The following is a 55,583-nucleotide window of genomic DNA, read 5'->3' on the forward strand; positions in this document are numbered from 1 at the left end:
GCCCCCGACCGACGGACTGCCGGTGGCCGGGGCGCCGCCGGACGGGCGGCCGCGCGCTGCCCGGCGCGCACCGCGCTGCCGCGCTTTTCGCTCTTCCGCTCGGCCCATGACTGTGACTGCTCCGCTTCGTCTCGTCGTCGTACTTCTCGGTACCGGTGGGTCTCCAGACGTCCCAGTACCCGTGGCAACTCAGGTCAGCTCATGAAGCTAACACCGCGCCAGAGGACAAACTCCCCACGATCCGGCCTTTTCCGGACGTGACAATCAGCACCCACCACAGGGGAACCAGTGCTGTCCCACCCAAATCGACTCACCAGGGGCATGGACGGTTGCCCGCGCCCCGAACACAGGTGCCACGAAACGCCTGCGATCGACCTACACACCATGCGTATACACACCACGTATACGTGCTGTGTATAGTGCTCCGCATGTCCATCGGTCACACCCTTCTCGGGCTCCTGGAATCCGGGCCGCGCCACGGCTACGACCTCAAGCGCGCCTTCGACGAGAAGTTCGGGCACGACAAGCCGCTGCACTACGGGCAGGTCTACTCGACCATGTCCCGGCTCCTGAAGAACGGCCTCGTCGAGGTCGACGGGATAGAGGCGGGCGGCGGTCCCGAGCGCAAGCGGTACGCCATCACCGAGGCGGGCATCACCGATGTCCGGCGGTGGCTCGCGACACCGGAGAAACCGGAGCCATATCTCCAGTCGACGCTCTACACCAAGGTCGTCCTCGCGCTGCTCACCCACCGCGACGCCGCCGACATCCTCGACACCCAGCGCGCAGAGCACCTGCGCCTGATGCGGATCCTCACCGACCGCAAGCGGAAGGGCGATCTCGCCGATCAGCTCATCTGCGACCACGCCCTGTTCCATCTCGAAGCAGACCTGCGCTGGCTGGAGCTCACCTCCGCCCGTCTGGGCAAGCTCGCCAAGGAGGTGCTCCCCGGATGACTCCCGCGGGTTCCCTGCTGACCGCCGACGGTCTGCGCAAGACGTACGGCCCGACGACCGCCCTCGACGGCGCCGAGTTCTCCATCCACCCCGGCGAGATCGTCGCCGTGATGGGCCCTTCCGGCTCCGGCAAGTCCACGCTGCTGCACTGCCTCGCCGGCATCGTGCGCCCCGACGCGGGCGAGATCACGTACAACGGACAGCAGCTGACGGGCATGAGCGACACCGCGCTGAGCGCGCTGCGCCGCAGCGAGTTCGGGTTCGTCTTCCAGTTCGGGCAGCTGGTCCCGGAGTTGACGTGCCTGGAGAACGTGGCGCTGCCGCTGCGGCTCAACGGCACCAAGCGCCGGGACGCCGAGCGGACCGCCCTGACCTGGATGGAGCGCCTGGAGGTCGACGACGTACGCGACAAGCGTCCCGGCCAGGCCTCCGGCGGCCAGGGCCAGCGTGTGGCCGTGGCCCGCGCCCTGGTCACCAACCCGCGCGTGCTGTTCGCGGACGAGCCCACCGGCGCCCTCGACTCCCTCAACGGCGAGCGGGTGATGGAGCTGCTGACCGACGCAGCCCGCTCCACCCACGCCGCCGTCGTGCTCGTCACCCACGAGACCCGGGTCGCCGCCTACTCCGACCGCGAGATCGTCGTACGCGACGGCAAGTCACGGGACATGGAGCGCCTGGTATGAGCACGACCCGTACGAAGCCCGCGCCGCCGCCCGTCGGCACGGCGCGAGACTCCGGCCCCACCGGCGCCCGCGCCTGGCTCCGCGACCTCGCCATGGGCATCCGCTTCGCGGTCGGCGGCGGCCGCGAGGGCTGGGTGCGCACCGTGCTCACCGCGGTCGGCGTGGGCCTGGGCGTCGCGCTGCTGCTCGGCGCCGCCTCCGTGCCGGACCTGCTCGCCAACCGGGACGCCCGCGCCACGGCGCGCCAGCCCGCGGACGTCATGGCCGCCAAGAAGATCCCCCGCTCCGACTCGACGATCCTGATCGTCGACGCGGGCACCGACTTCCGTGACTCGGAGATCGGCGGCCGCTCGGTGCGCGCCGACGGCGCCCGCCCGGTACTGCCGCCCGGCGTGAGCGAGCTGCCGAAGGGCGGCGAGATGGTGGTCTCGCCCGCCCTGCGCGACCTGATGAACAGCTCCGAGGGCAAGCTCCTCAAGCAGCGCTTCGAGGGGTACCGCATCACGGGCACCATCGGTGACGCGGGCCTCATGAGCCCCAAGGAGCTTTACTACTACACGGGTTCCGACACCCTCACCAAGGAGCAGGGCGCCCACCGGATCAAGGAGTTCGGCTACAAGAACCCGGCCGAGCCGCTCGACCCCCTCCTGGTCGTGCTCGTCGTCCTGATCTGCGTCGTGCTGCTCACCCCGGTGCTCATCTTCATCGGCACCGCGGTGCGCTTCGGCGGCGAGCGGCGCGACCAGCGGCTCGCGGCGCTGCGCCTGGTCGGCGCGGACCGGCGGGCGGTGCGCCGGATCGCGGCGGGCGAGGCGCTCTTCGGCGCCCTCCTCGGCCTCGCGCTGGGCGCCGTGTTCTTCCTGGGCGTACGCCAGTTGGTCGGCGTCGTCGACATCTGGAAGGTCAGCGCGTTCCCCTCCGACATGGTGCCGCTGCCGGGGCTCACCGCGCTGATCGCGGTGGCCGTGCCGGTCTCGTCCGTGCTCGTCACCCTAGTCTCGCTGCGCGCCGTCGCCATCGAGCCGCTCGGTGTCGTACGCAGCACGACGGCACGCAAGCGCCGCCTGTGGTGGCGGCTGGTGCTGCCCGTCCTCGGCCTGCTGATCCTGCTCAACCAGGACCAGGTGACCCGCACCGGCGGCGAGAACGTGCAGGTGTACACCATCGCGGTGGGCGCGACCCTCACCCTGGTGGGCCTCGCGACCCTGCTGCCCTGGCTGGTCGAGGCGGCCGTGGCCAAGCTGCGCGGCGGTCCTGTGCCCTGGCAACTGGCGACCCGACGGCTGCAGTTGAGCAGCGGCACGGCGGCCCGGGCGGTCAGCGGCATCACGGTCGCGGTGGCGGGCGCGGTCGCCCTGCAGATGCTCTTCGCGTCCATGCACGACGAGTTCAACACCACCACCGACCAGGACCCCCGGCGCGCCCAGCTGAGCGTCACCTCGCCGGAGGCCAGCGGCCCGCTCGCCCAGCGGATGATCGACGACTTCCGTGGCACGAAGGGCGTCAAGGGCGTCATCGGCCGGGTCTCGTCGTACGTGGTCAAGCCGGGCAAGCTGAAGGACAACGCCGACATGCGGCCCACCACGGAGCTCTCCGTCGGCACCTGCGCGACGCTGCGCGAGCTGGCGCGCGTCGACTCCTGCGAGGACGGCGACACCTTCGTCGTGCACGCCGGGGACCGCGATCAGGACGGGTGGGTGGACCAGGCGGCGCGCCCCGGCAAGCCCGTCGACCTCAACAGCGAGAGCTGGGGCGACTACACGGGGAAGCCGCGCGGCGAGCACAAGCTGTGGACGCTGCCGAAGTCGACCCGCACGATCACCTCGCGGCCCGACCCCGTGGGCGACAAGTACACCGGGATCTACGCGACGCCGGGCGCGATCGACGTGGGGAAGCTGTCCGGCGCGAGCACCATGGCCATGGTGCAGATCGACCCCAAACTGCGGGACGCCGAGGAGTACGTACGCAACACGGCGACGCACATCGACCCGCTGATCCGGGTGTACACCATCCGCATGATCGAGCGCGACAAGCAGTACGCCTCCGTCCAGAAGGGACTGCAGGCCGGCGCGATCGCCACCATGATGCTGATCGCCGCGTCCATGCTGGTCTCGACTCTCGAGCAACTGCGGGAGCGCAAGCGGCTCCTGGCCGCCCTGACCGCCTTCGGCACCCGGCGGTCGTCGATGGCCTGGTCGGTGCTGTGGCAGACGGCCATCCCGGTGGTGCTCGGCATGGCCGTCGCCCTCACGGGCGGACTGGCGCTCGGGGTCGTGATGTGCCGTCTGGTGGAGAAGTCGGTCGCCGACTGGCTGGTGTTCCTGCCGCTGTGCGCGGTGGGTGCCGCGCTGGTCGCGGCGGTGACGCTGCTGAGCCTGCCGGCGCTGTGGCGGATGATGCGGCCGGAGGGGCTCCGTACGGAGTGATGTCCGCCGGGGGGGGCGGCCGCCGTTCGCCGCCGCTGCGCGGCGGCTGCTCCCACCCACCCGCCCGTGAACCTTGTCCCCGGGGTACTCCCGGCGACGGGGGCTGCGGGTGGGTGGCGGGGGCCGCGGGTGGGCGGCGGTGGTCGCGGGTGGGCGGCGGCGGTGCGCTCGCCGGGCGACCGGGCGGGGGCAGTCGCCGGGCCGCCGCTCCTCTCACCGCCCCGAGGCGTACCCCTCCAACACCCGCACCGGCAACGGCCGCAAGGCCTCCCGCAGGGCGCCCGCCAGCTCCTCGTACTCCGCCGCCCGCGCGGCACCCGTACGCATCGCAAGCGCCACCCGCCGCGTCGGCGCCGGATCGGCGAAGTACCCCGTCAGCAGCTGGCTGCTGCGGCTCGTCTCGACCCGGACCGCCGTGCGCGGCAGCAGGGTCACGCCGAGCCCGCCCGCGACGAGCTGCACGAGCGTGGAGAGCCCGGCGGCGGTCGTGGTGACGGGAGCGTCACCACGACCCGCCTCCCGGCAGATGTCCAGCGCCTGGTCCCGCAGGCAGTGCCCCTCGTCGAGCAGCAGCAGATTCAGCTCGCGCAGCGCGTCACGCGGGATCCCCTCCCGTCCGCCCAGCCAGTGGTCCAGGGGCGTGACGAGCACGAAGTCCTCGTCGAACAGCGGCAGTTCGGTGACACCGGGCACCCCGAGCGGCACCGCGAGGAGCAGCAGGTCGAGCCGTCCCGCCGCCAGGCCTTCCAGCAGCGAGGACGTCTGCTCCTCGTGCACCTGAAGATCCAGATCCGGATACTTCTCGTGGACGAGGGCGAGCACCGTCGGCAGCAGATACGGCGCCACCGTCGGGATCACACCGAGCCGCAGCGCGCCGGTGAACGGCGCCTTCACCGCGTCCGCCTCCTCGAGCAGCGCCTCGACCTCGTCGAGCACCGCCTTCGCGCGCACCGCGAGCCGCTCCCCGGCCGGCGAGAGCAGCACCTTGCGCGTCGTACGCTCCAGGAGCTGGACACCCAGTGCCTCCTCCAGGGCCGAGACGGCGCCGGACAGCGCGGGCTGACTCATCCCGATTGCTGCCGCCGCGTCCCGGAAGTGCAGATGCTCGGCCACAGCCGCGAAGGCGCGGAGCTGCGCCAGGCTGGGCTGCTTGCCCCTATTTATGGCTCGCACTGATAGCCACCTCCGATCAACACGACCGAGTGTAGCTATTTCCCTAATCAATGCACTCTGTGCCACGATCGACAGCAGTCCAACCCCTTGGAGCCCCTTACCGGGCTTCATCGCTGCAAGGAGTTCGTGTGCTCACTGTCGGTGACAAGTTCCCCGAGTTCGACCTGACTGCCTGTGTCTCGCTGGAGAAGGGCAAGGAGTTCGAGCAGATCAACCACAAGACGTACGAAGGCAAGTGGAAGATCGTCTTCGCGTGGCCCAAGGACTTCACCTTCGTGTGCCCGACCGAGATCGCCGCCTTCGGCAAGCTGAACGACGAGTTCGCCGACCGTGACGCGCAGGTCCTCGGCTTCTCCGGCGACTCCGAGTTCGTGCACCACGCCTGGCGCAAGGACCACCCGGACCTGACCGACCTGCCCTTCCCGATGCTCGCCGACTCCAAGCACGAGCTCATGCGTGACCTCGGCATCGAGGGCGAGGACGGCTTCGCGCAGCGCGCCGTCTTCATCGTGGACCAGAACAACGAGATCCAGTTCACGATGGTGACCGCCGGTTCCGTCGGCCGTAACCCCAAGGAGGTCCTGCGGGTCCTCGACGCCCTCCAGACGGACGAGCTCTGCCCGTGCAACTGGAGCAAGGGCGACGAGACCCTGGACCCGGTCGCGCTGCTCTCCGGCGAGTGAACGGAGCGCTCTGACATGGCTCTCGACGAACTGAAGTCCGCCGTCCCGGACTACGCCAAGGACCTGCGCCTGAACCTCGGCTCGGTCATCGGCAACAGCGACCTGCCGCAGCAGCAGCTGTGGGGCACCGTGCTCGCGTGCGCGATCGCCTCGCGCTCGCCGCGTGTGCTGCGTGAGCTGGAGCCCGAGGCGAAGGCGAACCTCTCCCCGGAGGCGTACACCGCCGCCAAGTCGGCTGCCGCCGTCATGGCGATGAACAACGTCTTCTACCGCACGCGGCATCTGCTCTCCGACCCGGAGTACGGCACGCTGCGGGCCGGTCTGCGGATGAACGTCATCGGCAACCCGGGCGTGGAGAAGGTCGACTTCGAGCTCTGGTCCCTGGCTGTCTCCGCGATCAACGGCTGCGGGCAGTGCCTCGACTCCCACGAGCAGGTGCTGCGCAAGGCGGGCGTCGACCGCGAGACCATCCAGGAGGCGTTCAAGATCGCTGCCGTCATTCAGGCGGTGGGGGTCACTCTGGACTCGGAGGCGCATCTCGCCGGGTAACCGGCGCGCTTCCTCGTACGCAATGTGGGGCCCCGCTCGCGATGCCGAGCGGGGCCCCACTTGCGTGGCCGCAGATCGCCGCTCCGCGGCTCGTCCTCAATCGCCGGACGGGCTATTTCCCACCCACCCACCCCTACTTGCCCTACCGCGACGTAGTCGGCACATCAGCCAATGCGTGCACCCCCCAGCCCGCCCGGCGAAGTCCCAGCCCGTCCGGCTTCCATGGGCGGGTGGGTGGGAAGAAGCCCGTCCGGCGATTGAGGACGAGGCCGAAGGCCGACCGGCGGAGGACCGTCCCACCACCCGCGACACCCACCCACTGCACCCCCTCTCAGCCCGTCCGGCGCTTGAGGACGAGCCGCGAAGCGGCGATCGGCGGAGGACCGTCCCACCCGCGCGGAACACCCACCCCCTCCCAGCCCGTCCGGCGTTTGAGGGCGAGGCCCGGAGGGCCGATAGCGGGGGTCCAGGGGGCGGAGCCCCCTGGTTACGGGAAGGGGTGGGGCTGGGGCGCCACCCGCGAGGGCCCACCCGAAGCTCAGTGCTGCGGGGAGTCCTGAGTCGGCGTGGATGTCGGGACCAGTTCCGAGGCCGTCGCGCCGTGGGGCTGGGGGGCCTGTTTGAGGGCCGCTTCGCGGGAGTACGCGCGGAGGTAGCCGACGACGGTGTTGGTCACGGCGACGAGCGGGACGGCGACGACGGCCCCACCGATCCCGGCAACCATCCCCCCCGCGGCCACGGACAGCACCACGGCCAGCGGATGCACGGCCACCGCCCGCCCGAGGATGAACGGCTGCAGGATGTGCCCCTCGATCTGCTGCACCGCGAGCACCACGATCAGCGCCATCACCGCAGTGAACACGCCCTGCGTGACCAGCGCGACGACCACGGCGAGCGCACCCGACACCACGGCACCCACGAGCGGGATGAACGCGAACAGGAAGATGAACACGGCGAGCGGCACGGCCATGGGCACACCGAGGAAGTAGATGCCGACGCCGATGAAGACGGCGTCGATGAGAGCCACTATCACCGTGCCCCGCACATACGCGGTAAGCGTCCGCCACGCCCGCGGCCCCGCCCCCGCGACCCCCGGCCGCGCCGCGGCGGGCACCAGCTTCAGGAACCACTTCCAGATGCGCGGCCCGTCGTACAGCAGGAAGAGCGTGGAGAACATCGCGAGCAGGATCCCGGTCAGGGCCTCCACGATGACGGTGACGCCTTCGAGCCCGGCGGACGTGATCTCCTCGGAGTTGGCGCCCACCGCCTCGCGCAGCGACTTCGCGATGTCGTTGATCTGGTCCTCGGTGACATGGAAGGGGCTGTTGAGCAGCCACTTGCGCAAGTCCTCGATGCCGTCCTGGACTTGGTTGGAGAGCGTGTCCACGTTCTCCATGACCTGCCAGACCACGAACCAGCCGACAAGCCCCATGATCACGAAGCCGAGCACGGCGGTGGCCACCGTGGCGAGCCCCCGCGGCAGCCCGAGCCGCTTGAGCCGGGCCACGGTCGGCTGCAGCAGCGCGGTGACGAGCAGCGCGGCGACGAACGCGAACACGACGAGCTGCACCGCGCTGATGACCTTCATCAGGACCCAGACGGTGCCGGCCAGGACGAGGAGGCGCCAGCCGGCCTCGGCGGCGACGCGCATGCCCCAGGGCACGGCGGCGACAGGGTCGGGCCTGGCCCCTATGGCGGGCGCGTAGGTGGGCGGGGCGGGAACCTGGTCGGTGGCGTTGGCGGCGGACGCCCCGGTCACGTCCGACAGGTCGTCCTCGGCGGCTGCGGCGTCGGCGACGGCCCGCACCCGGTCCGCGTACCGCTTGCGCAGCGACAGCTTCGGGGGAACCGGTGCCCCGGCGTCGGCATCAGCGCCATGGTCGGCGTCCGCGGGCGTCCCCCCGCCGACGGCCGCCTTGCCGGAAGGCGCCGCCTTGCCGGAGGGCCCCGCCTTGCCGGAGGGCCCGTCGGACGGCGCGGCGTCCGAGGACGTCCCGTCGGGCGGTACGTCCCGTCCGGCACCGGAGTCCCCGGCCGCGCCGGCGCCCGCAGCCGCCCGCTTCTCGGGCCCGTCCGCGCCCAGGCGTTCACCCAACCTGGTCAGCGCGCCGCCCACGCGGCCGCGCCACCCCGGAACTCGCGCCATGATCCGTCCTCTACCCCCGTCTTGCCCCACCGGGTCCCACCAGGTCCCACCGAGTCACCCGGACTCCCGGGAAGCCGTTCGGGTCGACCGTACACGGACGGGACCCCTCACCGAAGGACGGTGAGGGGTCCCTGAAGGTTGAGAGCGGCCGCGGCGCCATTACTGCTGTTCGGCGCCCGCCGCACACCTCAGTACCAGTTGTTCGCCTGCCAGAAGTCCCAGGCACCGCACGGGCTGCCGTAGCGGTCGTTCATGTAGTTCAGGCCCCACTTGATCTGGGTGGCCGGGTTGGTGCGCCAGTCGGCACCGGCGGAGGCCATCTTGGAGCCGGGGAGCGCCTGGACGAGGCCGTAGGCGCCGGAAGAGGCGTTGGTGGCCTTGTAGTTCCAGGTCGACTCGTGGTTCACGATGTTGCTGAAGCACTGGAACTGACCGGCGGGGACCATCTGCCGGGCCATCGCCTGGACCTGCGAGACGGAGTAGGAGCTCTGCGGCGCGAAGCTGGCGGCGTCGCGGCCGGAGGAGCGGCTGGCCTTGTTCTCGGCGGCCTCCTCGCGCTCCTTCTTTTTGTCCGCGGCCTTCTTTGCGGCAGCGGCCTCCTTGGCTTCCTTCTCGGCCTTCTCGGCAGCCTGCTGCTTGGCGACGGCGTCCTTGGCGGCCTGCTTGCGTGCCGCTTCCGCCGCGGACTTCTTCGCGGCCGTGTCGGCGGCCATCGCCTGGGCGTCGGCCTGCTGCGCCACGGACGTGGTCTGCACCTGGGCGTGCTGACCCGCGGGAATGTCTGCGAGGAGATTCGCGTCGCTTGCCGTCGCCTCGAGGTCGTTCGAGTTCGAGGACTCGGTGTTGCCCGAGGCAACGCCCACGACGGCGCCGACGGTGGTGACCGCGGTGGCCGACGCCACTGCGAATCCCCGGACCGAAATCCGGCTCACACGGTTTCCTTCCAGCATCGCCCGCATAGGTGACCTCGCGGACGCAATCGTGCCCCTGACGCTGGCCTCCGCTGGTACTCGGTCACGGGAGGCACGGGCCCGGTGGACAACTCCTGGGACAGGAGCGCCGCTTGGTGCTCGGGCGGCATACGGCGTTCGCTATGAAGTTCTGTTGTTCCGTACCGCTGGGGGTACAGGAGTGCCGTATGCGGGGCCTGACAGGACCCAGACTCTGCCGCAGCGAGACGCCGCGAGGCAATTCTGCGTTGCGTGTGAAAGCTCACACCCCGTTTGCCCCAGGAGTTTTGCGGAAACACCCGCACACCAAGACGCCGCCCGGCTAGGCTCTCCTGCTTCGCCGGGCGGCGCCAACTACGGTGCATCCAGGGCCCTTTGGGTCGACCCCGGGTCAGAGTGCCCACATCGGGCACTCCCCTCAGATCGGATCAGATCTGACCGTCCTCCAGCATTTCGGTCACGAGGGCCGCGATCTGCGACCGCTCGGAGCGGGTGAGGGTGACGTGCGCGAAGAGCGGATGCCCCTTCAGCTTCTCGATGACGGCGACCACTCCGTCGTACCGCCCGACCCGGAGGTTGTCGCGCTGGGCGACGTCATGGGTCAGTACGACACGGGAATTCGCCCCGATCCTGGACAGAACCGTCAACAGAACGTTTCGCTCCAGGGATTGGGCCTCGTCCACGATCACGAACGCGTCGTGCAGCGAGCGGCCCCGGATGTGCGTGAGCGGCAGCACCTCCAGCATGCCGCGGGCCGAGACCTCCTCGATGACCTCCTTGCCCGCCACCGAGCCGAGGGTGTCGAACACGGCCTGCGCCCAGGGCCCCATCTTCTCGGCCTCGGTGCCCGGCAGATAGCCGAGCTCCTGTCCGCCGACCGCGTACAGCGGCCGGAACACCATCACCTTCTGGTGCTGGCGCCGCTCGAGCACCGCCTCCAGGCCCGCGCACAGCGCGAGCGCCGACTTGCCGGTGCCCGCGCGCCCGCCCATCGACATGATGCCGACGTCCGGATCGAGGAGCATGTCGAGCGCGATGCGCTGCTCGGCGCTGCGGCCCTTGATGCCGAACGCCTCGCGATCGCCGCGTACGAGACGGACGTTGCCCTCGGGTGTGATGCGGCCGAGCGCCTTCCCCCGCTCGGACTGAATGGTCAGGCCCGTGTGCACGGGCAGGTCCACCACCTCGGGGACGTACAGCGTCTCCGTCTCGAAGAGCAGGTCGACCTGCTCCCCCGAGAGCGTCAGCTCGGACATCCCGGTCCAGCCGGAGGCCTCCGTGATGGCGAGCTCCGCGCGGTACTCCTCGGCCAGGAGGCCGACGGACGACGCCTTGATTCTGAGCGGCAGGTCCTTGGAGACGACGGTGACGTCATACCCCTCCGCCTGGAGGTTGCGCGCCACCGCGAGGATGCGTGCGTCGTTGTCGCCCAGGCGGTAACCGGCAGGGAGCACGCCGGGGTCGGAGTGGTTGAGCTCGACGCGCAGCGTGCCGCCCAGGCCGCCGATCGGGATCGGCGCGTCCAGGCGCCCGAAGCGGATCCGGCAGTCGTCGAGCAGACGCAGCGCCTGCCGGGCGAAGTAACCGAGCTCGGGGTGGTGCCGCTTGGCCTCGAGCTCCGTCACCACGACGATCGGCAGCACGACTTCGTGCTCGTCGAAGCGGGACAGGGCGTTCGGGTCGGCGAGCAGAACGCTGGTGTCGAGAACATAGGTGCGCCGGCCTTGCTGGCGCTTTGTGCTGGTCACCACGGAAGGACGTACCCCCTCGGATGAGGTCGGGGAGCGACGGAGGGAACTGGGCCGGTGACTGGCCACCCTGCGCGGGCCGAGCACCGGCCCTCCCTGTCGTCCGCGCTCGGCGCGCGGTCGTCCTGGTGCAAAGGGCCTCCCGGGCGGACGGCCCCGTGCCGTCCGCTGAGATCCGGCGACCGTGAATCGGACGCCGGCCTGCAAGGGGTATTCCCTCGAACAAGCGCAGCCATGCCATGGCATATGACGGCGCGTTGGTTAACTCCTGGTTACCGTGACCTCATCGGGGCTGCTGTGGTCATCCGCCGTAACGGCGGTGGCGCGCCGCGTAATCGCGCAGCGCACGCAGGAAGTCCACCTTGCGGAAGGCCGGCCAGAAGACTTCGCAGAAGTAGTACTCGGAGTGAGCGGACTGCCAGAGCATGAAGCCCGAGAGTCGCTGTTCGCCGCTCGTCCGGATCACCAGGTCGGGGTCGGGCTGACCGCTCGTATAGAGGTGCTTGGAGATCTGGTCGATGTCCACGCTCTCGGCGATGTCCTCGATCGGGGTGCCGCGCTCGGCGTGGTCGAGCAGCAGGGAGCGGACGGCGTCGGCGATCTCCTGGCGGCCGCCGTAGCCCACGGCGACGTTGACGAGTATGCCGGTGCGGGTGTGGGTCGCCTGCTCCGCTTCCTTCAGTACGCCCTGGGTGCGCGAGGGCAGCAGGTCGAGCGCGCCGACGTGGTGGACCCGCCAGCGGCCGTCGTCGACGAGGCTGCGGACGGTGTCCTCGATGATGCCGAGGAGCGGGACCAGCTCCTCCTCGGGGCGGTCGAAGTTGTCCGTGGACAGCATCCACAGCGTGACGACCTCGACGTCGGTCTCGGCGCACCAGCCGAGAAACTCCTCGATCTTGTACGCGCCCGCCTGGTGGCCCTCGGCGGTGGTGCCGCCGGAGGCCTTCGCCCAGCGGCGGTTGCCGTCGAGGATGACGCCGATGTGCTTGGGCACCTGGTCGTGGTCGAGGCGGCCTTCCACCCGGCGTGCGTAAAGTCCGTACACCAGGTCGCGCAAGCTCACGGAATTCCACCTCTCACGAATGTTGACCGCTGCCCCGGGGGCCGACCGGCCGGGGTCCGGGGGTCGGCCCCGGGAGACACGGCGCGTGGGCCGGTCCCTGCGTTCGGACGGCGGTCCCCGAAGGCGAAAGCGTACCGCTGCGCGGGTGCCTCCCGATCCCGGGTGCGGGCCGCGTTCCGTTTCCGGCGCGGCCCTTTGTGTACACGCGCGCGGGCCGCGTCGCGGTTCCCTGAAGTAGCTTCGTGCCCATGAACGACATGTCTGAGTACCGAGCCGCAGCGGACCGCTACGACGCGATGGAGTACCGCCGCAGCGGCCGCAGCGGCCTGCGGCTGCCCGCCGTCTCCCTCGGCCTGTGGCACAACTTCGGCGACGACCGCACCCTGGACTCGCAGCGCGCGATCCTGCGCCGCGCCTTCGACCTGGGCGTCACGCACTTCGACCTGGCGAACAACTACGGCCCGCCGCCCGGCAGCGCGGAGCTCAACTTCGGCAAGCTCTTCGCGCAGGACTTCACCCCGTACCGGGACGAGCTGGTCATCTCGACCAAGGCGGGCTACCTCATGCACCCCGGGCCGTACGGCGAGTGGGGTTCCCGCAAGTACCTGCTGTCCTCGCTCGACGCGTCCCTCGCGCGCATGGGCCTGGACCACGTCGACATCTTCTACTCGCACCGCTTCGACCCGGACACCCCGCTGGAGGAGACGATGGGCGCGCTCGCGTCCGCGGTCCAGCAGGGCAAGGCGCTGTACGTGGGTGTCTCCTCGTACACCAGCGAGCAGACCGCGGAGGCGGCCCGGCTCCTGACCGAGATGGGCGTACGTCCCCTCATCCACCAGCCCTCGTACTCGATGATCAACCGCTGGACCGAGGAGGACGAGCTGCTCGACACCCTCGAGGCGGCGGGCATGGGCTGCATCTCCTTCGTCCCGCTCGCCCAGGGTCTGCTGACGAACAAGTACCTGAAGGGCATCCCCGAGGGCTCGCGGGCGACCCAGGGCAAGTCCCTCGACCCGGACCTGCTGAGCGACGAGGTCGTACGCCGTCTCAATGGCCTGAACGACATCGCCGCCCGCCGGGGCCAGTCGCTGGCGCAACTGGCGCTGAACTGGGTTCTTCGGGACGAGCGCATGACGTCCGCGCTCATCGGGGCCTCCAGCGTGAAGCAGCTGGAGGAGAACGTGGCGGCGCTGGCGGGGCCGAAGCTCACGGACGCGGAGCTCGCGGAGATCGACACGTTCGCCGTGTCGACGGCGGGGACGAACATCTGGGCCGGCCGGGCCTGAGAGTCCCCCTCCGGGGCGGACTGATGGGTCGACCTGCGCCCGTCAGGGGCGCGTCACTCGGGGCACAAAAAACGGGCCGGTCCGTGGGGGGGAGACGGACCGGCCCGAGGGGGGGTTTCCACCATAACCCTTCGTAAGTGGTTCGCGGTGCATCGGCGTGCCACAACTACGCTCCGGAATCGCCCGGCGACTGCCTGAGCCTGTTCTCCCGCCGGATTTCGGCCCTCCCGACGGGATCCGGCCGCCGGTGGCGGTACTCCCGAAGGGTGACGCGGGCGAGGGGCGCGGGCTTGACGGCGGCGGGGGCGGTGGTGGGGTGCGGCGGGCCGCCGGCCGGTGCCGGTGGGCCGCCGACCGGTGTCGGTGGCCGCCGGGTGGTGCGCGAGGCCGCGCAGCCCCCTCCACTGCGCGGCACCGTCCGCGCAGCTTTGCTCACGCGAATTAGCGTTGGTCCGAACTTACGGGAGCGGCGGGGCGGAATCGAGCCAGTCTCGATAACGATGCGGAATCAACTGGCGTGCGTGGCGCCGGAATGCCTGAATTGCCGTGTGTCGGGGGGTGGTTCGGGGCTGCGAGAGGTGAGCGGGGCGCGGCTCGACCACGTCGCGTCGGGTGAACGGGGCGCGGCTCGGCCACGTCCGGCGCGTTCCTCAGGCGGTCTTGCCGACAGCCTCGGACGTCTTCCCGGCAGCCTCGGCCTTCTCCGCCTGGCGGGCCACCAGTCGCTCCATATGCCGGTCGCCCCAGAGCCCGAGGGGCTCCAGGGCCTTGTTCAAGCTCTGCCCGAGCTCGGTGAGCGAGTACTCGACCTTGGGCGGCACCTCGCGATAGACCTCGCGGTGCACGATGCCGTCGGCCTCCATCTCGCGGAGCTGCTGGATCAGCATCTTCTCGCTGACGCCGGGCACGTGCCGCCGCAGCTCCCCGAAGCGGAGCGTCCGGCCGGCGTACAGCGCCCACAGGATGAGGGGCTTCCACTTGCCGCCGACGACGTCGACGGCCGCGTCCAGACCGCACATGTACGGTCCCTTGCCCTTGGCCATGCCCAACTCCTCATCCGCGTACGGCCGCACACTTACCGAACCGACAGTACAGCCGACCAACTCGCGACCGCAGCGGGCTACCGCTTCCGGGCGTCGAACAAATGCCGTGTGCTGTGGGCGACGAACGGCCCCTCCTCCTGGATCCGCTCGTGCAGCTCGCGCAGGCGCGGACGGTAGGCGTCGACGGTGAACCCCGGGACCATCCACACCACCTTGCGCAGAAAGTGGACGACGGCGCCGATGTCGTGGAACTCCATCCGCAGCCGCTCGGCGCGCAGCGAGACGACGTCGAGCCCGGCGGCCTCGGCCTCCCGCCGCTCCCCCTCCGGGTCCCGCGCGCCCCGGACGTCCGCCGGCTGCTCCCCCAGGAAGTACTCGACGACTTCGAAGGCGCTGGCGGGCCCCACGTGCTGGGCGAAGTACGTACCGCCGCGGCGCAGCACGCGGGCGATCTCACCGAAGTGCGGTGTCACCGGGTGCCGGCTGGTGACGAGGTCGAACACCCCGTCCGCGAACGGCAGGGGCGCGTCCTCGGGCGAGGCCACGACGACCACACCGCGCGGGTGCAGCAGCGCGGCGGCCTTGGCGACGTTGGGCGGCCACCCCTCGGTGGCGACGGCGAGCCGGGGCAGCACGGGCGCGGAGGCGAGCACTTCACCCCCACCGGTCTGCACGTCGAGCGCCGCCTCGGCCCGCCCGAGCCGCTCCCCCATGGCCCGCGCGTACCCCCACGAGGGCCGCTCCTCCGTGGCCCGCCCCTCGAACCAGGAGAAGTCCCAGCCTTCCACGGGGGCGGCTTCGGCTTCGGCGACGAGATCGTCAAAGGTGCGGGGGCTGGGGCTCGGGCTGTTCCTCATGGGCCGATCATTCCAGGGGCGGCCCGGGGCGTACTACTGGTGTGCCAACGAGAAGGACACGTGCGAGTCGTCCCACTCGCACATTTCCGGCCACGGTGGAATCCGTGGCGGTCAAGGGAGCGCGCGATCGCCATGGGCGTCCGCCGTGCAGGTCTCTCGTGCGGAGGCGGGGCAATGGCTGCTGGAAGCATCGGAAGCCGAAGCGCGAAGTGCTGCCCGACGCCTGGTCGCTCTCCCCCACAGCCCCGCCGTCTGTTGGCAGGATCACGCCGTGTCGTCCCCAAGTGCGTTGCGCCTGCAATGCGCCGTGGGACAGTATGTTCGATGCGCTACGTGGCGTGAGTGCCTTATGCGCATGTAGTGATGTCATTGCGTCGATCAACTACCCGTTGGTCGGCGGGGGTTCGAGTGGGGGGTGGCTTGTGAAGTTCGACATGGGTGAGACGACGCTTGCCGTGTTGGGGAAGAACACGTCGGGGTCCAGTGATGACCTGGGGGCGTTGATCCGGGCGCTGGTGCAGGCGGCGGAGCCGTTGGAGGGGAAGTTCAACGGCGCGGGCAAGGCGACGTTCGACTCGTTCAAGCTGCGGGCGGATGAGATCACGGCGGCGCTGAACGGTTCGCTGCAGTCGATTCTGGGCGGTCAGGCGGGGATGGACGAGGCGTTCGGGACGGGTACGCAGGAGCAGTCCGACAACGCCCACAAGAACATGGGCGCGGCCAACTTCCAGGCGGCACGGTTCTCCGGCTGACCGCCGCTGTGCAACGGGGCCCGGGGGTGGCCCCGTCCATCAACTTCGCTCAACTTCGCTCAACTTCGCTTCGGCTCGACTCGGGGAGTTTTGTCATGGCTGGCAATCAGGACCGGCGCTCGTACGACACCGGCGCCTCCGCCGACGTACAGGGCAGTCTGCACATCATCATCGGGAATCTGGAGCGCGTGCTCGGCGACCGCGACCGCGCGGTGAAGGCCGCGATGGCCGACTACCAGGCCGACGGGGTGTCGGACGAGTACCACGGCAAGGAAGTGCGCTGGAACAAGGCGGCGAACGAGGTCCGGGAGATCATCCGGCTCGTGCGTTCCACGCTGGAGGAGAACGACGGGACGGCACAGACCACGCTCGCCCGCGCGCGGGCCGCGGTCAACAACATCGGCTGAGCACGCGCAGCGCAGGCACGTTGAGGAACCGGATCGCAGGCGGGCGGTCCGGCGCACGGAGATCGAGGGGGCGTGTGATGACGGCGTGGGACATCGAACCCGGTGGCGTCCGGGGGGTACTCCAGCGGGCCGGGACGGCGGCCGAGACCATGGCGACTGCCGGTAAGCAGATGCAGAAGACGCTGCCGCAGGCTGCCAAGCATGCGGGGACCATCACCGAGGGTGGGCATGAGGGGCAGGGCACTCAGGGACCGGTGGGGTCCGCGCTCGGCGTGTTCTTCAACCAGTGGTCGAAGAACCTCACGTACATCGCGAAGCGGACCGGGAGTTCGCTGAATGGCGCCAACCTGGCCACTCAGGAGTACATCAAGGGTGACCTGGACATGGCCGCCACGAAGCAGGGCAAGGCGCTCGCGGAGATGCCGATGCCCGACATGCCCGGTGTCGGTGGTGGCGCGCGGGGCGGTGGCAAGTGAGCGGCAAGCTCATTGACCCCAATGGCATACCGCAGTTCACGGGCAACCTGGAACAGCTGGAGCGGGACGCAACGGACCTCAGCATGGAGGCATCGCTGTTCCGCCTCAGCGGCGGTCAGGTGCACTCCATCTTCCAGGGGCTCTCGGCCTTCTACGAGGCTCCTGAGGCAGAGGAACTGTTCGCGACAACCAAGCCGGTGGCCACGCGGTCGGACGCGTTCGCCGACCAGTTGGAGAAGGTCGCGCAGGCCTTGAGCGACTACGCGACCGAAGTGCGGCCGCTGGCGGAGAAGCTCAAACAACTACAGATCGAGGCCAGTGCCTTCGTCATCGACGACGTTTCGACCGATGACGACTGGCGCAAGGACCAGGACAAGGTCGACCACAACAACCGGCTGGTGGACGACGTCAAGGTCGCCACCCTGGCCTTCCAGGCCGCCGAAATCGACTGCCACAACAAGATCACCGCGTTGGTCGACGGCATCCAGCTGAAGCCGAGCAGCGACGGCCAGACCAGCTGCGGCACGTACGGCTATACCTCCGAAGTCCTCGATCAGGCCGAAGAACTCCCCTGGGGTGCCAAGGCCGAGCGCGACTACGACGGAATCGAATGGCTTGCCCACAAGGCCGTGGACTTCGGCAAGGGGTTCATCGTCGACGGCATCGTCGGTACGACCAAGGCGCTCGGCACGCTGGCCGGCAAGGACGGCTGGGGCGCGGCTGGGGAAGCCTGGACCAATCTGGCCAAGCTGAGCACCGGCCTGACGCTCACCATGACCCCGCTTGGCGGGGCCTTCTGGATGGCCAAAGACGATCAACTCCCGGGTTGGCTGAGGGACTCCCGCAAGTCGGTGGTCGACACCGGCAAGGGGCTGATCGCCTACGACCAGTGGGGCAAGAACCCGGCGCGTGCCGCCGGCCTGGTCGGATTCAACGCCGTGACCATCGTGGCGACGCGCGGCGCGGGAGCCGCGGTCAAGGGCGGGGCCATGGCGAAGGTGGTCTCGGTGACCGGCAAGGTGGGCCGTGCGGTCGATCCGTTCACGTATGCGGCGAAGGGCGTCAAGTTCGCGGCGGTCAAGGTCGGGGATCTCTTGGGGCCTCTGAGGAACCACCCCGCGGGCGCATATGTCGATCTGCCGGACGGTCGCTATAGCCTGCCCGCCCGGAACACGGATGTGCCTACGGGTTCCTCTGCTGTGCCGAAGGACGCCATCCCATACGTCAGTGACAAGGGTGCGACGATCTATGTGACGCGCGAGGGCGCGGTCATCGACGAGCACGGCAAAGTCCTCCAGAAGGCCGAGGAAGCCCCGAGAGAACTCACGGCCGCCGAACGCGCTGACGCCACACAAGGGGAGACACCTACCCCTCGGGGTCCAGACCGTCAGCCTGTCGCCGTTGGTGCACAAGCGGGTGACAGAGCGGCTGAAGCCGCCGGCCGCAACGGAGATCATCTGCCTCACGGCAGAGTCGACGACCCGGGACGTAGCGCCGCTGCGAGCCATGAACCGCCCTCGGGGGCACCGCCCAGTGCATCGGCGCACCACGGTGGCGGTTCGCCTGAGGGGCACCATGGAAGTCCCCCAAGTGGGCACGGAGCAGACGTTTCAGGTGCCCACGAGGCACCGTCACGTGGCGGTGACTCTTCGGCGGGGAGCAGCGGTGGCGACGAAGGTGTCAGGGAACCTGTGCACCCAGGGGCTGCAGGCGTCGGCGGAGGGGATGGCTATTCAAACCGCGTGCGCCCACCCCGCGAGGGCGACACGAACTATGTGGTGGATAATCCGCAGAACTGGGCTGACACGATTACTGACATCGACAGGATCGAGGATGGCGTCCTGTGGGAAGAGAAGACTGCCACTGGGCGTGATCCCCGAGTGAATGTCGAGAAATGGATCAGTAAGCACGTCTTCAAGAAGCTGGATTCGTACGTCAGAGCGCGTGCGCACATGTCGGGATTCGAAGAGGCCCCCATTGGCTTGAGCTTCACGGAGGCGGGTGCCACGGCAGAGTTCCGAGCTGCCGTGGAATCCGGTGTAGAAAAATGGCTGGTTAAGAATCCGGACGTCGATGTAAGGGTGAGGTGGGCGGAGTGAGTTGCTACTTCCAGGTTGGTGACGAGGAAATCTGGAACCCATCCAACTCGGTGGCTAGGCTCTTTCTCGAGCAAGCCGACGCGTTGTCCAGGTTCGTCAATCGGCAATCAGGGCTGAGCGAGATCATCGAAGACGAATGCGAAATCGATGAGCAACTCTTCATGGAGTTCGTGGACGCAATCGTGAACGCATACCAGGACTCCAACAACGAGGCACTCCGCTCTCTGGTGAGGGGGTTCGCTGGGGTCGCGTCCGTTCTGGTGGACCGCATGGGTGGCGTGATTCCTTCGTTGAAGCCTGAGTATTCGGAGATGTGGGCAGCCGAACGTGCCGCGCCGGAACGATCGATGCCGCGAGGGTGAGCCTGCGATGTGACACGGGCCGGGTTGTCAAAGTGATGCCGCAGGACGTGCAGGCCGCTGAGGCTTTGCGCGAGTGGGCGGAGCAATCGGACTCCATTCTGGATGCCTCAGGGCTTGACCTGTCAGCGGTTGATCTGTCAGGTGCGGATCTCGCGATGAGCTTGCTGACGCAGACGGTTCTCCGTCGGGCCCGGCTTGTGGGTGCGGATCTCTACCGGGCGCACCTGGAAGGCGCGGTTCTTGACGAGGCCGACCTGTCCTCCGCGTCACTGGTGAAGGCGGAGCTGGATGATGCCTCCATGCAGGGCGCGACGCTCAACGAGGCGAACCTCGGCAGTTGTGAACTGTGGTCGGTGGATGCCCGGGGGGCGCGGTTCCGGGGGGCCAACCTCGAGGGTGCGTCATTCCTCGGCGTCAAGCTTCAGGGGCGGATCTCACGGATGCGTCGCTGTGGGAGACGTCCCTAAAGGCCGTACTTGACGAGCGTACGGTGGTTCAGGGGCTTTCGGGGACGCTGTACGGCCCCGCCACCATCGACGAGGGAGGCGTCCAGCGCGAAGTTCTCGGACAAGAACTCGAGCAGTGGCTGAACAGCCGTGGCGCGCGGGTACGTGTGCTCTCGCCGGGAGATAACGTCACGTATTACGCCAAGCTCGGTGAAGGGAACACGCGCAGCAACCCTCTTGGCATTGTGCGGCGGCGGATGGTGGACGGTGTGTCGCACGACGAGGCATTCACGAGAAACCTTCGTTGGGAACCGACTGAATACCTACGGCTCTATGAGCTGGGCCACAACGAAGTCGATCACGTGGAGATCACTGAAGCGGAGGCCTCCGCGTTCATTGAAGAGGTTGTCAGAAGGCTCTCGTAGCCTGGTGCCGGGCGGGCGACGCCGCGGTTGGGTCGGATGAGGGCGAGAGGAGGAAGGTGGCTGTGGCAGCCCAGGACTACGACAGTCAGCTCCTGGAGTCCGTCTCCGTTCGGCGGCGGCGGCTTCGGGACGCGGTGGTGTTCGGTGGGCAGCGGCAGCGGCGTGGGTGGGACGAGCGGTTGGGGAAGTTGGTCGGCGGGATTGTGATCGCCGCTGTGTTGTGTGCCGGGTGCGTGGGGTGGTCGTTCATTTCGCATCGGGTGATGAAGGAGAAGCCGGGAGAGTCGTCTTCCGTGCCTCGGTCCTCGTCGTCCGGTGCGCGCACTTCTTTGCCGTCTGACGTGCCTGAATCACCCTCCGTGTCCGCTTCTTCTCGGTGATAGGTTCGAACTTGTGATATCTGCGGGGGCAATGAGCCGTAGCCAGGGACGAGTGGCGTTGAGCCGGGTGACCTTGGTGGGGGAGCGGCGGCGGGTGGATCTCGTACTGCCTTCCCAGGAGCCGGTCGGGCTGTTGCTGCCCGAGGTGATGCGGCTGCTCGACGACCGGGTGGGCGCGCGGCCCGAGTTGCGGTATCTCGTGGCGGCCGACGGGTCCGCGCTCGCGCAGGACAGCACTCTGGAGTCGGCCGGCGTTGCCGACGGGGCTGTACTGCGGCTTGTGCGCGCCGAGGACGCGCCCTCCGCGCCCGTCGTGCACGACGTCACCGACGAGGCCGCCGAGGATGTGGATGTGCGGGCCTGGCGGTGGGGTGCGGGGGCCCGGCGTGTGGTGTGTGGGGTGGCCGTCGGGGCTTGGGCTCTTGCCGCCGGGGTGCTGGCCCGGGGGGAGTTCGACGACTCCCGGGTGGGGACCGGGTTGCTGGGCGTGAGTGCCGTCGCCGCGCTCTGCGGTGCGCTGCTCGGGCGGGCTCGGCGGCGCAGCCTCGCTGCCACGCTCATTGGGGTCGCGGGTGCGCTCGGGGTCTTCGGCGCCTGGACGCTCGGGGGTGCGAACGGCTGGTCCGGCGCCGCGCAGTTGGCGGGGAGTGCCGGGGTTCTTGTCGTTGTTCTGTTGCTGCTCGGGTGGTTCACGCCCTTGGGGCGGGGTGGAGTTGTCGGGGGTGGCGCCCTCGCCGGGTGCGCCGTCGTGTGGGAAGTCGTCCTTGGGTTTCAGGGCGGTGGGCACGTCGATCGTGTCGGTGCCGTGCTTGTTGTCGTGTCCGTCGTCGGGCTCGGCGTGCTGCCGCGGGTTGCCTTGATGGCCTCGGGGCTCTCCGGGCTCGACGACCGGCGGTCGGGTGGGGCCTCCGTCAGTCGGTACGACGTGGGGAGCGCCCTCGCGGCCACCCACCGCGGGCTCGCGCTCGCCACCGTCGCGCTCGCCGTCTCCGCGGGGGCCGCCGGCGTGCTCGTCCTGCGTGAGGTGACCGTGTGGGCGGTGCTGCTCGCCGGAGCCGCCGCCCTGGTGCTCGCCCTGCGCGCGCGGGCGTTTCCCCTCATCGTCGAGGTGGTCGCGCTGCTCGCGGCCGCGGCGGCCGTTGTCGGGCGGCTCGTGTGGGTGTGGCTCGGCGAGTCCGGGGCGGCGGGCGGGCCCTTGGCGCTGCTCGTCGTGCTCGCGCTCGCCCCGCTCCTCGTCCTGGCCGTGCGGCCCGCCGAGCACGTGCGGGTACGGCTGCGCAGGGCCGGGGACGCGGTGGAGTCGCTGGGCGTCATCGCCCTGATTCCGCTGGTCCTCGGGGTGTTCGGTGTGTACGGGCGACTGCTCGACACCTTCGCGTGAGGGCGCGCGACATGACTGAGGCGAGGGACTGGCAGCGGGACTTGCTGCGGGAGTTGGGTGCGGGAGCAGGCCGGGGTTCGGCCCCGCCGTCGGCGCCCACCCCTGCCACTGCGCCCACCCCCGCCGCCGCGCCGACGCAACCGGCCGCGCCCAAGAGCGCCCCACCCACCCCCCTGCGCGGAGCGCCCCCCACCCCCGAATCCACCCCCACAGTCGACCCCCGCCTCGCCCTCGCCCTCGGCCGCCCCCAGCACGGGGATTCCCTCCCCCGCCGCACCGGCCGCTCCCTGCGCAAGCTCGTCACCTCAGCCTCGCAGGACGTGACGGAGGAGAGCCGGATCGCGAGGGAGGTGCAGCAGCCGGTCACCACCGGCCGCGTCGTCGCGGTGACGTCGATCCGGGGCGGGGTCGGCAAGACCACCGTCTCCGCGCTGCTGAGCCGCACGTTCCACCACTACCGGCACGACCCGGTCCTCGCCCTGGAGGCCGACGCCGCGCTGGGCACGCTGCCGGTGCGGCTCGGCGCGGAGTCGGTGCGCTGGTCCTGCGCGGACCTCGCGCGGATCCTGACGCCGACCATGCAACTGACCGACATCACCGGCTACCTGGTGCCCGTGCCGGACGGAGGCTGGCTCCTGCCCGCCAGCCAGGGCCGCGTCGGCGCCCCCCTCGACGTACCCACGTACCGCACCGTGACCCTCGCCCTGCGCCGCTACTTCGCGGTGACCGTCGTCGACTGCGAGACCCTGCCCGGCGAGGTGGCGCGTACGGCGATGGACACCGCCCACGCCCGCGTCGTCGTCGCCCCCATGACCGTCGAGGGCGTGAACGGCACCCGCCTGGTCCTGGACTGGCTGGCCCAGTTGCCGCACTCCGCGCTGGCCACCACCGTCGTCGCCCTCACCGCCAACTCCCCGGACATGACACTCGACTTGAAGACCGCCGCCGCACACCTGCGGGAGACCGGAGTGGCCGTCGTGCCCGTCGCGTACGACCGCCATCTCGCCCAGGGAGGCCCCATCCGCGGCCCCCAGCTCGGCAAGGCCGCCCGTGACGCCGCCGTCCACCTCGCCGCCGAGGCGATGCGGCGCGCGGTGCGCGTGCGATGAGCCCCGCAGTGAGGACGCGATGACCCACCGCCTCGTACACCGCCCGGCCCGCTCCACCCGCCCCCCGGCCGCCGCCGCCCGGCACACCATCGAACCGCCCCCGAACCTGCCCGAGGGCAAGATGGGCAACGCCGCCACCGCGCTGCTCCCGATGGCCGGCGTCATGGGCTCGGTCGTGATGATGACCGTCATCCGCAACAGCCAGTTCGCCGCGCTCGGCGCCATCGTGCTGGTCTTCGCCCTGCTCGGCGGCGTCGCCCTGTTCTGGTCGCAGCGCGGCAAGGCGCAGCGCACCCGGCGTACGCAGCGCGAGCGGTATCTGGAGTACGTGGAGGAGCAGCGCGACGAACTCGGCGCCGCGGAGCGGGAGTTGAGGCAGCGGGCGCGGCTCCTCAATCCGCCGCCGCAGGCGCTCTACGACCTCGTACGGGACCCGGCCCGGCTCTGGGAGCGGCGCCGCGGCGACGCGGACTTCCTAGCGGTGCGGGTGGGCTGTGGCGACGTACCCGTACAGGAAGTGGTGATCGGGCAGCACACCGGGAGCGGGGTGCTCACGCCGCCCGACCCGTTCATGCTCAACGAGGCGCGTGCCCTGCAGGCGCGGTTCGCCGTCGCGCCCGACTTCCCGCTGGCCGTGCCGCTCGACCGGGCGGGAAATGTGAGCGTCGTCGGCGACCGTGAGGGTGTGCTGCGCGTCGCCCGCGCGTTGCTGATCCAGAGCGCCGTGACGCACGCCCCGGACGACCTGGCCGTCGCGCTCGGCGTGCCGGGGCAGCGGCTCGCCGAGTGGGAGTGGGCGAAGTGGCTGCCGCACGTGCAGGATCCGACGGCCGACCCGGAGGCGTACGACGGGCCGGTCGCCGCCCGGCGTATCGCACCCGACGTGGCGCGGCTCGCCCGGCTGTGCGGCGCCGACCTGCGCCGTCGCTCCTCGTACGCGGCCGAGGTGCGCCGCGGCCTGTCCGGCAAGGACGCGTTGCGACTCACCGACCGTCTCTTTGTGGTGAGCGACACCCATGGCGAGACGGCCGAGGAACTGCCGCGCCCGGACACCGCGGTGGGGCTCGGCGACATGGGCGTGACGGTGCTGCATCTGCTGGAGCGGCAGATCCACGAGCCGGACGAGGTGAGCGTGCGGATCACCGTCGACGGCGATCATGTCGCCGTCGAGGATCTGCGTGCGCCGAGGGCCGAGGGCACGTCGGCGGCTGGCGGCGCTGCCGCTGCCGCTGCCGCAGTCGCGCATGGCCTCGCGGACGAGGTGAGCGTCGCGGGCGCCGAGGGGCTCGCCCGGATGCTGGCGTCGCTGCGTCTCTCGGCGGAGTCCGCCGCCGAGGGCACCCCGGTGTCGGGGCCGGTCGACTTCCCGGCGCTGCTCGGCATCGACGACCCGGCCGCACTGGACCTGGACCGGCTGTGGGCGCCGCGCACCGAACGGGACTTCCTGCGCGTGCCGATCGGGCTCGACGACCGGCACGAGCCGGTGCTGCTCGACCTGAAGGAGTCGGCCGAGCTGGGCATGGGCCCGCACGGGCTGTGCGTGGGCGCGACCGGCTCCGGCAAGAGCGAGCTCCTGCGGACCCTCGTCCTGGCGCTCACCGCCACGCACGCGCCCGAGGACCTGGCGATGGTCCTCGTCGACTACAAGGGCGGCGCCACCTTCGCGCCCTTCACGGGTCTGCCGCACGTGGCCGGTGTCATCACCAACCTGGAGAACCAGGCCGACCTCGTCGAGCGCGTCCACACCAGCCTCGCGGGCGAGATCAAGCGCCGCCAGCAGGTCCTGAAGGACGCCGGGAACATCGCCGACATCGGGCACTACGGCGCCCTGCGCGCCCGGGAGCCCGGCCGGGGCCTGGAGCCGCTGCCGCACCTGTTCGTCGTCATCGACGAGTTCGGCGAACTCATCACCGCCAAGCCGGACTTCATCGACCTGTTCCTGTCGATCGGCCGGATCGGCCGCTCGATCGGCGTGCATCTGCTGCTCTCCAGCCAGCGCATCGAGTCCGGCAAGCTGAAGGGCCTGGAGACGTATCTGTCCTACCGGCTCGGCCTGCGGACGTTCTCCGCCGACGAGTCACGGACCGTCCTCGACACGGCCGACGCCTTCCAGCTACCGCCGCTGCCCGGCTTCGGCTATCTGAAGGTGGACACGTCCACGTACACACGCTTCAAAGCGGGGTACGTCTCCGGGGCCCATCGAGGACCGGCGGCCGACCCGGCCGCCGACACCGGGCCGCTCGCCTGGACGTACCCGGCGTACAACCCGGGGCCGGACCCCACCGGCGACAGCCGCCCCCAGGAACCGACGCCGTCGCGCGAGCGCGAGACCGGGCCGACCGTGATGTCCACGGTGGTCGACCGACTCGCCACCGCCGCACCACCGGTGCGCCGCATCTGGCTGCCGCCGCTGCCGGACGCGGTCGCCCTGGACACCGCGGCGGGCCCCCTGCGGGTCTCCGAACGCGGCCTGCACCTCACCCGCGCCTCCGGCCGCCTGTGCGTGCCCCTCGGCGTCCTGGACGACCCGGGCCGGCAGTGGCAGGGGCTGTGGACGCTCGACCTGAACGTGGCCGGCGGGCACGTGGCCGTCATCGGCGGCCCCCAGTCCGGCAAGACGACGCTGCTGCGCACGCTCACGCTGTCCCTGGCGCTCACCCACACCCCCGACGAGGTCGCCGTGTACGGCCTCGACCTCGTCGGCGGCGGCCTGTCGGCCCTTGCCGGGCTGCCGCACGTGGGCGGGGTCGCCTCCCGGGCCGACCACGAGCGGCTCGCCCGGACGGTCGCCGAGGTGAGTGCCCAACTCGCCCTGCGCGAAGAGCTGTTCCGCGAGCACGGCATCGACTCCCTCGACCAGCTGCGGCAGCTGCGGGCCGAGGGCGGTCTGCCCGAGCTCGGCTCCACCGACATCGTGCTGCTCGTCGACGGCTTCGGCGCGCTGCGCGAGGAGTTCGACGAGCTGGACGAGCGGATCGCCGAACTCCTCAAGCGCGGCGGCGGCTACGGCATCCACGTCGTCGCCGGAATGCTGCGCTGGAACGACGTGCGCATCGCCACCCAGTCGATGTTCGGCACGCGGGTCGAGCTGCGCCTGAACGACCCGTCCGACTCCACGGTCGACCGCAAGCTCGCCGAGACGTTCACCGCCGACACCCCGGGACGCGTGCTCACCGACGGCAAGCTGTTCGCGCAGACCGCCCTGCCGCGCACCGACGGCCTGCCGCGCACCGACGACCTGGGCGCCGCCCTCGACGAGGCGGCGCGCACCGTCGCCGCCACCTGGCACGGCGAACTCGCCGCGCCCGTACGCGTCCTGCCCACCCGGCTCCCCGCCACCGGCCTGCCCACCGCCCACGCCGAACCGCACCGATTGCCGATCGGCGTCGACCAGGACAGCATCTGTCCGCAATTCCTTGATCTGTTCGGCCAGGACCAGCACCTGCTGATCCTCGGCGACAACGAGTGCGGCAAGACCAATCTGCTGACCCTGATCGTCGAGCAGCTCACCGCCCGCCACGGCGACGACGCACTCGTCTTCGGCGTCTTCGACCCGCGCCGCGGCCTGCGCGGCGTCGTCCCCGAGCCGTACCGCGGCGGCTACGCCCACAACGCCAAGCTCGCCGCGGCGCTCGCCACCGGCATCGCGGGCGAGCTCGACAAGCGCCTCCCGGAGACCGCCGACCCCGACGCGACCAGCCTCGAACCCGCCTTCACCGGCCCACACATCGTCATCCTCATCGACGACTACGACATCCTCACCACCGCCGGCCAGCAGCCCCTGGCCGCCTTCCTGCCCTACATCTCCTCCGCCCAGGACATCGGCCTGCACTTCGTCGTCGCCCGCCGCACCGCCGGCTCCGCACGCGCCCTGTACGAGCCGTTCCTCACGACCCTGCGCGAGACCGGCACCACCACCCTCCTCATGAGCGGCGACCGCACCGAAGGCCAGCTCTTCCCCGGCCTCTACGCCTCCCCACAACCCCCCGGCCGAGGCACCCTCGTCCGCCGCGGCCACCCCAACCGGCTCATCCAGACGGCCCTCGCCCACGCCCCCGAAACCCCCGACGAACCGAAAGCGACGAAGCACCTGTGACCAAGGACGTCATCGCCCTCACCCTCGCGATGCCCGACGCCATGGCACTGCTGGCCGGGCTGCACGCGGGCGGGCCCGACCTGAGCGTCCACTCCCTCGCCGACGGCGCGGTCGTCCAGCTGCGCACCCCGGACGGCCGTCCCCTGGTCTCCGTCGAGGCGCCCGTCCTCGTCCACACGCCGGGCGAGGCGCAGCGCCTGCTCGGTCCCCAAGTCGCGGTGCCCGACGTGCCGTTCTGGTGGACGGAGACCCGTGCCGTCACCACCGTCCCCGAGGCCACGGACCTCGCCGGATCGTTCTGTGGCCGTCTCACGCTGCTGCTCGGCGGCACCACGTGGCCGCCGGACGCCTCGACACTTCGCGTCGTCGAGACCGCCGATGTCCCGGGCCTGCACGGCCACGACGCCGCGGGGCAGTCCGGGACCGACAATGTCACAGACGATCCCCCGAGCGACGGCACCACGGGCACCCCCGCGACGGACAGCACTACGGACGCCCCCGGGCCCGACGGCACCGCGGTCGCCCCTGGGCCCAACGGCACCTTCCCCGCCGTCGACATCCTCACCGACTCCACCGCCGTCGTCCTCGCCGACCGGCCGGTCATCGCCCTGACCGCCTGGCTCTCCGCGGTCCTGCGCGCGGCCGCCGACTCGGGCAGGGCACTGCACCTCGTCACGCCACCCCACGCCCGCCTGAGCCTGCCGCTGCGGACCGCCCTGACCGGACCGCCGAACCGCTGGGTGGTGCAGACCCCCGGAGGCGGCTGCTACGACGGGCTGTCCGGCGCCGTGCTGCACTGGCGGGAGGGCACTTTCACGCCCACCCTCGACGACGGCGGCGAGACCGTGCCGACCGAGGCCTTCACCCCGCCCGAACCGCCCGTCGAGCAGCAGCTCACCCTCTCCCTGCGCACCCTCCACGCCCCCGACGCCGACCTCGTCCTGGGCCGCTCCCTGGAAACCGCCTGGCACCACCTCACCGGCGCCGCGCCCGCCGGCTGGGGCACCGCTGAGCCCGTCAACCTCCCCTGGTCGCCCCGGCAGTTGACCGCACTGGCCCGTGACCGCGCCCCGGCCCCGAGCCATCTCCTCGCTGTCGGCGCCCCCGACCGGCCCGCGATCGCCGACCTGCGGGTGACCCGCACCAGGACCGGTGTCGCCGAGGAGGCCTCCCTCACGCTCGGGTACGCGGCCGACGAGCCCCCGCCCCTGGACGCCCTGGAGGCGCTGGCCGAAGAACTCGTGGCCGGGCGGGGCCTGAGCGCCATGCTCGTCACCCTGCGCAGGGCCCGCCGAGACCTCACCGCTCCCGCCCACCTCGAAGGTGCGCCCATCCCCGTCTCGTTCACGCTGGGCCCCACGGACGTACGAGCCATAGGCCTCCACCACGCCCGCCGCCCACCCCTGCCCCTGAGCCCCACCGCTCTCGGCCCCACCTCTGCTCCGGCTCTGCACTACGGCCTGAGCGACGGCACAAGTCCAGACGCCTGGACCGACCTCGAGACCCTGACCCGACACCTTCGTTCCCGCCGGTCCGGCCAGGGGGATTCGTAAGCCCTTGCTGACTCACGCGGCCTTGAGATGGCCCATGAGTACGGACAGACGCTCCCACCCAACGGCGTCACCGCCGTCGCTCAACGGATAGTGAAGGGCCGGGTCGGCGCCGGACCCGAGGCGCAGAGGGGCGGTGTCGATCGGCGTCAGCCCGTGCTCGGCGGCCAGGGCCTCGGCGAGGGGCTGGATGTCGCCCATGGGTGCGGCTTCGTCGGGGCCGTAGCCGAGGGTGAGGGTGATGTCTTCCTCGACACCGGCGGTGGTGCGAGTGACGCTCACGGTCGCCATGGCGGGTCGGCCGGGGCCGCCAACGGCGACGAGCCAGGTCGGCACTACAAGCGCATGAGCCACTCACGTCACGTAGTGCCTCGAACATACTTTCCCACACGGCGTTGCAGGCGCAACGCAGTTGGAGGCAAGGGGCTTGATTCCGCCGACGCAGGCCGCAGCTGCAGCCGAAACTGCCCGAGAGGCACGCCAGCAGGCTCTACGGCCCTGTGGACTCGGCATCACGGCACACAGGACTTCAAAGGAAGTACCGTTCACGCCGACCACGGCATCTCGACTGCGACCGAAACTGTGCGATCAAGACGACCAGGCCCACAGCCGACAGCCGGCCCCGACTGACTTCATGGCTTGGGGCAGCTACTTCAGCTTGCACGAGCTACGCAAGAGGGCTCACTCTCCGCCCTAGTCACCAACGCGCATCTACGTAGTCCGAGATCTCAAGAAGCCTCGAGCGCTCCACCTGCGGCATGCAGCATTCGAAGTTCCGAGCATGGGCGAGGAAGGCGTTGGGGAGCTGCACACGGTAGGTCCGCACGTAGAACCACAGATCACCGCGCCACAGCCAGTCGCCGTCCGTGTAAATATCCTCCCCGCCCGCAATGTCTCCACCCGGGGTGAGGACGTCGTCGGCACTCCCCATCACGGCCAAGAGCTTGCACCCCGCCCGCAGATAGGCCTTGATCTCTTCTTCGTCCGCATACGCGTCGGACCCCAGAAAGCTCCGTATGCTCCCACGAGGAGTCCCGAACTTCGGCGACCAGAGTTCCCTGAAATGATCTACGATGCGCATCGCGTTACCTATTCCGCTTCACTTCCGGATGCTTTCCCTGCATAACCCAACCTGGCTATGCAACTTGGAGCTTCACCGGATGACGGCCGTCGCTCCCCCTTCCAGGCTAAGCAGCAACGATCACGTGGAGGCTCCGGGCAGCCGAGCCGCTGTAGAAGCCACGCCGTACGCCCGCGCCCCCTCCCTCGGCAGCACAGCCCACATCCTCGTCCCTCCGCCCGGCTGCCGCGCCTCGTCGAACCCCCAGTCCCCCACGCATGCGCGCACCACGCACGCCATCAGGTTCAGGGACGCGCGGCGCCGCTCGTCGCAGATCGCGGCCAGCCGGGGGTTCGTGTGGCGCGGGTGGCCGTCGTGGAGGATTACGCGAAGGGCTCCGGCCCGGTAGCGAAGGCACACGTACACCTCGTCCTCGGGCGTGAACCTGCATGCGCAGGCGGCCAGTTCGGCCACGACTTGTACCGCGGCATCCGTCACGTCCTGCAGGCCGTGGGCCCTCAGGACGAGCCCCGTCATGCGGCGGGCGACCGCGGGGCTCGTGGGGGACGCGGGGAGTGTGAGGCTGTACGCGAGGTCGTCGGGGGTCGGGGCGAGGCCCACCCCCGGGACAGATAGGTCGTCGTCGACCATGCGGTCGGGGCAGGCGGTCGCTACGGCCAAGGGCATGGCCAACCTCCGGTGGGGTGCGGATGCGGGGCGGCGCCGTCGGTGGCCTGTCTCCCTGGCGCGGGCCCGCCCACCTCCCAGGGCAGGAGGGGTCGTCTTGCTCTCGGGCAGGCTCGCGCGATGCGCTTCCGACTGCGTCGTGCAGTAAGCGTTGCGTTACTCACTGTAGAGCATACGGAGTACGTGTACTACCTTCTCTCGGAGTCCGAGTGACACGGGCAAACTGATCTCGTTGCAGGCCGGGTAGGAGGGGCGTATGCCGCCGAGGAGTTCACCAACTGAGCGTCAGCGGCGTCTCGGTGCGGAGTTGCGCAAGATGCGGACTGCCGCCGGGATGACGACCGAGCACGCCGCGGGGCTGCTCGGTGTACCGAGGACGAACCTGCCCAACATGGAGTCCGGCCGCTCCGGCATCAGCCCGGACCGCGTGCGGACGCTCGCGTGCAACTACGGCTGTGTCGACGAGGCGCTCGTCGACGCGCTGGCCGCGATGGCCGCCGAGCGCGGCAAGGGCTGGTGGGAGGCGTACCGCGACGCGGGGCAACTGCCCCCGAGCTTCCTGGACATCGCCGAGATGGAGTGGCACGCGCGGCGGCTGCGCATCGCGGTGACCGTGCACCTGCCGGGTCTGCTCCAGACCGAGGAGCGGGCACGAGCCGTGTTCGAGGCGGTTATCCCCCGGCTGCCCGCCGCCGACGTGGACGTACGCGTCGCTCATCGCATGGACCGGCAGCAGGTGCTGACCAGGCCCGAGCCTCCGGCCCTCGACGTGATCGTGCACGAGGCCGCGCTGCGCATGGAGTTCGGCGGACCGGCCGTCGCGCGGCGGCAGTTGGAGCACATCCTGCATGTGTCCGAGTGGCCGGACACGGAGGTGCGGGTCATCCCCTTCAAAGCGGGCGGATTTCCGGGTGCCGGACAATCCGTCGTGTACGTGGAGTCGGCCGTCACTCAGCTCGACACCGTGGAGCTGGACAGCACGCACGGGCCTGAGTTCATCGACTCCGAGTTGCAGCTCCGCAAGTACCGGGCCCAGCTCGACGCGGCGGCGGCCGTGGCGCTCACCCCGGGCGCGTCCCGCGAGTTCATCCGCAGCCTCGCCCACGACCTCTAGGAGAAGCCTCGATGCCCACCATCAACTGGGAAGACCCCTTCTGCGGTGAGGGGGCCAACTGCTTCCGCATAGGCACCGACCCCGAAGGCAACGCTTACATAACCGTCGCCGGCGCAGAGCACACGTACCTCACCGACAGCCGTGACGCGCTCCGCGCCCTCATCCAGGACATCAAGGCCGGCAAGGCCGACCACCTGCTCTGAGGCGTCCGCGTCCCAAGTGGCCTCACCAGCCCCAGCAATCACTGGGATCCGGCCCGTCTGGAACCGTAGTCTCGCGACTACGCATCTGTGCGTGCGCAGGAACATCTGTGCCTGCGCAGGAAGCAGATGCTTCTGCCGGTGACCGCCAACAGCCTCTGAGGAGTCCATCCATGGGTGAGCCCATAGCCGACCACGCCACGCAGCCGCAGCCGCCGACCGCTGACGGAGACGTGAGCAGCGCCCGGTTCTGGAACGCGGCCCAGGGTGGCAAGGACAACTACGAGCGGGACCGCCAGGCCGTGGAGGCGGTCGAGAAGATCGCGCCCGGCATCACCGCGGACGCTCGCTCGGCCCGCCAGTTCCTGCGCCGGACCGTCCGCTGGGCGGCAGCCGAAGCCGGAGTCACCCAGTACCTGGACCTCGGCGCCGGCCTCCCGCTGGAGCCCGACATCCACCACATCGTCGGTCGGCACCAGCCTGACGCCCGCGTGCTGTACGTCGACAACGACCCCGTCGTCCTGGCCCACCAGGGCGCCTACCAGGACCCGCCCCTGAGCACCTACATCGACGCCGACATGCGCGACACCGACGTCATCCTGAACCACGTCGTCGACCACTTCGACCTCGCCAAGCCCGTGATGCTGACCTTCAGCAGCGTCCTGGGCCACTTCTCGGACACAGAGGCCCACGAGACCATCGGACGCCTCCTCGCCCCCCTCGCCCCCGGCAGCTGCCTCATGCTCAGCCACGACATCCCCACGCCCACCATCATCGCCGCGTGCGAGGTCTACTCCGCCGCGCCAGGAGCCCTGCCCTACCAGCCCCGCACCATCGAGCAGTTGCTGCGGTTCTTCGACGGCATGGACCTCGTCGCCCCCGGCCTCGTCCCGCTCTTCGAGTGGCATCCGGACGACGCGACGGAGATCACCGAGGTGATGGGCTACGGCGGTGTCGGACGCATCCCAGCCTGAGTTGCGCCGACCACCTTCTCCAGTACCGCTACCGCATCCGCTTGAGGTAGAGCCGCTGGCCGTACTTCCTGCCCAGCCAGATCGCCCTGCCGGGGTCCGTGCTCTCCATGACCGGGTTGTCGAAGCGGATAGCGCCCTCCGACGGATGGGGGTTCACCCAGACCTGGGCGCGCTCAAGCATCCAGTTGTCCTTGTCGTCCACGCCCTCGAACCGGATGTAGACCGGGAAGTCGTCCAGGTCCTCCGTACGCAGCGGCGGGTCCTTGCGGGGGTCGTTCCGGCCCGGGTCGGCCACGTTCGGCGTATCGCCGCCGAGCTCGAACTTGTCCGACTTGTTGCGCTCGAAGTCGTCCCTGCCGGTGGCGTCGAGCAGGAATTCACGGCCGGCGATTCCCAGATACACCCAGCCGTGTGTGCTTGCCTCGGCGTGATCCCCCGTCTGCACACTGACGTCGATCCTTTTGATTTCCGGCATGACTTCCCCTCCTGAGATCGAACGGCGGCACTGAGCACCACGTGCCCCGCCGATACTGGGGGCGAGCCGGGACGCGTACAAGCAAGCGTTCAGGCCAGGTCAGGGGCGGGCGCGGCCAGCCGTCTCATCCGGCCACCCCGGCAGGTGGATTCCTTGCCACCTTTTCCGGTCGCCGAGGCAATCCGCCGGTTTGCCGTGTTGCCGTGCACCGCATTCGCGCGGGCTTTGGACTGCTTCACGCCATGCGCGTACATACGAAGACTGTCCGTAAAGCCGAGCACCCAGGAGGGAGTTACGTCGAAGCCGTCGCGGGCGGCAGCGGCCTCAGCGGCCGCCTTCCGCCGAGGGGGCGCCGGCGGCGCCACGCGGGAACGACACCTCAACCCGGCGGTTCTTCTTGCGGCCCTCCTCCGAGCCGTTGTCGGCGATCGGATAGTCCTCGCTGTAACCACGCACGGCGTACGTAACCTGCGGGCCCAGGTGGTTCGCCAGTTCGTCGTGGACGGCCTCGGCGCGGTCCTTCGACAGCTTCTTGCCGTGGGCGTACGTACCCAGGTTGTCCGTGAAGCCGAAGACGCGTACGTCCGTCGCCTTCTGGGTCTTCGCCTCGTCGGCGATCGCCCTGATGCGGGCGCTGGCTTCCGGGTTCAGCTTGGCGCTGTCCTTCGGGAAGAGGACCTCCGCCTGGAGCGCGAACTTCACGTCCGTGTTGGTGTCCTCGCGGCGCTCCTCGCCGCCCATGTCCTCGACGACGGATTTGATGTCGAGGACCTTGGCGGGCGCGAGCGTGGCCCCGTCGGCCAGCTTCAGGCCGGGGCTGTTGGAGTCGACCTCGGGGGGTGGGGAGGTGGTCGACGTGCTGCCTGGGGGTGCGCTGGGGTCTTCGTCGTCTGCCCAGGCCGTGGAGGTGGGAGCCAGGAGGAGGAGCGCGGTAAGGGTGGTGGCTGTGGCGGTGGCGAGGGATCGGGAGCGGGTCATGGTTACTCGCCCTCGGAGATTTCGATCGTGGCCGGCGGCATCGGCCCTACTTGGAACGTGACCTCGTTGGTGTCTTCTGGCGGTGCGGGGAATTGCGCAAACCAACTCGCGCTCTCCCCCGACCTGAGACGGCTGAATTTGGTGCACAGGCACCGACCGGCAGTGTCACGCAGAACCAGATACCGCTTCTTGCCCTTACCGTCCACCAGACTCGCGCCCGACAACGAGCCGCCGTTCGGGGCCAGTTCGCGCTCGTCGCTCTGCCAGTCCGCGCCCAGCCAGGAACGGCTTCCATCGTTTCGTACAGTGCCGGAAACCGTGACGAATCCACCCTGATCGCGAGCCGCTGACGTTATGGCCACCGAAATGTCTCCGGCCTTCGACTCGGCCAGCACCTCGTCTGCGGGTTCTTTGGATTCGTTCTGCTTCCCGCTGCCGCTGTCACCTGCGTCGGACGCGGACGAAGACGAGTCCCCCTTGGGCTTGTCGTCACTGCCGTCATCGCCGCCACCGCAGCCGACCACCGTGAGGACCAGCCCAGTCGTGATCGCCACCGCGGTCATTGCCCTGCGGGTCTTCATAGTGCGCCGAAGCTTCATCTCAACGGCTTCCTTTTCTGTGTGGTCGCTTGTCAGTCGGCCAGGTGTACGGAGAACAGATCGGCCGCGTCGGGGAGGTCGCCCAGTTCGAAGTCGTCCGGGTCTATCTCGATGGCTTCGTCATTACCGTCGCACGTGAACTCCACGGCTTTCTCCGGATCGGCAGACTCGGCCAGCTCGCAACGGGGCTTGATGACAGCGGTCGCCTCGGCCTTGGCGTGCTTCGTCTCCGTACCCGGGATGATCGAGTCACCCACGGTGTAATTGGTGGTGACCTCCGCCCAGTAGCCCGGATAGCCGCTCACCTCGGCAGGCTCGAAGCCGGTGACCCCGGAGTCGTTCTCGGCGGCCAACGCTTCGGCCGCCGCCTCTGCCCCACTGTTCGGCGTCACTGCGTCACCAACGAGCCAGTCGAGCCACTCATCGCCTTCTCCGGCGGCGATCGCCTCACCCAGACCCTCGATCAAGTCGTCACGGGACTCCTGTGCAGCGGCCAACGCGGCAGCGTCTGCCGCCGTTTGCGCACCATTCCGCGCGGAAGCCGCCTGGGCGAAGGCGAAGAACGCGAGGGCAGCGAAGAGCAGGATGCCCGTCACCCAGATGTAGATGGGGAGCGTCGACCCCCGGTCCCTGTGCGGGCCGCCGGGCGTCAGCCGCCGATGACCCGGTCGACGGCGTCCCCGATTGCACCGGAGATCAGACCGTCGAGGCCGAGCTGGTCGATCAGGGTGAAGATCCCCGCAATCAGAATCATCAACCCCGCATACTCCACGAACCCCGCCCCCCGATCCCGCTCGCTCCCCCGCATCCCCCGAACCCGGGAAGCCACCGTCAGCGTCCACGTCACCCACGCTCCCAGCACGCGATCCTTCAGCATGACGGACGACCTTTCTCTCCCACCCGAAACCGACTACTTGACCCATCTGAACCAACTGCCTGCACTGGCCGATCTGGTCGATCCGGCCGGTCCAGCCGGTTCGGCCGACCACGCGCACGCGCGCACCGTACGACACAACAACTGCCCCAACAGGGCCTTCGCGCAACCGGCTTGCGTCCGTGCACGCAGGTTGGCCTATTCGCCGCGGTGCGGTGCGCCGCCGCACGAACCCCTTCGTCGCGCTCCTCGTAAGTTGCTTCAGCGAAGACATTGACGACCGTCACCGCCCCAGAATCGAACCGAAGTCGGACCCCGACCCGAGGAACATCCCCGAAGCGATCAGGATCATCGTGGCCGGAAGCATGAAGACAAGCGTCACCATCGTCGCCTTGGGGATGGTCTTCGCGGCGCGGCGGCGGGAATTCTGGGCGTCCGTACGGCGCATGTCGGTCGCGAGTTGGATCAGAGTGTCCGCGATCGGGGAGCCGAGTTCCTCGCCCTGTTGGAGGGCGGAGACGAACTGGGCCACCTGCTCCGAAGAGTTGCGTTTGCGCAGTTCGTCGAAGGCCTGGCGGCGGCTCACGCCCATGTCCATCTGGCGGAGGGTGATGCGGAGTTCATCGGCCCAGGGACCCTCGTACTTCTCCGCGACGCGGTCGAGGGCTTGCCGGAAGCCGAGGCCCGCCGAGACCACGACGGCGAGGACGTCGAGGAAGTCGGGCAGGGTGCGGTCGATGACCTCGCGGCGTTCGCGGATGGCCTGCCAGATCAGGGCGTCCGCCGCCACCGCGCCGAAGACGAAGGTCATGGCCGCGAAGAGGGGTTGGTTGTTGGTGAGGAAGATCAGGCCCAGGACCACGCCGAAGATTCCGTACACCGCGCGGCGAGCGGCATAGCGGTCGATCGTGAGGCCTCCGGGGTTGCCCGCCATGTCGATGCGGCGGCGTTTGGCGGCCACGCGCTTCGGGCCCATGAGCCGCAGCACGAGTGGCGCGAAACGCATGCCCAGGCGGTCCACCGCCCCGCCCGCCGCGGAGACGCGTGACGCGCCGACCTCCAGGGCGACGGCCAGGTCGGCCGGGAGTTTCGCCTCCGCGCGGTACATGCGGATGCCCTGGGCGGCGCCGGCCACGGCCAGGCCCATCAGTGCGGCAAGCAGGAGAGCGATCACGTCGTCACACCTCGATCTTCCCGAGGCGCCTGATGACGAAGAAGCCCACCGCGTACAGGCCCAGCGAGATCAGGATCAGGGTCTGGCCGAGGGGGGAGCCCGTCACGCGCTCCAGGGCGCCCTCGTTCGAGGAGTTGATCAGCAGCAGAGAACCGAGCCCCAGGAGCGGGACCGTGAACGCCGTCGCGTGGACCTCCGACAGCATCGTGCGGACCTCGCGCCGCGTCTCCTTGCGGTCCTCCAGGGTCTGCGTGAGGTTCCTCAGCGAATTCACCACCGAGCCGCCCGCCTTGTTGGACAGGACCAACGTCGTTACGAGGACTATCAGTTCGCGGGAGGGGAGGCGTTGCGCCAGCTCCTCCAGGGTGTCGTCGATGGAGCGGCCCAGCGTCAATTGGTGGGCCACGTGGGAGAGTTCCTCGCCCGCGGGGGCCTCCAGTTCCTCGGCCGCCATGGCCAGGGAGGTGCGCAGAGCCAGGCCCGCCGCCGTCGCGTTGGCCAGGATGCGGGCCACGTCCGGAAGCTGGTTGATGAACGCCTCGATGCGCTTCTGGCGCTGCCAGTTGAGGAAGATGACGGCGCTCCACGCCGCCACGACTCCCGCGATGGGGCCGAAGAACGGGGCCAGGGATGCCGCCGCTATCAGCCAGAGGGCCGCGACCACCGCCATGACGTACGTGAAGAACTCACCGGGGGTCAGGTCCAGGCCCGTTGCCGAGAGGCGGAGCTGGAGTTCGCGGCCCAGGCGCGTGCGGCGCAGGCGGCGGTCGACGGCCGTGAAGCGGCGGGTCCGGCCGCCGCCCTCCAAAGCCGGCCGGGAGCCCTCGCCCGCCAGGCGGTCCTCGAGCGCCTGGCGCTGGGCGCGCCCGGACGCGTACGTCTGGAGCCCGGCGACGGCCAGCGTGCCGGTGAGGAGCGTGGCGCCGAGGGCCAGCAGCGTGGGGTTGTTCATCAGCCGATCGCTTCCCTGGTGTTCAGTACGTCGATGGCCTCGGCCACGCCGTACGCGGGCGGCACCGGCTCCCCCGCGACGTACAGCTTCTCCGCGACGGGGCGTGGCAGCGGCAGGTGCTCGAAGTAGCCGTGGACGATGCGGTCGGGGCCGACCGGGCGCGGTACGAAGCGGGTCACGGGCGCAATGCGGAACTGCTGGCGGCCGTGGCTGACCAGGAGCACGATCTCGGCGACCTTGCGGGAGCCGTCGGCGTGCCGGGCGAGCTGGACGACCACGTCCACGGCCGAGTTGATCTGGTCGCGCAGGGCCTCGAAGGGAACCTGGACCTCCGACATGGAGCCGAGGGTCTGGAGCCGGGTCAGGGCGTCCTCGGCCGTGTTCGCGTGGACGGTGGCGAGGGAGCCGTCGTGGCCCGTCGACATGGCCTGCAGCATGTCGAGGGTCTCGCCGCCGCGGACCTCGCCGACGATGATGCGGTCGGGGCGCATGCGCAGGGAGTTCCGTACGAGGTCGCGGATCGTTATCTGGCCCTTGCCCTCGACGTTGGGGGGCCGGGACTCGAGCCGGATCACGTGGTCCTGCTGGAGCTGGAGCTCCGCCGAGTCCTCGATGGTGATGATGCGTTCGTGGGCGGGGAGCAGGCCGGAGAGGGCGTTGAGGAGGGTCGTCTTTCCGGAGCCCGTGCCGCCGCTCACGATGATGTTGAAGCGGGCCCTGACGAACGCGGCGAGCAGCATCAGCATGTGCTCGTCGAGCGAGCCCAGGCCGATGAGCTCGGGCAGCGTGTACGCGCGCGGGAAGCGGCGGATGGTGAGGGTCGCGCCGGTGAGGGCCAGCGGCGGAATGATGACGTTGACGCGTTCGCCGGTGGGCAGGCGGGCGTCGACCATGGGGTTCGACTCGTCGACGCGGCGGTTCACGGTGGAGACGATGCGTTCGATCGTCTGCATGAGCTGGTCGTTCGACGCGAAGCGGAGGGGGAGCTGCTCCACCCGGCCCGCGCGCTCCACGAAGATCGAGTCGGGACCGTTGACCATGATCTCCGTGATGGAGGCGTCCGCGAGCAGCGGTTCGAGCACGCCGAGGCCGAGCGCCTCGTCGACGACGCGGCGGACCAGGTGGGCGCGCTCGGAGGAGGAGAGGACCGGGCCCTCACGGCTGATGATGTGGTTGAGGACGCGCTCCAGGCGGACGCGGCGGTCGGACGCCGTCAGGGACGACATCTCGGCCAGGTCGATCTCTTCGAGCAGCTTCACGCGGTACGTCGCCACGAGGCTGTCGTCGCGGTTGGGGGCGGCGGCGTCGGCGGGCGACGCGATGCGGGCTCGCAGGCTCATGCGGTCAGCCTCCTGCGTCGGGGTCGTCATTGGGCATCGTCGCGGACTTGGTGACGGTCCAGTCGGTGTCGACGAACGGGAGGAGGGTGGGGACCTGGACGGTGACGGTGGCGGTGGTCGTCTCGCCGCTTCCGTCGCCGACGCTTACGTCGGCGTCGAGACCGCTGTCCATCGCCGCGTGCCCCGCCGCCTCGCCGCCGCCCTCTCCCTGCGAGGCCACCCGGGCCGCCGCCCGTGCGCCGGAACCGGCCTGGTTCGCGGCGTAGCCGACCAGGCCTAGCTGGATCGCGGCGAGGCCGATGAGGAGGAGGATGGGGAGGAAACCGGCGAACTCCAGCATGGAGACGCCAGCGTCGTCGCAGCGGCGGCACCTTGCCTTACGGAGCCTCGCGGCTCGCCGCAACACACCCCTCACGGCGAGTCCTCCCCCTCACTCGCCGCCCCCGCCTTCGCGTCGACGGACCACCCCGTCTCCACTCCGGGGAAGAACAGCGGCACGTCCACCTTGACGGTGGCCTCCACCACGTCGCCCGCGGGCACGCAGGAGATCGTGGCGTCCTGCCAGGCCCCGGGAAGATGTTCCTTTCCGGCGGCCTCGCAGGCACCCTGCCCGTCGCCGTCCAAGGCGTACGCGGCCGTAGCCGCCCGAGCCGCCTCGTCCGCCGCGTTCCCGGCCAACGAATACGTGTATCCGTACAGCGCGCACTGCCACAGAATCCCGATGACGGTGAGCACCAGCGGGAACATCCCGGCGAATTCGAGGGTGACCGCGCCGCGGTCGCCCCGCTCGGACTTGCCGAGGCGCCGCGTCCCGCGGCCACCCTTGCGTCCGTGCCCCGCGGACTCCGTCTCCACCAGGCCCAGTTCACCCGCGAGCCCCCACAGCGCCTGCTTGACCGTCGACTTGCTGTCGAGGTCCTGGAGGCGGCCCGCGTCGACGGGGGCCTGGAGTTCCTTGGGGGCGTCCGGGACCGTGGCGCGGGCCGCCCGGGTGCCGGTGACGCGGGCGACGAGCGACGGCTGGATCTCCGTGCCCCGCGCGGCCCGGTTGACGACCGTCACCGTCTCCTCCGCCTTGCGGATCTGGAGCCGGTCCCACAGCCGCACCATGCGTTTGGCGGCGCGCACGGCCACCACGTCCGGGGTCACCAGGAGGACGGCCTGGTCGGCCATCTCTATGGCGGTGGCGGTGGCCGTCGTGACGTACGTACCGCAGTCGACGACCACGACGTCGTACCGCCCGCGCAGCGCGTTGACCGTCTGCCGGGCGACGCGGTCGGTGATCTCCTCGCCGCGCTCCCCGTCGGCGGGCGCGAGAAGCAGGCCGACGCCGGACTCGTGGGCGTACACGGCGTCCTGGACGACGCGCGGCGAGATGTCGCTGATCGAGGCGAGGTCGGCGACGGAGCGGCGGAACTGCACGTCCAGGTAGGAGGCGATGTCGCCGGACTGGAGGTCCAGGTCGAGCAGGGCGGCGCTGCGGCCGGACGCCTGCGCGGCGAGGGCGAGCTGGACGGCGGTGAGGGTGGTACCGACGCCGCCCTTGGCGCCGGTGACGGCCACGACCTGCCCGCCGCCGGGCACCGCGGCGCCCGGCCCGCCGCCGTACAGCTCCACCGCCGTGCTGCCCAGGTGCCGCCGCATCCCCGCCGACCAGGCCGAGGCCGCCTGCACCCGCTCGGCGAGGGCGTCGTAGGCGAGCGGGAAGGTGACGATGCCGCGGGCGCCGCTGTCCATCGCGGCGGTCAGCAGCGCGGGGCTGGTGTCGGCGGTGACGAGCACGACGCCCACCGCGGGGAACCGCAGCACCAGGTCGCGGATCAGGTCCAGGGCCGGCACGGGCGCGATGCGTTCGTGTACGAGGACGACCTCGGGCAGTTCGTCGAGGGACTCGGCGGCGAGGCGGGCCAGGGTGTCCAGGAGCGCGGTCGAGTCCCGGACGGGCGCCGCGGGTTCGGCGTCCGGGAGCTGGGCGGCGAGGGCGGTGAGGGCGCGCGCCGCGTCCATGTCGCCGACGGCGGGCAGGATTCGGGTGGTCACGCGCGGCCTCCCTCGGCCCGGGGAACGTACATGACTGGCCCCCTCGTCCTCACTTGTCTTCGTCCAAGGTGTACGTGCGGTCGCCGCGCGGCACCTCCGCCTCGCCCCCCTGCCCGACGAGGGCGAGCCGCACGTGCGAGGCGAACGACTCGGCGTACGCGACGCGTTGGGCGTCCTTGGTGTCAAGGGCGAACGTGATCGGCACCGCGTCGGCGGCGCGGCGCCGGGAACGGTCGTCGGGGTCGGCGTCGATCGACGTCAGCTTGCCGACGTCGATGACCTTCGCACCCTCCACGATGACCTTCGACTGGTCCGCGCCCTTTTCGTCCTCGGCCTTGAAGGTGGCGTAGATGTTGACGGTCGAGCCGGGCGTGATCTTTCCGGCGACACCCGTCGCCGCGTCGATCATGATCGCGATCTCCTGCTGCCCCGGCGCCAGTTGGGGCCGCTTCACGATCATGTCGGTCTGCAGCAGCGAGCCCTTGCGCAACTGCGTGACGGCGATCTTGCCGCGAATCTCCCGCAGATTGGTCACGGCGTTGTCCGACAGCCACCGCTCGGGCATCTCGACCTTCTTGAACTGGCCGGGTTCCAGTTCCTTGTAGGGCGCGACGTCCGTCTTGAGTTCGTACGCCTCGACCTCGGGCCCGACCTTGGAGTTCACGTCGCGGATCACCGAGAGCACGCCGGCGAACGCGCCGAGCGCGCACAGGACCGACAGGACCAGCAGGATGACACCGCGGCGCTGGCGTGAATTCATGGGCCGGACTACCTACCTCGTTCGATCGTGCAGCGAGTGCGTGTGGCTACGGACAGTGAGCGGGGTGGTGCGTGGGACATCGGATGCGCGGTACGTACGCAAGGAGGACGGTGGGCTATGTCGCGCCACGGGGCAAGGCGCGTACTGCTGGTTCGGCCGCCGTGCTCATCGGCTTCATCGGCGCGGCGCAGAAGGCGCAGCGGTCACCGATGAGTTCGAGACCGCACCAGTGGCAGTCCTCCCTCCGCACGGACGACACCAGTTGGTAGAGCACGGAGATGTCGGGGATGGCCGCGGCGAACTCGACGAGCTTGCCGGTGGCCCACCAGCGGGCCGACTCGGCCGGCAGCGGTACGTCCGCGGCGCCCTGCACGTTCCACGCGGGCGACAGCTCGCCGACCACCCAGTCGGCCGCCAGCTGCCCGCTCGCGTACAGCAGTTTCGTACTGAAACCCGGCCCTTGCGGAAGCGTCGCGTCGCCGCCGCCCACCTTGACCAGCTCGGGCCGCGGCGTCGCGAGCACCGCGAACTGGGCGCCCGGGACCCAGGACTTGGCGTGCGACCGGAGCGTGACGGGCACGCGGTCGAGCTTGGCGACGGAGCCGAGGAGCGCGCCCGCGTAGATGTAGTGGCTCAGCAGCCGGGCGGCGCAGGCGAGCACGCCCGGGCTGAAGTCGCAGATCGACAACTGCCGTAACTGGAGGGCGAGGACGGAGAGCCCGAGCGGCGGCAGGTCGCTGCGCACCAGCGCGATGCGATCGCTCTCGAGCACGGACCGGATGGCGTGCAGCCGGTGCCGTACGGAGTCCGGGGCGGAGGCCGGGCACAGCACGATCACGTACCCGTGGTACTCGATGAGCGTGTGCATCTCGGTGAGCGCGTCGTCCAGCGAGTGCGTCTTCGGGGACTGGACCGCGCTCTGCAGGACTGCGGCGGTCGGGGTGTGGCGGTCGGGCGAGGGCAGCACCAGCTCGGGGCTGGTGACGGCTATCGCGGTCGGCATCCGCACACCCCCGGTCCCGGTCCTCACGCCCACCTCGTCGCCCCGCTTGTCGTACTGGGCTTCCTGCCTGAGCACCATATCCAGGCAGGGGCCACCTCAACACCCAACTTCCCACTGTTCACCTATGGGTTGTCGGGATGCGTCCGCCCTCTCCAGGCGTGAGAGCTGTTGCCCCCTCCGTGACCCACGGCTGCGCCCCCTCCTCGCGAGTACGCCTCACGCTTGCCCGGCTCCGGCCCTGCCTGCCTGCCTGCCGCGAGCACCGACGGCTGCCATGGCCTGATCGCAATCCGGCCGCAGCTCAAGGCATGCACCACTCAGTCCGCAGGGCGATTCAGCAGGACGCGCATTTCCCGATGAATGAACACACGCCCCGAAGTCTGAGATTCGAGGGTTTCGCCAAGCGAATTCAGATCGGCAGCGCCCTCCAAGGTTCGCACCAGCGGGGCCACGATCTCCTCACCCAGAGCGGCAAGCAATTCCGCTTCCTCCATTCCCTCCGGGAGGTCCTCCTGCAAGAGGCGAAGGCCTTCGGAGGAGATCGCGTTCAACGCATCCACTCGGAATCGGACCATGCACTTCGATTCGGGCACCCAAGCAGCCTCGACCCGCTCCGCGGGCGTGAAGGCTACGTTCACGTACCACGACTCGTCCCACCTGGACCGTTGAACATTCACGACCGAGTAAAGGTCCGAAGCGATTCGATACCAATTGTCGCCTCGCCGCCTGAATCCGAGAGGCTCGACGGCCTCACCGATCGCCCTCACCAACACGGACTTATTCGTCACTCGAACCTCTGATAGATATCCAATGAAGGAGCCGAGCACCGGGTCGTACTCCCGTGCGCCGACGTGCGTCAGCCCAGTCCCCTTGTCGACGAGCTTCCCCAGAAACCCCTTGTCGTCAGGCCAGTTGGGACTCTTCTCCCCACGCGGCGCCCCAAAGGGCGACGTGTACCGCTTGGTCACCGCATACTTCGTCGCGTCCAGAGCCACGCTCGACGTGCCGTGGGTGGTCGGCGGCCAGGAAGCTGAGCTTCGAGTCCGTCGTGCCGCCAGCAGCCGTGCGGACCGCGATCGTCTGGTCGTTGGTGGTGTAGTAACGCGTACCGGAGAGCTTCTTGGTTGTGCCCTTCGTCGTCAGGCGGACTTCCGTGGCGCCGAGGTAGAGGACCGTGTCCCCGTCCCCCTTGGCGCGGCGGACGGGGAGTTCCCCGTCGCGTCGTACAAGTAGCCCGTCTCCGACGTGCCTTCGAGGGTCTTCGCCAGCTTGCCCTCGGGGCTCCAGGTCAGGGTCTGCTGGGACTTCGGGCCGGGGCGCTTCGTCGTGTTGCCGGCCTTGTCGTATTCGTAGGTGGCCGCCCGCGCGCCCGTGGTGGCCCGCCTCGTTGTACGTGTACGACGTCCAGGACGGGGCCGCCCCGTCGATGCCGCGCATGTAGACGTTGACCGTTCTCAGCCGGTCGGCGCCCTTGTCACCGGTGTAATGCGTGACCTTCTCGTAGCCGCGCCAGACCGACCAGGTGCGCTCCTTGGCGGGCGTCATCGGGTCGTCGTTGTCGGGTCCAGTTCCCGAAGTCAATGTGAAGGGCAGTGCAATTTCTGGCGTGTCCCTGGAGCCCCAAGTGCCGTAGATCGGGCGGAACTTGAGGGTCCACTTCCCGGCAGCCTGGGAGGCGTCTGTAATGCGCCGTAAGCGTGAGAGGTGACCTTGAGCGCCAACACGCCATTCCCCCACGGGAGCCACATCCAGGTTTGAGGCCACGACACTTTGCCTGCGCGACGACTGCGGGGCCGCGCGTCCCCACGCGACCGCACAGAAATAGCCACCTCGGGAGCGCGGACGGTCACTCTTCGCGGTCGGATCACCACCCCGCCCCGCTCTGTTCAAACTCTTGACAACCTTATTGGTCTGGACCAGCTTGTACGACCAAGCAAGCAGCGGTGGCCACCGTTTCCTCCCGGCCCTCAGTGGGCCGCTCCCCCACACTCCCCCCACGGAGGCAGAAGTGGACCGCGCACACATACGTCCGCGCCGCAGGGTCGGTGTCCTCGCCGGGGCACTGGCCGCTCTCGGGCTCGCGCTGACCGGGCTGTTCACCGCCGGTGCGCCGACGGCGGGCGCCGACGCGCAGGGGCCCGCGCAGAGCCGGGCCGTGCCCAAGCACGCCCTCACCGGCTACTGGCAGAACTTCAACAACGGCGCGACCGTGCAGAAGTTGAGCCAGGTCCAGGACCAGTACGACATCATCGCCGTGGCCTTCGCGGACGCCACCGGCACGCCGGGACAGGTGACCTTCAACCTCGACTCGGCCGGGCTCGGCGGCTACACCGTCGACCAGTTCAAGGCCGACATCAAGGCGAAGAAGGCGGCGGGCAAGTCCGTCGTCATCTCGGTCGGCGGCGAGCGCGGCGCGGTGGCGGTCAACAGCTCGGCGGCCGCGAACAACTTCGCGAACTCCGTCTACTCCCTCATGCAGGAGTACGGCTTCGACGGCGTCGACATCGACCTGGAGAACGGCCTCAACTCCACCTATATGACGCAGGCCCTGAAGTCCCTGGGGCAGAAGGCCGGCCCCGGCTTCGTTCTGACGATGGCGCCGCAGACCATCGACATGCAGTCCACGAACAACGAGTACTTCAAGACCGCGCTGAACGTGAAGGACATCCTCACCGTCGTCAACATGCAGTACTACAACAGCGGTTCGATGCTCGGGTGCGACGGCAAGGTCTACAGCCAGGGGTCCGTGGACTTCCTGACCGCCCTCGCCTGCATCCAGCTGGAGGGCGGGCTCGCGCCGTCGCAGGTCGGCATCGGTACGCCGGCGTCGACGCGGGGCGCCGGGTCCGGGTACGTCGCGCCCTCCGTGGTGAACAACGCCCTCGACTGCCTGGCCAAGGGCACCAACTGCGGTTCGTTCAAGCCGTCGAAGACCTACCCGGGCATTCGCGGCGCCATGACCTGGTCCACCAACTGGGATGCTGCGAACGGCAACGCGTGGTCCAACGCCGTCGGGCCGCACGTCCACGGGCTTCCGTAAGCCCCCTTGTCCGGAAGCGCCGCCGCTCCCCCGGCGGCGCTTCCGTACGCCCCGCGCGTCAGAAGAAGCTCCCCCAGTCCTGGTCCGTGATCTGCTTGACGCACAGGATCAGGAACAGAAGCCCCGCGACCGCCAGCATGCCGTTGCTCAGCCAGCCGTTCCGCCACTCCGCCGGTGTGCGCGAGGAGTTGAGCAGCCAGATCAGTGTCAGGGCGAGGAAGGGCATGAAGGCCGCGCCGAGCACTCCGTAGATGATGATCAGGCGGAACGGCTGGCCCTCGAAGAGCAGGATCATGGGCGGGAACGTGAGCCACAGCAGGTACGCGCGGAACGGCACGGACTTCTCGCGGGCGCCGGAGGCCACCTCCTCGCCGGTGAGGGCCGTGCTGTCGGCGCCCGCCTTCGACTTCCGGTAGCGCTCCACGAAGTCCGCGAACATCAGGCTCACGCCGTGCCAGACGCCGATCAGAGACGTGAAGGACGTGGCCAGGAAGCCGATCAGGAACAGCTTGGAGGTGGCCGTTCCGTACTCCTTCTCCAGGATGTCGCCGAGCTGCACCAGGCCCTTGTCGCCGCCGGCGATCGCGATGTTCGCGGAGTGCAGCATCTCGGCGCCGACGAAGAGCATCGCCACGACGAACACGCCGGTCGTGATGTACGCGACGCGGTTGTCGAGGCGCATCACCTTCATCCAGCCCGTGTGCGTCCAGCCCTTGGCGTTGACCCAGTAGCCGTACGCGGCGAGCGTGATGGTGCCGCCGACGCCGCCGATCAGGCCGAGGGTGTTGAGGATCGAGTCCTTCTCGTCCGGTACGACGGGCAGCAGGCCCGCGAAGGCGTCACCGAGGTTCGGGGTGACGCGGATCGCCAGATAGACGGTGACCACGAACATGACGCCGACAAGCACCGTCATGACCTTCTCGAAGACGCTGTACTTGTTGAACCAGACGAAGGCCAGGCCGACGACGCCGGTGAGGATCGACCACCACTTGAGCTCCATGACGTCCGGGAACAGCGCCTGCAACGGCAGCCCCGACGACGACATCGCCGCGGCGCCGTACACGAAGCCCCAGATCACGACGTAGACCACGAAGAACCACGTCGTCCAGCGGCCGAGGCTCGACCAGCCGTCGAAGAGAGTGCGGCCCGTGGAGAGGTGCCAGCGCCCCGCCGCCTCCGCGAGGGAGATCTTCACGACGCAGCCGATGACGGCGGCCCACAGCAGCGTGTAGCCGAAGTTGCTGCCCGCGATGAGCGTGGCGACGAGGTCCCCCGCGCCGACGCCGGTCGCGGCGACGACGATGCCGGGACCGATGTACTTCCAACTGGACTTGCGGGGCGCGGACGCGACGTCCCCGGCTGCGGTGGGTCCACCCGTGGTTTCGGCCATGCGATCAAGAAAGCGCAAAGGCTGCTGGTGCACAAGGGGTACGCGAGGACGGCTCAGGTACACGGGGACGGCTCAAAGGGACCATTGACCCGAACATGCCACGCCGCGACCATGGGCCCGCACGGCCATGCCCACCCGGCACCCGTGCGCACGCGCCACCCGCACCTCATATGCGTCGCAATGCACCACCCCCCACCCCCACAGGAGCATTCATGCGACTTCGCATCCGCGGAAAGAGATCAGCGGCCCTCGCGGCCGTGCTCGCCCTCGCGGTCGCGGCGCCCATCAGCGCCACCGCGTCCGACACCTCGTCGCCCTCGGCCAAGAAGGCCGCGGACCGGGCAGCGGCCGCCACCGCGGCCGACGAGGACGTCCGCCAGTACTCCATACCGGGTCCCTCGACCCCCGCCGCGCGCACGGCGGTCGCCGCCACCGGCGTGTCCATCGACGAGGCCGGCGACCACGCGGTCGTCGTCACCGCGGACGCCGCCCAGGCCAAGAAGCTGCGCGCGCTCGGCTACACACTGAAGGCACTGCCCGCGCCGCCCGCCCGTACCGACGGCAAGCGCGCCGAGGTGCGGGACTTCCCGCCCGCCGACTCCCGCTACCACAACTACGCGGAGATGACCGCGGAGATCGACCAGCGGCTCCAGCAGTACCCGAGCCTCATGTCCAAGCGCGTGATCGGCAAGTCGTACCAGGGCCGCGACATCGTCGCCATCAAGATCAGCGACAACGTCGGCACGGACGAGAACGAGCCCGAGGTCCTCTTCACCCACCACCAGCACGCGCGCGAGCACCTGACGGTGGAGATGGCCCTGTACCTGCTGCGCGAACTCGGCGCGGGCTATTCCTCCGACGCCCGCATCAAGAAGATGCTCGACTCGCGCGAGATCTGGATCGTGCCCGACATGAACCCCGACGGCGGCGAGTACGACATCGCCACCGGCGCCTACCGGAGCTGGCGCAAGAACCGCCAGCCCAACTCCGGATCGGCCAACGTCGGCACCGACATGAACCGCAACTGGGCCTACAAGTGGGGCTGCTGCGGCGGCTCGTCCGGCTCCACGGGCTCCGAGACCTACCGCGGCCCGCGCGCCGAGTCGGCCCCCGAGGTCAAGGTCGTCGCGGACTTCGTACGCAGCCGGGTCGTCGGCGGCAAGCAGCAGATCAAGACCGCGATCGACTTCCACACGTACAGCGAACTGATCCTGTGGCCGTACGGCTACACCTACGCCGACACCGCCCCCGGCCTCACCCAGGACGACCGCGACGCCCACGCCGCCGTCGGCCAGAAGATGGCCGCGAGCAACGGCTACACCCCCGAGCAGGCCAGCGACCTCTACATCACCGACGGCTCCATCGACGACTGGCTCTGGGGCGACCAGAAGATCTTCAGCTACACCTTCGAGATGTACCCGCGCTCGGGTGGCGGCGGGTTCTACCCGCCCGACGAGGTCATCGAGCGTGAGACGTCCCGGAACCGGGACGCGGTGCTGCAGCTTCTGGAGAACTCGGACTGCATGTATCGGTCTATTGGGAAGGAGCAGCAGTACTGCTCGGGTAGTTGACGGCAATCGGTTTGGGGCACGGCGAGGGGCGTCCCGTTCGTACGGCAACTCTCGCCGTGTCAGTCCGTGGCGGGCGCCCTGTCACGCTGACACCGCGACGATGGTCCCCGGACAATGATCCGATGAGGCTCTTCGACAAACTGACCGGCACGAAACGCCCCAGCGGCAACATCAGGCCGCGTCCTGCCGAGGACGTCCGAGCCGCGCTGCTCGGCCTGAACAGGCCGGATATCCCGTGGGTCGTACGCGAGGGCGAACCCGATCGAACAGTCCTGGTCGCGGAGTGGCGGCTGATGGAGCCCGCATGGCGGGACTTCTTCGTCAGGCGCCAACTGAGCCTCAAGCTGCGGGTCACGATGCGCCTGGCAGCGGACAGCCACGAGGTCCGTGCCCTGGAGGAGCAGTGGAAGATCACCTGGGTCGGTAACCCGCCTATGCCCTCGGCGAGTGAGTACGGCCGAGGACCGTCACGGACGGTGTACCGGCAAGGGTCCATCGGCCGGGGAGGCGGCGGCCGCGTTCGATCCACGGGGACGACCCTGTACGACACTGCGGACTTCTCCCCCTGCCGCCGCCGGAGGGATCGCCCCGCCGATCAGTCCGGCGGCGCCAACGCCCCTACCGATCTGGGCTGTTGCGCGGCGCCCCCATTCCGCCGCCGTTGCCGTCGGCAGCGGTTCCTGGGGCTGAGGGCTGTTCCTCGTCCGGCGCTGCCGAGCCGGGTGCGGGCGATCCAGCGGGCGACGTGGGCGCGGACTGTTTGAGGTCCGGCAGGGGGTATTCGTCTGCCGGGCCCGGATCGCCGGGCTTCTGCAGGGCGACCCGGGGGCGCACGATGCCGTAGCCAATGGAGTCGTCCCCATGGGTCCATGCGAAGCTCTGTGTACGGCCGCCCGCACACCCACGACCGGCCCCTTTGAGACAAAGCCCGGCCCTTTCGCCGGTCGGTGTGGCTTGGGCTCAACGTGGCTGACCAGTTCCCCTACTTGAGAGAGCGCAGCAGCGCTGCGAAGGCAGCGTGCCGCGCGGTGAGTATCGCCCCGGTGGGGTCGGCGCTTTCGGTCAGATGGACCTCGTGGGGGGTCGTTCCGGTGCGGGTTTCGGCGACGTGTACGCAGGCGTCGCCCGACTGGCAATAGGACGACTTCTGCCATTCGTACGTGGGCATGATTGTTCCCTTCACAGTTCTTGGGCGATGGAGCGGATCAAGTCCCGTGACGCCTCTGGACTGAGAGCGGTGGCTTCCACGACGTCAAGGAGTCGGCGGTAGCTCTCCAAGTGGGCCTCGGAGTCGAGCAGTACAGGTCCGTGGAACTGGTCGAGCTGCACTGTGTCCAACTGCGGCACGGCACCCGTCAGGTAGTTGATGTTCTGGCCCGATCCGGGGAAGGCGCCGACGTCGAACGTCAGGACGCGGACGGAGATGTGCTCGCGTTCGCCCATCTCGATCAAGTGCTGCAACTGGGCGCGTGCCACCTTCCGGCCGCCGACCGTCATGCGCAGGGCCGCTTCGTGCATGACCGTCCGGTACGGGACCGGATCGTCCCGGTAGATGACGCCCTGCCGCTTGATGCGATGCGACACCCAGTGCTCGACCTCTGGTGGCGTCGGTTCCGGGATCGCATGACGGAAGATCTCTCGGGCATGGTCCGGTGTCTGCAACAGCCCTGCGATGTGGGAGGTGTAGGCGGTACGCACCGCCGCGGCGTGGTGCTCCAGTTCTGCCAAATACCGCAACCCGCACGGAAGCACCTCGCGATACGTCTCCCACCACCCGTGCGCCTTTTCCGTGGCCATGCCCACGAGGGCGTCGACGTACGGCTGATCCAGACACGAGTAGATGCGAGCCATGGCTCGGACGCGGTCCGCGCTCACGCCGAACCGGCCCGACTCGACGTTGCTGAGCTGGCCGGAGCTCGTACCCAGTTGCTGCGCCGCCTCCGATGCCGTTATCCCCGAGCGCTCGCGAAGCTTGCGCAGCTCAGTGGCGACGCGGATGCGTCGGGCTGTCGGCGATGGCCTCGCTGCCATTCAACTTCTCCTTGTACGGGGCCAGTTGGAGCCCTCACCCACACGAGGGAATTGACACCGATTTTCTCAGGATTCCGCAAAGCTTCTTTGCGTTGACCCTGGTGTGTCCCTAGGCCACCCGCCCGGAAGTACCCCCCACGACCCCCGCGCCCCCGGCATCGCCCGCGCCACCCTCCGCACCGTCCTCGCGACGTACGGCCTCGCCGAACTCTCCCCGACCATCGAGCTGGTGGCCGCCGAGATGCTGAACAACGCCCACCTCCACACGGAGGGCCCCTACGCCCTTCGCCTCCGCTCGGCCGAGCCGTCACGTGTACGTGTGTCCGTCTGGGACTCCAGCCCTCAGCTCCCGCCCGGTTTCAGCGGCCCCCTCGGCCACGTGTCACCGACTCCGCGTGGGAAGCACGCGGGCGTGATCTACCGACTGGAGGAGTCGGTCCGGCCGCAGCTGCCGCCCGAGTTGGTGGCGGTGGAGATGGCGTCCATCCCGCTGCCGACGACCCCGACGACTACGTGACGCCGGACCTCCTCGTGTGCCCCGAGGCCTTCCTCGCCTCGGAAGACTGGCTGCTCGATCCGCAGGACGTGGAACTCGCCGTCGAGGTCATCTCCCAGTCGGAGAAGTCCAGGGAGATCGCCGACAGGAATGACTGGTACGCCGTCTCCGGAGTGAGGGCCCTTCTGGTCATCGACCCCCGGCACGGCACTTGGGCACTGCACACACGTCCCGGGAACGGCGCATACCAGGACGCGGTACGCGGCAAGTACGGCGAGACCGTGCCCCTCCCCCAGCCCCTCGGCTTCCACGTCGCGACGGACCGCTTCCCGTTGTACGGGGACCAGCCGCGCGGCTGACACCGTCGCGTACGTGGACAGATCGCCCCGCAGCGACGGCAACGGGGCGCCCCCCTCTACGACGTCGCCGGGGACTTGCGAGCCGAGGTCACCTGGCAGGAGTAGACGAGCCGGTCGTTGGTGCGGTACGAGGCGTGCATCTTGACGGTCCGGTCGCCGCCCGAGGAGACGGTCACCGTGTTGGGCTGGTAGGCGATGGTCCTGCTCGCGACCGCGGAGGTGGGGGACTGGCCGACCTTGAACGCCACCGAGAAGGAGTACCGGAAGGCCTGGTCGGTGGAGGAGTTCTGGATGTCGACGTCATAGGTGATCCGCCCGGTGCTGCGCTCGTAGCGGCAGTTCTGGCCGATCACCTCGCCGATGGCGCTCGGGTTGTACGTCGGACGGCCGCCGCTGCCGCCACCGGAGGTGAGCCCGCCCGAGCCACTGGAACCACCGGAGCTCAGCCCGCCGGAGCCACTGGAGCCACCGGAGCCGCCCGACGAGGTGCCCGGGGCGTCGGGCAGTCCGCTGGGCCTCGGCGAGAGCGAAGGATTCGGCAGGGTCGGCATGGTCGGCGGCGCGGGTGCGTCACCGCCTCCGAAGGCCTTGTCCTCCGGGTCGTCGGTGCAGCCGGCGAGCACGGCGACGGCGGTGAGAGCGAGAGTGGCAGCGCCGACGGCGCGACGAACACGCATGTACTGATCCCCCGAGTACTGAATTTTTCCGACAGTTCACACAGAGCCCACAGTTCACGCGGAGTGGACGGTGCGAACGAATGCTTGAAAGGCGGAGAGCCCCGGGCAGGCTATCCGATCGCTCCCGGAAATCCGTCGGCGTTCGCACCTGAAGCACGCCCGAAGCACGCCCGTAGCAGGCCCGTTGTGCTCCCGTGTCCGTCCTGTAGCTCGCCCCGACGGAACAAGGCCGCTCTCCGTCTCGGGCCCCATAACAGCCCGGACCCCTTGGTACCTTGACCGCTCACGCACTCATGTGCCGGGAACACATCCACCATCGGGGGACTCATGAGCCAGCCCTGGCAGCCACAGCCACCGCAGTACAACCAGTACGGCCAGCCCGTCCAGCCGCCCGCACCACCGCATCAGCAGCAGCCGGGATACGGCTATCCGGGCCCGGGTCAGCCGATGGCCCCAGGTCAGCCCATGGGCCCCTACCCTCCCCAGCAGCCGATGCAGCCCGGCGGCTACCCCTACGCACCCGGCTTCCCGCCCCCCGGCGGCGGCGCGCGGCCGGGCAAGGCCTTCTTCCTGTCCCTGCTCGTCTCGGCAGGCCTCGGACTGGCCTACGCGGGCCTGCTGCTCGCCAGCCACGAGGACCTCTCACGGGTGGGGCTCCAGGCCGGCTATCTGGTCTGTGCCGGGGCGCTCGCGGTGGGCGTGGGCATGGTGACCGGCCGCACGGGCGGCCGCGGCGCCGGACCGCACGTCTGGGCCGCCGTCCTCGCCGGGCTCGGCGCGTACCTCGGCGTCGCCAACGGCTACGTGTTCACCCTGCTCGACGTCGGCGGCACCGACCTGCTGGAAGCGATGCTGGACAACGAGCCCATGGCTCCGCACAAGTTCTGGTGGAAGCGCCTCAACGGCGGCATCGCCCTCGCAGGCCTGGCCGTGGCCATGGGCGGCGCCTACGGCGTGGCCCGCGCGATCAGCAAGAAGCAGCCGTACTAGAGGGAGTTGGGGCACCTTCCAGTAGGCGGTACGTGAAGGGGGCGCGCGGCCGGATCGCCGGGCGCCCCCTTCGCGTACCGCCAGATACTGGAGGTACGGCACCGGATGGACGGCTAGACGAACAGACTCACCACCGCCGCCACCGCGAACCCCGCCACCGAGAGGACCGACTCCAGGACCGTCCAGGTCTTGAGGGTGTCGCGTTCCGAGATGCCGAAGTACTTGGCGACCATCCAGAAGCCGCCGTCGTTGACGTGGGAGGCGAAGATGGAGCCCGCGGAGATGGCCATGATGACCAGGGCCGTGAAGGCGTTGGAGTAGTCGCCCTCGGCGAGGAGGGGGGCGACGATGCCCGCGGTCGTGACGATCGCGACCGTCGCCGAGCCCTGGGCCACGCGCAGGACCAGGGAGATCAGGTACGCCAGGACGATGATGGGCAGGCCCACGTCGTGGAAGGTGTCGGAGAGGGCCTGGGCGACGCCGCTGCCCTTGAGGACCGCGCCGAAGATGCCGCCCGCGCCGACCACCAGGAGGATGTTGCCGACGGGCTTCAGGGACGAAGTCGACACCGTTTCCAGGGACTTGCGGGACCAGCCGCGGCGGATGCCGAGCAGGTAGTACGCCATCATCAGGGCGATCGTGAGCGCCACGAAGGGGTTGCCGAAGAATTCGATCACGCTGCGCGCGGTCGACGGGTCGAAGGCGATCGAGGAGAACGTTGCCAGGAGGATCAGGACCAGGGGCGTGCCGATGATCAGGAACACCGTGGCGAGCGGGACCGGCTTCTCCTGGGGCTCACGGCCCGCCGCCCGCTGCTCGGCGGCCACCGCCGCCTTCGCCTCCGCCGCCGCCTCGACCATGTCCTGCGGCACGGCGACGAAGATGCGCTTGCCGATCCAGGCCGAGAAGACCCACGCGGCGAGGACGGCCGGGATGCCGCAGACGATGCCCATGAGGATGACCCAGCCGAGGTCGACCTTCAGCAGACCCGCCGCGGCCACCGGGCCGGGGTGCGGCGGCAGGAACGCGTGGGTCATCGACAGGCCGGCCAGGAGCGGCAGGCAGTAGAGCAGGATCGACTTGCCGCTGCGCTTGGCCGCCGCGTACACGATCGGCGCGAGGACGAAGATGCCCACGTCGAAGAAGACGGGGACGCCGAAGATCAGGCCCGTCAGGCCCATGGCCAGTGGCGCGCGCTTCTCGCCGAACAGGCCCAGGAGGCGGGAGGCCAGGACTTCCGCGCCGCCCGAGACCTCGAGGATCGCGCCGAGCATCGTGCCGAGGCCGATGATGATCGCCACATGGCCGAGGATGCCGCCCATGCCCGACTCGATGAGCGAGACCGCGTCCGACTTCTGGACGGTGCCGAAGAGTTCGGTGACGGAGAGGCCCGCCGCCAGGCCGACGGCTATGGAGACCGCGAGCAGCGCGACGAACGGCTGCAGCCTGACTTTGATGATCAGGAAGAGGAGCAGGAGGATGCCGAGGGCCGCGACGGTCAGCAGGCCCGCCGTGCCGTCGATCAGGGCCATCAGGCCGCCGGTGTGGGGCGGGACCTCTGGTGGTGGGGCGGTGGCCGCGAGGGTCGCGGAGGGGGACGGGGACATCGTTGACCTCGTACTCGTAAGTGCAGTAAGTGCATGGGGCTTTCTGGGCAGGTCTGCCTGGGCAGGGGGGATCGCGGCGCGGCGCCCCGGGGGTGTGGGCGCCGCGCCGTGACGACGTGCGGCTTGCGCGTGGAGGGGGAGGTAGC

56 protein-coding genes (1 of these 56 running past the window's edge) are annotated in these 55,583 nt (G+C 69.7%); 26 read left to right on the forward strand and 30 right to left on the reverse strand.

Going from position 1 to position 55,583, the window contains the following annotated elements:
- Positions 1-108: the 5' end (the start) of a transglycosylase domain-containing protein gene (locus tag AC0KTA_RS13220; RefSeq protein WP_481055316.1), read on the reverse strand. Its footprint begins 2,370 nt before the window's first position; the window shows 108 of its 2,478 coding nt (coding positions 1-108); it begins with the start codon at positions 106-108; the stop codon falls past the left edge of the window.
- Between the two features lie 320 nt (positions 109-428).
- Here AC0KTA_RS13220 and AC0KTA_RS13225 point away from each other — a divergent pair, with 320 nt between their 5' ends.
- Genes AC0KTA_RS13225 through AC0KTA_RS13235 form a run of 3 tightly spaced genes read left to right on the forward strand, consistent with a single transcriptional unit; the run spans position 429 to position 4,065 of the window.
- Entirely contained in the window at positions 429-956 is a 528-nt protein-coding gene (locus AC0KTA_RS13225; protein ID WP_481055317.1) for a PadR family transcriptional regulator, read from the forward strand.
- Positions 953-1,639 (forward strand): ABC transporter ATP-binding protein, encoded by a 687-nt coding sequence (locus AC0KTA_RS13230; RefSeq protein ID WP_481055318.1) that lies wholly within the window; start codon positions 953-955, stop codon positions 1,637-1,639. Before AC0KTA_RS13225 ends, AC0KTA_RS13230 begins: the two co-directional genes overlap by 4 nt.
- Positions 1,636-4,065: an ABC transporter permease gene (locus AC0KTA_RS13235; RefSeq protein ID WP_481055319.1), complete on the forward strand. Its 2,430-nt coding sequence runs from the start codon at positions 1,636-1,638 to the stop codon at positions 4,063-4,065. The genes AC0KTA_RS13230 and AC0KTA_RS13235 overlap by 4 nt, the downstream gene beginning before the upstream one ends.
- Positions 4,066-4,278: 213 nt before the next feature.
- On the opposite strand, the gene AC0KTA_RS13240 is transcribed toward AC0KTA_RS13235, so the two are convergent.
- Positions 4,279-5,238 (reverse strand): LysR substrate-binding domain-containing protein, encoded by a 960-nt coding sequence (locus AC0KTA_RS13240; RefSeq protein WP_481055320.1) that lies wholly within the window; start codon positions 5,236-5,238, stop codon positions 4,279-4,281.
- Positions 5,239-5,366: 128 nt separating this feature from the next.
- On the opposite strand from AC0KTA_RS13240, the gene AC0KTA_RS13245 reads away from it, so the two are divergent.
- Together AC0KTA_RS13245 and AC0KTA_RS13250 are read left to right on the forward strand one after the other, a co-directional pair.
- Positions 5,367-5,921, forward strand: a complete 555-nt coding sequence (locus AC0KTA_RS13245) for a peroxiredoxin (protein ID WP_016641682.1) — start codon at positions 5,367-5,369, stop codon at positions 5,919-5,921.
- Positions 5,922-5,936: 15 nt separating this feature from the next.
- Positions 5,937-6,470 (forward strand): alkyl hydroperoxide reductase, encoded by a 534-nt coding sequence (locus tag AC0KTA_RS13250; protein WP_481055321.1) that lies wholly within the window; start codon positions 5,937-5,939, stop codon positions 6,468-6,470.
- A gap of 538 nt (positions 6,471-7,008) precedes the next feature.
- On the opposite strand, the gene AC0KTA_RS13255 is transcribed toward AC0KTA_RS13250, so the two are convergent.
- From AC0KTA_RS13255 to AC0KTA_RS13270, 4 genes are all read right to left on the reverse strand, one after another.
- On the reverse strand, positions 7,009-8,616 hold the full coding sequence (locus tag AC0KTA_RS13255) for an AI-2E family transporter (RefSeq protein ID WP_481055322.1): 1,608 nt from the start codon (positions 8,614-8,616) through the stop codon (positions 7,009-7,011).
- 188 nt (positions 8,617-8,804) lie between these two features.
- Positions 8,805-9,548, reverse strand: a complete 744-nt coding sequence (locus tag AC0KTA_RS13260) for an aggregation-promoting factor C-terminal-like domain-containing protein (protein WP_481055323.1) — start codon at positions 9,546-9,548, stop codon at positions 8,805-8,807.
- 446 nt (positions 9,549-9,994) lie between these two features.
- Positions 9,995-11,317 (reverse strand): PhoH family protein, encoded by a 1,323-nt coding sequence (locus tag AC0KTA_RS13265; protein WP_481055324.1) that lies wholly within the window; start codon positions 11,315-11,317, stop codon positions 9,995-9,997.
- Between the two features lie 298 nt (positions 11,318-11,615).
- Positions 11,616-12,377, reverse strand: a complete 762-nt coding sequence (locus AC0KTA_RS13270; protein ID WP_481055325.1) for an isoprenyl transferase — start codon at positions 12,375-12,377, stop codon at positions 11,616-11,618.
- Between the two features lie 248 nt (positions 12,378-12,625).
- On the opposite strand from AC0KTA_RS13270, the gene mgrA reads away from it, so the two are divergent.
- Positions 12,626-13,663, forward strand: a complete 1,038-nt coding sequence (gene mgrA, locus AC0KTA_RS13275; protein WP_481055326.1) for an L-glyceraldehyde 3-phosphate reductase — start codon at positions 12,626-12,628, stop codon at positions 13,661-13,663.
- Between the two features lie 650 nt (positions 13,664-14,313).
- Here mgrA and AC0KTA_RS13280 read toward each other — a convergent pair.
- Both AC0KTA_RS13280 and AC0KTA_RS13285 read right to left on the reverse strand, forming a co-directional pair.
- Positions 14,314-14,706: a winged helix-turn-helix transcriptional regulator gene (locus tag AC0KTA_RS13280; protein ID WP_481055327.1), complete on the reverse strand. Its 393-nt coding sequence runs from the start codon at positions 14,704-14,706 to the stop codon at positions 14,314-14,316.
- Positions 14,707-14,783: 77 nt separating this feature from the next.
- On the reverse strand, positions 14,784-15,563 hold the full coding sequence (locus tag AC0KTA_RS13285; RefSeq protein WP_481055328.1) for a class I SAM-dependent methyltransferase: 780 nt from the start codon (positions 15,561-15,563) through the stop codon (positions 14,784-14,786).
- A 422-nt stretch (positions 15,564-15,985) separates the two neighbouring features.
- On the opposite strand from AC0KTA_RS13285, the gene AC0KTA_RS13290 reads away from it, so the two are divergent.
- The 12 genes from AC0KTA_RS13290 (at position 15,986) to AC0KTA_RS13345 (ending at position 29,049) form a co-directional block, all read left to right on the forward strand.
- Positions 15,986-16,315: a hypothetical protein gene (locus AC0KTA_RS13290; protein WP_481055329.1), complete on the forward strand. Its 330-nt coding sequence runs from the start codon at positions 15,986-15,988 to the stop codon at positions 16,313-16,315.
- A 95-nt stretch (positions 16,316-16,410) separates the two neighbouring features.
- Positions 16,411-16,722 carry a pore-forming ESAT-6 family protein gene (locus tag AC0KTA_RS13295; protein WP_481055330.1) on the forward strand — a complete coding sequence of 104 codons (312 nt, stop codon included), beginning with the start codon at positions 16,411-16,413 and terminating at the stop codon, positions 16,720-16,722.
- A gap of 77 nt (positions 16,723-16,799) precedes the next feature.
- On the forward strand, positions 16,800-17,198 hold the full coding sequence (locus tag AC0KTA_RS13300; RefSeq protein WP_481055331.1) for a DUF6507 family protein: 399 nt from the start codon (positions 16,800-16,802) through the stop codon (positions 17,196-17,198).
- Positions 17,195-19,297 (forward strand): hypothetical protein, encoded by a 2,103-nt coding sequence (locus tag AC0KTA_RS13305; protein ID WP_481055332.1) that lies wholly within the window; start codon positions 17,195-17,197, stop codon positions 19,295-19,297. The genes AC0KTA_RS13300 and AC0KTA_RS13305 overlap by 4 nt, the downstream gene beginning before the upstream one ends.
- Positions 19,294-19,659 (forward strand): DUF6086 family protein, encoded by a 366-nt coding sequence (locus AC0KTA_RS13310; RefSeq protein ID WP_481055333.1) that lies wholly within the window; start codon positions 19,294-19,296, stop codon positions 19,657-19,659. Before AC0KTA_RS13305 ends, AC0KTA_RS13310 begins: the two co-directional genes overlap by 4 nt.
- A gap of 35 nt (positions 19,660-19,694) precedes the next feature.
- Positions 19,695-20,126: a pentapeptide repeat-containing protein gene (locus AC0KTA_RS13315; protein WP_481055334.1), complete on the forward strand. Its 432-nt coding sequence runs from the start codon at positions 19,695-19,697 to the stop codon at positions 20,124-20,126.
- 23 nt (positions 20,127-20,149) lie between these two features.
- Positions 20,150-20,530, forward strand: coding sequence for a hypothetical protein (locus AC0KTA_RS13320; protein WP_481055335.1), 381 nt, complete (start codon positions 20,150-20,152; stop codon positions 20,528-20,530).
- A 62-nt stretch (positions 20,531-20,592) separates the two neighbouring features.
- Entirely contained in the window at positions 20,593-20,910 is a 318-nt protein-coding gene (locus AC0KTA_RS13325; RefSeq protein WP_481055336.1) for a hypothetical protein, read from the forward strand.
- Between the two features lie 31 nt (positions 20,911-20,941).
- Positions 20,942-22,291: a type VII secretion integral membrane protein EccD gene (eccD, locus tag AC0KTA_RS13330; protein WP_481055337.1), complete on the forward strand. Its 1,350-nt coding sequence runs from the start codon at positions 20,942-20,944 to the stop codon at positions 22,289-22,291.
- Between the two features lie 11 nt (positions 22,292-22,302).
- A complete protein-coding gene (locus tag AC0KTA_RS13335; RefSeq protein WP_481055338.1) occupies positions 22,303-23,400 on the forward strand; it encodes a CpaE/TadZ family protein in 1,098 nt (365 codons plus the stop codon).
- A 19-nt stretch (positions 23,401-23,419) separates the two neighbouring features.
- Positions 23,420-27,496, forward strand: a complete 4,077-nt coding sequence (gene eccCa, locus AC0KTA_RS13340) for a type VII secretion protein EccCa (RefSeq protein ID WP_481055339.1) — start codon at positions 23,420-23,422, stop codon at positions 27,494-27,496.
- Positions 27,493-29,049, forward strand: coding sequence for a DUF6177 family protein (locus tag AC0KTA_RS13345; RefSeq protein ID WP_481055340.1), 1,557 nt, complete (start codon positions 27,493-27,495; stop codon positions 29,047-29,049). The genes eccCa and AC0KTA_RS13345 overlap by 4 nt, the downstream gene beginning before the upstream one ends.
- 12 nt (positions 29,050-29,061) lie before the next feature.
- Here the strand turns inward: AC0KTA_RS13345 and AC0KTA_RS13350 are convergent, their stop codons facing one another.
- The 3 genes from AC0KTA_RS13350 to AC0KTA_RS13360 all read right to left on the reverse strand — a co-directional run bounded on the left by AC0KTA_RS13350 (position 29,062) and on the right by AC0KTA_RS13360 (position 30,793).
- Positions 29,062-29,400, reverse strand: a complete 339-nt coding sequence (locus tag AC0KTA_RS13350; protein ID WP_481055341.1) for a DUF6177 family protein — start codon at positions 29,398-29,400, stop codon at positions 29,062-29,064.
- A gap of 343 nt (positions 29,401-29,743) precedes the next feature.
- Positions 29,744-30,127 (reverse strand): hypothetical protein, encoded by a 384-nt coding sequence (locus AC0KTA_RS13355; protein WP_481055342.1) that lies wholly within the window; start codon positions 30,125-30,127, stop codon positions 29,744-29,746.
- Positions 30,128-30,247: 120 nt separating this feature from the next.
- Positions 30,248-30,793, reverse strand: a complete 546-nt coding sequence (locus tag AC0KTA_RS13360) for an ATP-binding protein (RefSeq protein ID WP_481055343.1) — start codon at positions 30,791-30,793, stop codon at positions 30,248-30,250.
- 256 nt (positions 30,794-31,049) lie between these two features.
- Between AC0KTA_RS13360 and AC0KTA_RS13365 the strand changes: the two genes are divergently transcribed.
- The 3 genes from AC0KTA_RS13365 to AC0KTA_RS13375 all read left to right on the forward strand — a co-directional run bounded on the left by AC0KTA_RS13365 (position 31,050) and on the right by AC0KTA_RS13375 (position 33,081).
- Positions 31,050-31,907, forward strand: coding sequence for a helix-turn-helix domain-containing protein (locus AC0KTA_RS13365; RefSeq protein WP_481055344.1), 858 nt, complete (start codon positions 31,050-31,052; stop codon positions 31,905-31,907).
- Positions 31,908-31,918: 11 nt separating this feature from the next.
- Positions 31,919-32,110, forward strand: a complete 192-nt coding sequence (locus AC0KTA_RS13370; RefSeq protein WP_481055345.1) for a hypothetical protein — start codon at positions 31,919-31,921, stop codon at positions 32,108-32,110.
- Between the two features lie 170 nt (positions 32,111-32,280).
- Entirely contained in the window at positions 32,281-33,081 is an 801-nt protein-coding gene (locus AC0KTA_RS13375; RefSeq protein WP_481055346.1) for an SAM-dependent methyltransferase, read from the forward strand.
- A gap of 28 nt (positions 33,082-33,109) precedes the next feature.
- Here the strand turns inward: AC0KTA_RS13375 and AC0KTA_RS13380 are convergent, their stop codons facing one another.
- The 14 genes from AC0KTA_RS13380 to AC0KTA_RS13445 all read right to left on the reverse strand — a co-directional run bounded on the left by AC0KTA_RS13380 (position 33,110) and on the right by AC0KTA_RS13445 (position 44,821).
- Entirely contained in the window at positions 33,110-33,556 is a 447-nt protein-coding gene (locus tag AC0KTA_RS13380; RefSeq protein WP_481055347.1) for a hypothetical protein, read from the reverse strand.
- A gap of 324 nt (positions 33,557-33,880) precedes the next feature.
- A complete protein-coding gene (locus AC0KTA_RS13385; RefSeq protein WP_481055348.1) occupies positions 33,881-34,534 on the reverse strand; it encodes an OmpA family protein in 654 nt (217 codons plus the stop codon).
- Between the two features lie 2 nt (positions 34,535-34,536).
- Positions 34,537-35,133 carry a hypothetical protein gene (locus AC0KTA_RS13390; protein WP_481055349.1) on the reverse strand — a complete coding sequence of 199 codons (597 nt, stop codon included), beginning with the start codon at positions 35,131-35,133 and terminating at the stop codon, positions 34,537-34,539.
- A gap of 32 nt (positions 35,134-35,165) precedes the next feature.
- A complete protein-coding gene (locus tag AC0KTA_RS13395; protein WP_481056410.1) occupies positions 35,166-35,786 on the reverse strand; it encodes a pilus assembly protein TadG-related protein in 621 nt (206 codons plus the stop codon).
- Complete coding sequence (locus AC0KTA_RS13400; RefSeq protein ID WP_481056745.1) at positions 35,783-36,010, reverse strand: hypothetical protein; 228 nt, start codon at positions 36,008-36,010, stop codon at positions 35,783-35,785. The genes AC0KTA_RS13395 and AC0KTA_RS13400 overlap by 4 nt, the downstream gene beginning before the upstream one ends.
- 280 nt (positions 36,011-36,290) lie before the next feature.
- Positions 36,291-37,181, reverse strand: a complete 891-nt coding sequence (locus AC0KTA_RS13405) for a DUF5936 domain-containing protein (protein WP_481055350.1) — start codon at positions 37,179-37,181, stop codon at positions 36,291-36,293.
- A gap of 4 nt (positions 37,182-37,185) precedes the next feature.
- On the reverse strand, positions 37,186-38,133 hold the full coding sequence (locus tag AC0KTA_RS13410) for a type II secretion system F family protein (RefSeq protein ID WP_481055351.1): 948 nt from the start codon (positions 38,131-38,133) through the stop codon (positions 37,186-37,188).
- Complete coding sequence (locus AC0KTA_RS13415) at positions 38,133-39,473, reverse strand: TadA family conjugal transfer-associated ATPase (protein ID WP_481055352.1); 1,341 nt, start codon at positions 39,471-39,473, stop codon at positions 38,133-38,135. The genes AC0KTA_RS13410 and AC0KTA_RS13415 overlap by 1 nt, the downstream gene beginning before the upstream one ends.
- A gap of 4 nt (positions 39,474-39,477) precedes the next feature.
- Entirely contained in the window at positions 39,478-39,813 is a 336-nt protein-coding gene (locus AC0KTA_RS13420; RefSeq protein WP_481055353.1) for a TadE/TadG family type IV pilus assembly protein, read from the reverse strand.
- 71 nt (positions 39,814-39,884) lie between these two features.
- On the reverse strand, positions 39,885-41,513 hold the full coding sequence (locus tag AC0KTA_RS13425; RefSeq protein ID WP_481055354.1) for a CpaE/TadZ family protein: 1,629 nt from the start codon (positions 41,511-41,513) through the stop codon (positions 39,885-39,887).
- A 49-nt stretch (positions 41,514-41,562) separates the two neighbouring features.
- Positions 41,563-42,273 carry a Flp pilus assembly protein CpaB gene (gene cpaB, locus AC0KTA_RS13430; RefSeq protein ID WP_481055355.1) on the reverse strand — a complete coding sequence of 237 codons (711 nt, stop codon included), beginning with the start codon at positions 42,271-42,273 and terminating at the stop codon, positions 41,563-41,565.
- Positions 42,274-42,388: 115 nt separating this feature from the next.
- A complete protein-coding gene (locus AC0KTA_RS13435; RefSeq protein ID WP_481055356.1) occupies positions 42,389-43,354 on the reverse strand; it encodes a hypothetical protein in 966 nt (321 codons plus the stop codon).
- Positions 43,355-43,593: 239 nt separating this feature from the next.
- Positions 43,594-44,244 (reverse strand): DUF4304 domain-containing protein, encoded by a 651-nt coding sequence (locus tag AC0KTA_RS13440; protein WP_481055357.1) that lies wholly within the window; start codon positions 44,242-44,244, stop codon positions 43,594-43,596.
- The gene (locus AC0KTA_RS13445; protein ID WP_481055358.1) at positions 44,180-44,821 is read right to left on the reverse strand and encodes a hypothetical protein; all 642 of its coding nucleotides are present in this window, start codon (positions 44,819-44,821) and stop codon (positions 44,180-44,182) included. Before AC0KTA_RS13445 ends, AC0KTA_RS13440 begins: the two co-directional genes overlap by 65 nt.
- A 463-nt stretch (positions 44,822-45,284) precedes the next feature.
- Here AC0KTA_RS13445 and AC0KTA_RS13450 point away from each other — a divergent pair, with 463 nt between their 5' ends.
- The gene (locus tag AC0KTA_RS13450; protein WP_481055359.1) at positions 45,285-46,316 is read left to right on the forward strand and encodes a chitinase; all 1,032 of its coding nucleotides are present in this window, start codon (positions 45,285-45,287) and stop codon (positions 46,314-46,316) included.
- A 58-nt stretch (positions 46,317-46,374) separates the two neighbouring features.
- Here AC0KTA_RS13450 and AC0KTA_RS13455 read toward each other — a convergent pair whose 3' ends face one another.
- Entirely contained in the window at positions 46,375-47,706 is a 1,332-nt protein-coding gene (locus AC0KTA_RS13455) for an Nramp family divalent metal transporter (RefSeq protein ID WP_481055360.1), read from the reverse strand.
- Between the two features lie 212 nt (positions 47,707-47,918).
- On the opposite strand from AC0KTA_RS13455, the gene AC0KTA_RS13460 reads away from it, so the two are divergent.
- Complete coding sequence (locus tag AC0KTA_RS13460; RefSeq protein WP_481055361.1) at positions 47,919-49,277, forward strand: M14 family metallopeptidase; 1,359 nt, start codon at positions 47,919-47,921, stop codon at positions 49,275-49,277.
- A gap of 982 nt (positions 49,278-50,259) precedes the next feature.
- Here AC0KTA_RS13460 and AC0KTA_RS13465 read toward each other — a convergent pair.
- Together AC0KTA_RS13465 and AC0KTA_RS13470 are read right to left on the reverse strand one after the other, a co-directional pair.
- Positions 50,260-50,445: a DUF397 domain-containing protein gene (locus tag AC0KTA_RS13465; RefSeq protein ID WP_481055362.1), complete on the reverse strand. Its 186-nt coding sequence runs from the start codon at positions 50,443-50,445 to the stop codon at positions 50,260-50,262.
- Between the two features lie 11 nt (positions 50,446-50,456).
- Complete coding sequence (locus AC0KTA_RS13470; RefSeq protein WP_481055363.1) at positions 50,457-51,308, reverse strand: helix-turn-helix domain-containing protein; 852 nt, start codon at positions 51,306-51,308, stop codon at positions 50,457-50,459.
- Positions 51,309-51,411: 103 nt separating this feature from the next.
- On the opposite strand from AC0KTA_RS13470, the gene AC0KTA_RS13475 reads away from it, so the two are divergent.
- Together AC0KTA_RS13475 and AC0KTA_RS13480 are read left to right on the forward strand one after the other, a co-directional pair.
- Positions 51,412-51,825, forward strand: a complete 414-nt coding sequence (locus tag AC0KTA_RS13475; protein ID WP_481055364.1) for an ATP-binding protein — start codon at positions 51,412-51,414, stop codon at positions 51,823-51,825.
- The gene (locus AC0KTA_RS13480; protein ID WP_481055365.1) at positions 51,822-52,163 is read left to right on the forward strand and encodes a Uma2 family endonuclease; all 342 of its coding nucleotides are present in this window, start codon (positions 51,822-51,824) and stop codon (positions 52,161-52,163) included. The genes AC0KTA_RS13475 and AC0KTA_RS13480 overlap by 4 nt, the downstream gene beginning before the upstream one ends.
- 56 nt (positions 52,164-52,219) lie before the next feature.
- On the opposite strand, the gene AC0KTA_RS13485 is transcribed toward AC0KTA_RS13480, so the two are convergent.
- Positions 52,220-52,840, reverse strand: coding sequence for a hypothetical protein (locus AC0KTA_RS13485; RefSeq protein ID WP_481055366.1), 621 nt, complete (start codon positions 52,838-52,840; stop codon positions 52,220-52,222).
- Positions 52,841-53,167: 327 nt separating this feature from the next.
- Between AC0KTA_RS13485 and AC0KTA_RS13490 the strand changes: the two genes are divergently transcribed.
- Positions 53,168-53,830 (forward strand): hypothetical protein, encoded by a 663-nt coding sequence (locus AC0KTA_RS13490; RefSeq protein ID WP_481055367.1) that lies wholly within the window; start codon positions 53,168-53,170, stop codon positions 53,828-53,830.
- A 113-nt stretch (positions 53,831-53,943) separates the two neighbouring features.
- Here the strand turns inward: AC0KTA_RS13490 and AC0KTA_RS13495 are convergent, their stop codons facing one another.
- A complete protein-coding gene (locus AC0KTA_RS13495; RefSeq protein WP_481055368.1) occupies positions 53,944-55,437 on the reverse strand; it encodes a GntP family permease in 1,494 nt (497 codons plus the stop codon).
- Between the last annotated feature and the right edge of the window lie 146 nt (positions 55,438-55,583).

The organism is Streptomyces sp. Y309 (assembly GCF_056712025.1).

What these genes read in the sequence shown, in the direction of transcription:
- AC0KTA_RS13225 (WP_481055317.1), top strand. Translation starts at nt 429, where the DNA reads ATGTCCATCGGTCACACCCTTCTCGGGCTCCTGGAATCCGGGCCGCGC.
- AC0KTA_RS13230 (WP_481055318.1), top strand. Translation starts at nt 953, where the DNA reads ATGACTCCCGCGGGTTCCCTGCTGACCGCCGACGGTCTGCGCAAGACG.
- AC0KTA_RS13235 (WP_481055319.1), top strand. Translation starts at nt 1,636, where the DNA reads ATGAGCACGACCCGTACGAAGCCCGCGCCGCCGCCCGTCGGCACGGCG.
- AC0KTA_RS13250 (WP_481055321.1), top strand. Translation starts at nt 5,937, where the DNA reads ATGGCTCTCGACGAACTGAAGTCCGCCGTCCCGGACTACGCCAAGGAC.
- AC0KTA_RS13255 (WP_481055322.1), bottom strand. Translation starts at nt 8,616, where the DNA reads ATGGCGCGAGTTCCGGGGTGGCGCGGCCGCGTGGGCGGCGCGCTGACC.
- mgrA (WP_481055326.1), top strand. Translation starts at nt 12,626, where the DNA reads ATGAACGACATGTCTGAGTACCGAGCCGCAGCGGACCGCTACGACGCG.
- AC0KTA_RS13280 (WP_481055327.1), bottom strand. Translation starts at nt 14,706, where the DNA reads ATGGCCAAGGGCAAGGGACCGTACATGTGCGGTCTGGACGCGGCCGTC.
- AC0KTA_RS13285 (WP_481055328.1), bottom strand. Translation starts at nt 15,563, where the DNA reads ATGAGGAACAGCCCGAGCCCCAGCCCCCGCACCTTTGACGATCTCGTC.
- AC0KTA_RS13295 (WP_481055330.1), top strand. Translation starts at nt 16,411, where the DNA reads ATGGCTGGCAATCAGGACCGGCGCTCGTACGACACCGGCGCCTCCGCC.
- AC0KTA_RS13300 (WP_481055331.1), top strand. Translation starts at nt 16,800, where the DNA reads ATGACGGCGTGGGACATCGAACCCGGTGGCGTCCGGGGGGTACTCCAG.
- AC0KTA_RS13315 (WP_481055334.1), top strand. Translation starts at nt 19,695, where the DNA reads ATGCCGCAGGACGTGCAGGCCGCTGAGGCTTTGCGCGAGTGGGCGGAG.
- eccD (WP_481055337.1), top strand. Translation starts at nt 20,942, where the DNA reads ATGAGCCGTAGCCAGGGACGAGTGGCGTTGAGCCGGGTGACCTTGGTG.
- AC0KTA_RS13335 (WP_481055338.1), top strand. Translation starts at nt 22,303, where the DNA reads ATGACTGAGGCGAGGGACTGGCAGCGGGACTTGCTGCGGGAGTTGGGT.
- eccCa (WP_481055339.1), top strand. Translation starts at nt 23,420, where the DNA reads ATGACCCACCGCCTCGTACACCGCCCGGCCCGCTCCACCCGCCCCCCG.
- AC0KTA_RS13355 (WP_481055342.1), bottom strand. Translation starts at nt 30,127, where the DNA reads ATGCGCATCGTAGATCATTTCAGGGAACTCTGGTCGCCGAAGTTCGGG.
- AC0KTA_RS13360 (WP_481055343.1), bottom strand. Translation starts at nt 30,793, where the DNA reads ATGCCCTTGGCCGTAGCGACCGCCTGCCCCGACCGCATGGTCGACGAC.
- AC0KTA_RS13365 (WP_481055344.1), top strand. Translation starts at nt 31,050, where the DNA reads ATGCCGCCGAGGAGTTCACCAACTGAGCGTCAGCGGCGTCTCGGTGCG.
- AC0KTA_RS13370 (WP_481055345.1), top strand. Translation starts at nt 31,919, where the DNA reads ATGCCCACCATCAACTGGGAAGACCCCTTCTGCGGTGAGGGGGCCAAC.
- AC0KTA_RS13375 (WP_481055346.1), top strand. Translation starts at nt 32,281, where the DNA reads ATGGGTGAGCCCATAGCCGACCACGCCACGCAGCCGCAGCCGCCGACC.
- AC0KTA_RS13380 (WP_481055347.1), bottom strand. Translation starts at nt 33,556, where the DNA reads ATGCCGGAAATCAAAAGGATCGACGTCAGTGTGCAGACGGGGGATCAC.
- AC0KTA_RS13385 (WP_481055348.1), bottom strand. Translation starts at nt 34,534, where the DNA reads ATGACCCGCTCCCGATCCCTCGCCACCGCCACAGCCACCACCCTTACC.
- AC0KTA_RS13390 (WP_481055349.1), bottom strand. Translation starts at nt 35,133, where the DNA reads ATGAAGCTTCGGCGCACTATGAAGACCCGCAGGGCAATGACCGCGGTG.
- AC0KTA_RS13400 (WP_481056745.1), bottom strand. Translation starts at nt 36,010, where the DNA reads ATGCTGAAGGATCGCGTGCTGGGAGCGTGGGTGACGTGGACGCTGACG.
- AC0KTA_RS13410 (WP_481055351.1), bottom strand. Translation starts at nt 38,133, where the DNA reads ATGAACAACCCCACGCTGCTGGCCCTCGGCGCCACGCTCCTCACCGGC.
- AC0KTA_RS13415 (WP_481055352.1), bottom strand. Translation starts at nt 39,473, where the DNA reads ATGAGCCTGCGAGCCCGCATCGCGTCGCCCGCCGACGCCGCCGCCCCC.
- AC0KTA_RS13420 (WP_481055353.1), bottom strand. Translation starts at nt 39,813, where the DNA reads ATGCTGGAGTTCGCCGGTTTCCTCCCCATCCTCCTCCTCATCGGCCTC.
- cpaB (WP_481055355.1), bottom strand. Translation starts at nt 42,273, where the DNA reads ATGAATTCACGCCAGCGCCGCGGTGTCATCCTGCTGGTCCTGTCGGTC.
- AC0KTA_RS13435 (WP_481055356.1), bottom strand. Translation starts at nt 43,354, where the DNA reads ATGGTGCTCAGGCAGGAAGCCCAGTACGACAAGCGGGGCGACGAGGTG.
- AC0KTA_RS13445 (WP_481055358.1), bottom strand. Translation starts at nt 44,821, where the DNA reads ATGACGCCCGCCAAGGAGCGCACCTGGTCGGTCTGGCGCGGCTACGAG.
- AC0KTA_RS13455 (WP_481055360.1), bottom strand. Translation starts at nt 47,706, where the DNA reads ATGGCCGAAACCACGGGTGGACCCACCGCAGCCGGGGACGTCGCGTCC.
- AC0KTA_RS13460 (WP_481055361.1), top strand. Translation starts at nt 47,919, where the DNA reads ATGCGACTTCGCATCCGCGGAAAGAGATCAGCGGCCCTCGCGGCCGTG.
- AC0KTA_RS13465 (WP_481055362.1), bottom strand. Translation starts at nt 50,445, where the DNA reads ATGCCCACGTACGAATGGCAGAAGTCGTCCTATTGCCAGTCGGGCGAC.
- AC0KTA_RS13470 (WP_481055363.1), bottom strand. Translation starts at nt 51,308, where the DNA reads ATGGCAGCGAGGCCATCGCCGACAGCCCGACGCATCCGCGTCGCCACT.
- AC0KTA_RS13485 (WP_481055366.1), bottom strand. Translation starts at nt 52,840, where the DNA reads ATGCGTGTTCGTCGCGCCGTCGGCGCTGCCACTCTCGCTCTCACCGCC.
- AC0KTA_RS13490 (WP_481055367.1), top strand. Translation starts at nt 53,168, where the DNA reads ATGAGCCAGCCCTGGCAGCCACAGCCACCGCAGTACAACCAGTACGGC.
- AC0KTA_RS13495 (WP_481055368.1), bottom strand. Translation starts at nt 55,437, where the DNA reads ATGTCCCCGTCCCCCTCCGCGACCCTCGCGGCCACCGCCCCACCACCA.